The organism is Sporosarcina sp. SAFN-010 (assembly GCF_059415065.1).
In genome coordinates this window covers 582,163-626,869 of sequence record NZ_JBPFDS010000001.1, presented here as the reverse complement: position 1 = coordinate 626,869, position 44,707 = coordinate 582,163, and the positions used below count along the sequence as shown (strand labels likewise).

Here is a 44,707-nt window from a genome sequence, read left to right as displayed (position 1 = left end):
CCTCCGATGTAAGTACTTTTTAAAAGTGTACCACTTCGAAGGTGTTTTATATTGTCTCATTAATTTAGGTTAGCCCAGCCTTCTATGAGGGGTAGACAGGGTTTCTACTTTTTGATAATTTATCTTCAAAAAGTAATTCACTAGATTATGAAATCACTGGTTCCATTTCTGCTACTTCTGAACACATACTCTTTACCAAAACTTCCAGCATCACAGGCAAGCGCACAAACGCGCTCTCAATATGAAGTCGCTCTGTTCGTTGATGGGCATCTTTACCAAATGGTCCTACATTTAATACAGGTGCATCCAACTCCGTCATTGCTTCAAATGGAATACTATAGGTCTTTCCCCATACAGGCGTGTTGTGCTCGTAAGCAGTCCAACCTGTCGCAGTCCCCGTATAGTGGACATAGCTTAAATCGCAAATCCCATTGAAGTAATGGACTTGATCGACATGAGTCCCTAACTCCGTGGCCGTCTTCTTCATGAGGTCAATGGACTTGATCACCAGAGGATCTTCTGACGTGTTCACAGCTGGGTAATAGGGAGGTGCAAACAATAGGACAGTTGCAGGCGTTAGTTCCTGACATTCAATGAGTAGCGCATCTGTAATTTTGAAGCATTTATCCCGATCATCCAGCTCCTGATCCAGAATCGCCTTTCCGATTATCACCTCAACAGCCTCTGAACCGATCTTCGATTGTGCATACTCTAGTAATTCCTCATAACGCATCACACGAATTTCACCGACTGGCTCCGTTCCTTCACGTTCGCAAATCTTTTTATATGAATCATTACAAGCGCTCATCGCTTGATGAGCGACATTTGAAAACAGCTCCATGATTTCTGAAGCGTCGCGATCCATTAGAAATACGTTATATAGCGAAGCAGCACGATATGGTGTTTGCGTCGAATACGAAGTCTTCAAATCCTTCAATTGAAGCGAGACGGGGACGGGTGTTGTTTCTCCGTAATTCGTCTCTTTAAACAACGGATTGAATTCCATCTCCTGAGCTAAAAAAGAGGAGATATACGTTGCTGTTAATCCTTTCAAAGGCTCACCAACATGCGTTTCTTTCCCATAAAACAAGGCGGCGGGCATGATTTTACCGATAGTGCCTGAATAGATATATTCTTTAGGATCTCCCGGTTCTTGTGAAAACGTTGGCTCACTGTTCAAGAAGAGTTTGTAGGAGAGACCATATACATCACGCATTCGGACGAGTTCTTCGACAGCTGTACGCATCCCTGCTGAATTCACCTCTTCATCAGGAACGGTCAGTAATACTAGATTGATGGGCCACTGTTCAAGAGACGCCTTTTCAATAAGCGCCATGTGAAGGGCTAAGCCCATCTTCATGTCCATTGTGCCGCGCCCGAATAAGTAGTCTCCAGATAATAAATCCTTCCGAGCATCTTCAGGAAGTTCATCTGCCAGTTGATGAAGTGTAGCCGTCAACTCTTCAGGTTGGAAGGCAAGAGGCTCCAATGCACCATATTCTTCTGTCCAAACGGTATCGAAATGACTGATTAGGACAATGGTATCTGTTGCGGTAGGATTCTTGTAAAGTGCGAGCACGGAATTTCTTCCGAGACCTGCATCGTGTAGCTTCAGATGCTCGGGATGGTGCGTGAAATATGCCAATGTCTTCAGTTTTTCTGCAACACGTGTAGAAAACGTACATTCACCAGCTGTCAGTGTGCGACTGTCCCAGCTTACGAGTTCGTTCAGTAAACTTCTCAGTGAAGCGGGTGTACTCCATTGTGAAATGCTCATTCTATAGCCTCCTGAATTATGATGTTAGTTATTCACTTCTGCAGGTTCGGCATTTAACGTGCCATCTGCGAGGTGCTTTTTCTCGAGTTTGACCTTATAGAAAATCATACAAGCAGCAAAGAATCCGATGCCGTATACCAACCCAATACGTTGTGTCGGGTCAAACGCAAGGAAAATAAGGATGATCAAACAGAACGAGATACAAGTAAGTGGAACTAATGGATAGAACTTCACTCGATACTGGAGATCTTCCAGTTTTCCACCTTGTTTCAAATAGCGTTTTCTGAATAGTAATTGGGATGTTGCAATGCCCATCCACGAAATCGTGACGGCAATTGCAGCGATAGACATTAACAAGACAAACACTGCATCCGCTTCCATAACACTTGTTAGAAGGGAGAGTAGAGAAAATGCCATCGTGAAAATCAATGCATTCAAAGGAACTCGTCGTTTAGTCAAACGCCCGAAGAGTGCAGGGGCCATTCCATCGTTCGCCATGGACCAAAGTAAACGGGTCGAAGCGTATAAACAGGAATTCCCGACAGATAAAATCGCTGTCAAAATGACAAAGTTCATAATTCCCGCTGCATAAGGTACTCCGGCAAGTTCCATCAATGTAACGAATGGACTTTGCATCAACCCGAGTTCAGCAGAAGGGAAGATTGCCGACAAGACGACAATCGATGCGATATAGAACACGACGATTCTGAACAAAATCGTCCGAATCGCTTTCGGAATATTCTTCTCAGGGTTTTCAGTTTCACCAGCAGCAATCCCGACTAATTCAGAACCCTGATAGGAGAAGATGACATTCATCATCGTAATGAAGACAATCGCAATTCCTGCTGGGAATAATCCTGAAGGTGCTAGATTCGTTAAGTGTGGCGTTGGTATGCCATCCAAGGGAATCCATCCAATGATAGCAGCACCACCGATGACGATAAATGCTAATACAGCTACGACTTTGATACTTGCAAACCAAAATTCTGCTTCCGCAAAGCCTTTTGTTGTAAGTGCATTTAGTGAGAACAGTAAAACCATGAACACAGCACACCAAATCCATATTGGCGTATGTGGGAACCAGTGTTGCATCAAGATTCCTGCAGCTGTAAATTCAACACCGGCTGTTGCGGCAGACCCGACAAAGTACATCCAGCCGAGTGAAAACCCGGCAGATGGACTGATGTATCGGGAGGCATATTTTTGGAAGGATCCTGTTACTGGCATATAGACAGCGAGTTCACCGAGACAGGTCATGACCATGTACAAGATTAGGCCGCCAATCAGATAACCGACAAGTGCGCCTCCTGGTCCTGCTTGGTTGATCGTATAACCCACGTTTAGAAATAAACCTGTTCCAATCACTCCGCCAAGTGACAGCATCATCAAGTGGCGGCTTTTCATGGAACGATTTAGTTGAGGTTCTTCCAGGGTTTTCATTGTTCATCCTTCCTCTCGATCGAATCTCGTGTTGTGCTCTTTAGAAGCGAAGCGATAGACAGCTAAGGCCGCCATCGTGTTTTTGAACTTCAGACATATCCAATTCAATCGTTTGGTAGCCAGCCTCGGTAAACTTGCGATTTGTTTCCGGGAAGCCGCTTGGAAGGATCACATAATCGTTCATGCGGATACAGTTCGCTGAGTACTCATCTTCTTTTCCAATGACAATCTTTTCATATGAGTCAAATGCAGGATGGTCTACGAACTCTCCAGCGACAACTAATTGGTTGTTTCCTAAGTAAGCGATTCCTGTCTTCAAATGGAAGAACTCTTTCAAAGGAATAATCGTCGCTTTGTATCCTTCAGACTCCAGGATTTCCTTAAGCTGTTTCGCACCTTCTTCGTTCGTACGTTCAGAGATTCCGATGTAAAAATGATCTTCTGCCTGTAAAACATCCCCGCCATCAAGCGTTCCAGGGGATTGGATAAAATAAAACTTCTTGTAGAACTTTTTAGTGACAGCTTCGATTTCAACTGTTTCCGCGTTTCGGGATTCCGCACCAGGGTTTGTAATCACTGCAAAGTTTGGTGTCAATACAGCAGCATCTTCCACAAATGTTGAGTCCGGAAATTCTTCACTTTCCTCGAGCTTCGTTACAGCAACTCCACATTTCTCGAGTGCTTCCACATATGCATCATGCTGTTTTAGTAAAAGATCATAATCCGGCTTTCCTAAATCAGAAGTAGTGAGACCCTCCAAATAACTTTTTCCTGGCTTCTTGACGATTACATTTGTGAACATTGTATTCTCTCCTTTTCAATTACGATTATTTTTTATCCTCTAACGACTGGGCATGTCAAACAAGTGGGACCGCCAGTACCTAGTAAACTAATTTCTTGTCCTTTATAAACGTGTACAGTTGCACCGGCATCTTTCAATTGCTGAATAGTGGAAGCGTTCTCATTCGTCAGCACACAAACACGAGGAGCGATTGCCAACACATTACAGCCTAACGTTTCATATTCTTTTTTCGGTACTTCGATTAGCTCGAATCCTTTTTGGAGTAACAGCTGACGGAGGAAAACGGGCATTAAAGGTGAATGCACCACAGCTAGATCTTTGTCCACAACACTCAGGAATGACATCAGATGCAGACATTCTTCCTCGCCTTGGTCATGTGGGAGCTGGACGACGATGAATTCATCAACCAAATCAGCTGTCATTTCTTTCAATTGGCGGATAGCTTCGTCATTAGTCCGATAGCCTCGTCCTACGAGTAAAGTTCGGTCATCAAGCCATACGATATCCCCAGCGTCCGAAACAGCGTCTCCAACAAGTTCTCCAATAATAGGAATTCCTCTTTCAGTTAGAAACTCTTTAAATACAGAAGCTTCGGGTTGACGAAGTTTTTTACCGGATTTTAAGATGAGTGCCCCAGCTGGAGTAAACTTCACTGGATCGTGTGCGTAAATTGAATCCAAGCCGACTTTGTCGCTTGAAGGAAGGTAGTCAATTCGAGTACCTTGTTGTTCTATTATATTTGTCAATTCTGAAAATTCTTTGAGTGCTTCGTCAAAGTTTGGTTCTCGTAGATAGTTGAACGTCTTCCAGTTTTCTGATAGATGTTCTTGAGACTTAAATGCATCTTTTGGATGTTTCATAATCACGTGCTTTAGTGGACTGTACATGGAACTGCAGTATCTCATCATTCCGCCTCCTGTTTTCCGTCTAATGGAAAGTGTTTCCGTTGAAAGGAAACCTTATCTGTTAATATATTCTGAGTATGGTATAATGTCAATGTATTTAGAAAATAAATTTTAATATCAACTCACAACTAGGAAGTGAACTTATGCAGACAATCAATCGAGTCATGCAGCTTGCCAAAATTTTAGCATCTGAAAATACATCTACTGGAATTTCTATCTCGGACCTTGCTAAGGAATGTGACCTAGCATTGAGTACGCTCCATCGAATTTTGAAGTCGATGGTGAAGCAAGGGTTAGCTGAACAGGTCTCTGATACGAAACTCTATAAATTGGGGCCAGTGTGGATGGAATATGGTCTGCGAGCATACGATACGATGGATTATGTATCATCCATCCGACCAGAGTTAGATCGACTTAGTAGGGAAGTGGAAGAGAGTATTTACTTGAGTAAATGTACGGGGTTGGAAGCAATTATTATTGAGAGAATCGATAATGAAAATAACCAAATCAGAATGTATGACAAGCTTGGTCTGCGGATTCCTATGAATATAGGAGCGGCTAATAAAATCATGCTGGCGTGTATGCCGACTGCAGAATCTGAGAAAATCATTCAGCAACTTGTGCCGGAACACGAACAGGAAGCGTTCAAGGAAATGTTGCAAGGGATTAAGAAACAAGGCTATGCAATCAGTCACGGAGAGCGAACTGAAGGTACTTCGTCAATAGGAGTGGCGGTGTGTAATGTTACAGGAGAAGTTGTAGGCGCTATTAGTATTGGGTGTGTGACGTTTAATCTTACGGAAGACAGGTTGCAGATGATGATCGATGCAATTTTAGCTGCCAAGGAACGGGTGGCTGAGAAGATTGGGCGGAGCAACTAACGAAATCGATCCCACAAAAAAGCAGAGAGGAAGTTGTTAAATTTCCTCTCTGCTTTTTCGGTTACACTTCTAACTATTTAGTTACTAAGGCAAGGGGAACGTCATAATAATCCTGTCGCTCTTGCTGCACAAATCCAATCCGTTCATATAACTTCAATGCATTGTCATTCTGTGTTTCTACGTCTAACTTTATAATGTTTCCAGTAGGAAGTTCCTGTTTCACAATCCATTGCAGCGCCTTACCTCCATAGCCTTTACCTCTACATTCAGATATCACTGCGAAGCCGGAAAGATAGGATTCGTCCAGATTCCGCATGACCCGGATCTTGCCAATTGGAGTTTCAGCGACTTCAATAATGTATCTACATTCTCTTTCGCGGGACAATCTTTCGTTATAGTAGGATTCTGCGTCTTCTAATGAAAAGAAAAAGGCATCCGCATCCAATGCAGTTTCAAACGCTTTGTCTTCTGGTGTAGCCTCCCGCAATACGATGTTCTCAGTTTCTGCAAGCTCCTTCTGATGCCAGTGCATATGGAACTCTGAAAACGAATAGTCGCATGGCTGGTCTGACATCCATCCTTTGGCGGATTCAGAGGTTCCTGGTGCATTAAATAGCACTTTCTGGAATCCTTTATCTACAATTACTTGTTGTGCCTGGATCCAAAGATTAGAAAAATGTCCATTCCTGCGTTCTTCCGGTTTCACCATGCCGCATACTTCGACTGTGGAACCGAATCCGTAAAGCGCTAAATAAGCAATCAGTTCATCTTCATTCCATATAAAGAAATCTAATGAATCTTCTTTTCTTTCCTGAAGCATTTCCCAATTCAATTTCAATTCAATCGTTTCGCACTGCTCGCATTGCTGTTGTAACTGTTGGATTCCTTTAATTTGCTTTGCTGTTAACATTTCGTACCTCCAATGATGAGTAAATTTAAACCGTTTAAGTTTTCACTTTCTATGTTCTACCAAAAGTTGAGTTTTGTTGCTATGCTATATGGATTCAAAAGTATTTTATAATGAAAGAAGGAATTACCATGAAAAAAGATATGCGCTATATTTGTTACCCGTTCATGCGAGAATCCGTGTCTACGGTAGACTTTGAAATTCGAACAGACTCACTGACCACGAGGATCGGAGAAGCGTTATCCCTGACGGAAGAGGTAGAGAAAGTTCACACGGATCTTCGCTGGTTACAACCACTCGCGTATCATTTAAATGGGTCTGTTAGAGGGAAACTAGCCATCTCCCCAGAAGACTTACAGCGTCTAAGTGACATATATGATGAGTATGTCGAAGAGCTTGGTGAATTGATCGAACAATTCGTGCTCCCGCAAGGTACCCATGCAGCTACTGTCCTTCACGTATGTCGAAGTGAAGCTAAGAAATCCGTCCGCGCTCTTCACAAAGTATCTCTAGAACGTGAAGTACCTGAAATACTATTCGATTTCGCCCAACTGATGGCAAATGTGCTATTCGTGATGGCTGTCTATACAAACAAAGCTCAAGGGTGCGATGAAATCCCGTTCGTCAGTAAATCGTATCCCAAATGGAAAAAGAAAAAGAAGCAAGCCGACACTGTGAAATCTTCTTCTGAATCTTGAGAGCAATCATGAAGTAAACATGTTATAAGAGAGGCTTATGTTATTCCATCTAAACTATCGAATTACCTTATCTGTTGCAGAGGGGTATACTACAACAGACAAGGAGGCGGGTGAAAATGGATTACATATTACTCTTTTTCACAGGTCTTATTGCAATGATGCTTGGAACTCTTGCTGGCGGAGGTGGGCTCATTTCGATGCCCGCGATGCTGTTGATGGGAATTCCGATCCATTCTGTAATCGGGGCAAATAAGATTTCCACAACGTTCAGTTCCTTAACTACATTCCTTACCGTTCTATTGAAAAAGCAGATAACTCTCCGTGAGTCGTGGTGGATTCTTCCGATTTCACTTACAGCAGGCACGTTAGGCGGTCTAACCGCGACCCATATTGCAGAAGCTACTCTTTACAAACTCGCAATCGTGTTGCTGATTGGAGCCTTTTTTACATCATTTCTTTCTAAAGCGGATTTTGCAGGAGAAGCTACTCTACAACCCTCGAAAACGGGTGTGGCAGGACTTATCGGAATCGGACTATATGACGGGTTGTTCGGTCCAGGTCAAGGAACACTGCTCCTTTATTTGTTCAATCAGTTGCGAATTTCTTACATGCGATCGATTGGATTTGTGAGACTCGCTTCATTTTCAAGCGGGTTAGGTGCCGCCATTAGTTTTATCGTGATGGGGAAAATCATTTGGCCACTCGCGATAGCTCTTGTACTGGGATCCCTGTCCGGTGCTCAAATTGGTGTACGAATTGCAGAGAAGTTGAACCCGAAGTACGTTAAAATTCTGTTGCGAGTAGTAATTGTTGGATTGATCGTCCAACTAATCGTGAAAGCCATTTTAAAATGAAGATAAACGAAAGTAGCCACCTCTATTGCCGCTTTCGTTTTTTATTGTCCTAACATCATTTCCGTTGAGATTTTGTAAGTGCCTTCCAACGTTTTCTTTCAGCAACTTGTGCTTGGGCATCCGTTTTTCTATCCAAATATGCGATCTCCCGTTGCAATTTGAGATAGCTCGCGAAACGGTCTTCAGCGAGAGAGCCGTCTACTAAGGCTTGTTGAATGGCACATCCAGGCTCAGTTTTATGGCTACAATCATTGAACTTGCATGACTCTGAGAGTGCTTCAATATCTGAAAAACTACCTTCGACGCTTTCGCTATCGTTCCATAACTGGAATTCCCGCATTCCAGGTGTATCGATTAATACACCTCCAGCAGGCAACGCAATAAGTTCTCGATGTGTCGTTGTATGACGGCCTTTCGCATCGTCTTCACGGATCGTTTGGACGGTCATCGTTTGGTCTCCACAGATTGCATTGACTAACGAAGACTTCCCGACACCTGACGAGCCTAATAGTGCAGCGGTTTTACCGTCTTTAAGCAAAGCGATGACCTGATCGATTCCGTCGCCAGTTTTACTACTGACAGCGAATACTTCCGTACCGAATGCGATGTCGCGTGCTTGGTCGATAAAATCTTGTGGTTCATCACAAAGATCGGCTTTTGTTAACACGATTACAGGTGTAGCGCCCGAGTCATAGGCCGCGACTAAGTACCTTTCCAATCTTCGTATGTTGAAATCATCGTTCATGGAAGTGACGAGAAAGACGATGTCGACGTTGACCGCAATCAGTTGCTCAGTCATGGAGTCCCCCGCAGTTTTCCGTGAAAAAACAGAAGTTCTCGGGAGAATTGAATGAATGATGCCACGCTCTTCACCAGGCATATGCTCTATCGCGACCCAGTCTCCAACAGCGGGGTAATCCCGCCGGTCGATTGCATGATGAAGTAGAGATCCGGAGCAAACAGCGAGCCACTCGCCTTGTTCAGTAACAACTCGATACATATGCTTGTGTTCTAAAGTCACGCGTCCAATCGTGCAGTCGCTTGCTTTAAAGTCTTGCTGTTGTTCCTTCCAATGTGTTTGATGAAGTTCGTTCCAACCGTAATTTTGTAGTGTGTTCAAGTGAATTCCTCCTAAATGTGGGCATATAAAAAAGCATGGAGTCCGTGGATCGGACTCCATGCTTTCACGCGCATACCAGAAGAAACATGCCTATACTTAAGGCATGGCAGGTGAAAGTATGGGTCCGATCCAATTTGCAATTGTCAAGTTGAAGTTTGCCATAGTAATCACCTGCTTTCTGAAAGTTACATTTATCATAAAGGAGAAACGTTTTGAAGTCAATGAATTTTTAGAAAAATATCATAGAGCATACGATGCTTGTTGGTAATTTTTAACTAATATCGATTCTCGACCCCTACAACCGCAATGCGTCAGCGAATTATGATACACTTAATCTCACTAGCAAACTAATAACAGTATTAGATGAGGTGACTCTATGAAGTCTTATATAGTAAACATAACAATGGTTCACGTAGAACCAGCAGTAAGGCGAAGAGTGATTATGCCTGCAGGCGCAACGTTTAATCGTCTCCATGAGATGATTCAGCAAATGACGAATTTTGAAAGTTACTTTACAGATCAACCGTATCACTTTTTTGAAGTTGAAGTGGATGGCTTGTGCATCACAGACAATCCTGTTCAACGAGAGGAACTTAAAGGCTCCAAGAGGCTTACTCCAAAACTGCCGACTCGAGTCAAAATCGATAAATACTTAGAAGAGCACAAGCAATTAATGTATACGTACGACTTTGGTGATGACTGGCGCTTTTCGATTGAGCTAGAAGAAGTTGTAGAAGATTATCACTTCGGTTTTCCGACGCTGTTGGATGGAGAAGGAACAGCACCACCTGAAGATGTCGGTGGACCTCCAGGATATGAATCATTCTTGGCAATCATGGAAGATCCGGCACATCCTGAACACGATCATATGAAACAATGGGTTTCCAATGCGAGATATGAACCTTACGATAAAGACAGGATTAATCAATCATTAAAATTTGTTAAATATAAAAAGACGGAATGGGATTGTATTAACCATCAAAATTACGCGATCATTAGTGATCCGTACCGCGAATCAGAACTTTCGGAGGAGCAAGTAGTTGCGAAACCTGAGAAATCAGTTCCGAAGAAGTCGGCAAAACATGAACTAACTACAGAGCAGCAAGAAGTGGGACAGTACATCAAAGCGATGACCCGGTTATATGGCATGGTGCAGTTTGAGCAAGTGGTCACGTTGTACAATCTACAAAATGACCATAAGATCACTGTTGGAAACTTGCAGGAACTCCTTGCTTCAAGTGAGTTGGAAACAAGCTTGCAAAAAGAAGATATTCTCTATAAAGATACGGTTTTCCTAGGTCCGAAACTTGTCGGTATCGTCCCAGAACAATTTGTAAGGGAAACAATCGAGAAACCGTATTATCAGCCGGCAAAAGAACAGTTGCTTCGTTATGCAGATCCTAGCTATTTCGATCAGACTCCGGAATTACACCATCTTGAGAAACTATTCCAGAAGGAGAACATTCCGCAAATCCAGATTGACCGGATGCTTCATACGTTCATGGTCGGATTGTCTATGTGGCATGCGAACTTCATGGAAGTTATCGGCAGGCTGATGGCGCAAGCAGGTCCGTTACCGGAAGAACAGGTGAAAAAGATTGTCCCTGTTGCCATCAATGTCTCCAATGCAGTTCGTCTTATTGAAAACAGAGGACATACCCCTCAAGAGATGTTTGAATTGGAAAGAACGGATGTAAAACCGCTTACTGAGCAAGCTGCTTCCACTGAAGTGAAGGTTGGACGCAATGAACCATGCCCATGTGGTAGCGGGAAGAAGTATAAAAAATGCTGTGGTAGATAAGCGTTCATAAAATGCCCGTGCCTCTGTTATAAAAACAGGCACGGGCATTTTACTCGTCCGCTTATTGATGGACGTAGGTATTCAATTCCTTAAGGACTTTCTCTAAAATATTGAAAAACCTATCAATTTCCCCGACTGTGTTGTAATGGACAAGGCTGATACGAAGAGCATTTCCACCAAATGGGACTGCCAAACGTTTCATGAGATTAATGGCTAAATAGTTCCCCGTCCGTGCTTCGATACCTGCATCATTCAATGCGCAACCAAGTGTGTCCGTTTCAATTCCCGCAATATTGAACGAGAACACAGGCAGTCGTTCATCAGACTGTTCAGCAGTTTTTCCGTATAAGACAACACCCTCCACTTCTGCAAGTTTAGCGAGGAAGTGATCCGTGAGTTGCTGCTCGTACAAATGAGCGAAATGCATAGCACCTGCAATTTCCTTACGTGTTGAACATGAATTCGCAAGTGGCGTTCCGTCCAATGTCAGCCCGTTGCCTTCAGCATCTTTCGTCAACTGTGTTAAGTATTCCATGGAACCGATAAATCCTTCGATGCCTTCATGGTTCTGCGATCCTACCTCAAAGAAATACGAGTCTTTCTCCAATTCTTTCTGAATACACCAACCCTCTAACCGCTCGAGTCGATCCCGATTTACATACCCGAATCCCATATGGGGACCGAAGATTTTATACGTTGAAAACGCTGCGAAATCGACGCCTGCCGCGTTTACATCCATCGTGAGGTGACTTGCAGCTTGAACGCCGTCCGCTACGACAAGTGCACCTGCTTCGTGGGCCATTTCTGTAATACGCTTCATGTCGTGGATAGTTCCAGTCGCATTTGACGCCCATCCAGCCGCTATGATTTTCGGTTTCAACGCAAGTAATTCCTTATAGTGATCAAAGTCCAGATTCCCTTGTTCATCCACATGCCATAAGTGTACGTGAATGCCACGTTCTGCTAGCTCCATCCACGGGTTCACATTTGCATGGTGATCCGCTTCTGTAATGACGATATGATCGCCCTCATGCAAGTCTCTGCCTAAGTGATGAGCAAACAAATGGAAGAAGTTTGTCGCGTTTTGCCCGAAGGCGATTTCTGTATGATCCGTCGCGCCGATCAAATCTGCAGCCAGTTGACGAGCTTCGACAATCGTTTGCTGCATCTGTACGGTACGCGCAAAAATCGTTCCTTTTTGTGCATTGCGATGAATGTAATAGTCCATAACGCGGTCGATGACGAATTGCGACACTTGGGCGCCTGCTGAATTGTCGAAAAACAGGACAGGACGGCCTTTATAGGAGTTTCCTAGACTTGGAAAGTAAGTACGGGCATGTTCAAAGGTTTTCTGTAGAGCCTGCTGGTTGTTCATAAAATCATCCTTTCTTTGAAAAAAGTATAGCATGAATGAATTGTCCAACATACAAAGGGAGGTTCCTTTGACCAAGTAGGTGTTTTATAAATTAGCGAAGGTTTTGGTGCGCTGGGAGTCAACGAATCATGCAACATGTAATAATACGAGTAAATTCATTTCACCATATAATACCAGTATACAGTTCTTTGTGAGGAAAAAAACTTCAATATCGAGTACACTTAAACCAGTAGAAATTTGATAGTAAAAAGGAGATAGGACATGGAAGGAAACAAATGGGACACCGAGTTGTTAGAAGCTGTACACCAGGGAGACCATCCCCGTATTTCACATTTGCTTGAACAAAAAGCAAATGTTGAAGTGACTGATGACATGGGTCGGACAGCGTTAATGCTTGCCGTTCAAAATAATGACACGGATGCAGTTGCCCAGTTGCTAATAGCGGGGAGTGATCCAAATCATCGAGATATCACAGAATTGACGCCGTTCATTTGCGCAGGAGCAAATGGGTTTACTGCTTCGTTACGATTGATGGCTACTTCAGGAGCGGACGTAACGAGTGTGAATCGCTTCGGTGGGACTGCTTTGTTACCAGCCGCAGAAAAAGGGTATTTGCACACTGTTGAAGCGTGTCTGGCAGTAGGTGTTCCAGTCGACCATGTGAACCACCTTGGATGGTCCGCGTTGCTGGAAGCAGTGATTTTAGGAGATGGCGGAAGGCTGTACGCAGATGTCATTCAAACATTGCATAAAGCAGGAGCATCTGTTCATCTGCAAGATTTCGATGGGAAATCAGCGGTGTATTACGCGGATGAACAAAAGCAGGAGCGGGTACTTGAAATACTGACAGATACGCTCGAAGATCCACAGCATCCAGCAGTTCTTGAAGCGAAGTCATATGCGGCAGAAAACAATTGGACAGCGGCTTCACAAACTATACAAGCAGCACTTGAGTCTGATGGTGATAACTTGGATCTGTTATTTTATGCAGGGTTTTATCTAGCTGCCCAAGACCGTTTTGAAGAAGCTTTAGAACAATATAGTCGGGCGTTAGTGGTTGCTCCAGATGCTTTGGAGTTCTATTTCTACACAGCTTATTGTTACCGATTGATGAACCAACCAGAAGATGCGCTTGTTGAGTTTGATAAAGGCGCGGCGCTCTCTTTTGAAAACGTATTTTATCTTTATCATAAATCGAACTATTTACGCGAACTCGGACGTCATGAAGAGGCGGTTGAAGTGATGGAAGAACTCGTCGAACGGCATCCGGCACGTTATGATTTCTGGTTCCATAAAGCGAACAGCTTACGCTCACTTAATCGCCACCAAGATGCAATTACAGCGATTGAACATGCAATCGAGCTACAGCCAGATAATCCGCTTTATACGAAACACAAAGCACAGTCTGAACTCTTGTTAGAGCGTCAATAAATGGATGGACAGCTGCCTTGGTCTTCGGACAAGGCAGTTTTTTGCCGTTTTAAACGAAAAATTGATCAGGTTGGTGTATAGATGTGATTACGAAATGCCCACTTCTATATGAAGAACTTCCATGATAAACTGTATAAAAACTCGGAAATGGAGTACACCATACATAATGAAGAAACACGTACTGATCTATGGCGATGTATTCGTCGATTACATTGCAGAAGACGAAAGAAATTCATCATTTACTACTTTTTTAGGCGGAGCGACAGTCAATGTTGCAGCTGGCATCGCTCGACTAGGCGCACCAGTATCCTTCATCACGGTAACTGGGGACGACGAAACATCTGAATTTGTGCGCATGGAGCTTGCGAAAGAAGGGGTTGACTTGACAGCCGCTATCCTTGAACCCGCAAAACGTGTGAATGGTGTATACGTACATCTAACACCAGAGCATGATCGCGTTTTTTCAAATTACCAAAACGAAACACCGGATATTCAAGTAACTGCACAAGATTTGAAGGAAGAAACATTTCAGCAAGCTTCGATTTTACACATTTGCTCAGGCACTATGTTTCATCCGACAGCTCTAGAAACGACTCGAAGAGCAGTTCTGCTTGCGAAACAAAAGGATACACTAGTCTCGTTTGATGCAAATATTCGCCCTTTACGATGGGAAAGTGAAGAAATCTGTCGTGAAACAACAACCTCTTTTTTGACGAATGCAGATCTTGTCAAACTAACGGAAGAAGAGCTGACATTCATGACGAATACGGAGACGTTGGAGGAAGGGGTATCCGAACTTGAAACGTATGGGATTCCTGTAATCTTAATTACGCGAGGTGACTTAGGCACGATTGCTATTATTCATGGTGAACAGTTTCACATTCCTTCCGTCAAAGCGGTAGCAGTTGATACAACTGGAGCCGGGGATGCATTCATGGCTGGGGTATTACGTCAAATTCATCTACATGGATACCCAGCAAATTCCTCGGAGTGGAAAGAAGTGGTTCGTTTCGGAAATCAGATGGGAGCGCTATGTGTGACAAAAACTGGCGCATTGTCTGCGATGCCTTATTATTATGAGCTCGAAAATGATATTTGAGAATAGTAATTTTTATATTTAATCCGAACAGAAATAGATTTTTACTTGAAAGTAAATTATATTAAAAATAACTTAAAACTTTTTTCAGATTTCCGGAAAAAGTTTTTTTATTTGTTTTGACGTCAAAATACTGATGAAAAGTGGTATACTATGACGGTTGGACATGTCGTGGATTATCTGAGTTACGTGCAATACAAAAAAGAATAAGGTGGGACTAATATGGAAAAGACAAAAAGTAAAATTCATTACGCCTGGTTGGTTCTAGTTGGGCTATGTTTAATGGTTGGGCTAGGAAAAGGAGCGCTCAATAATACAGCTGGTCTATTTATTACCCCAGTTGCCAAGGATTTAGGAGTTGGAATTGGGAACTTAACGTTGTACTTAAGTATTTCAGCTATTGTTACATTAATTTTCTTGCCAATCGGCGGAAAGATGATGGCCAAGTATGATATTAAAGCACTTCTTATTGGTGCAATTATTTTGCAAGCTGGAGCATTTGCAGCATTCGGCTTCATGAAAGCGGTATGGGGTTGGTACCTCTTCTCGATTCCGTTGGCAGTGGGTGGCGTGTTCATTACTGTTATTGCAGGACCAGTCTTAATCAATCAATGGTTTAAGAAAAGTAATGGTCTGGCGCTGGGGATCATGGGTGCTGCTGGAGGTGCAATCGGTGCGATTGCTCAACCAGTAGTTGGAAATCTTATTGCGAGTCAAGGCTGGAGCCAGACTTATATTATTGTCGGTGTCGCAGTAATGATTATTGTCATACCGGTTATTCTGCTACTCATCCGTAAATCACCAAAAGACAAAGGCTTGTTGCCTTATGGTGCAGCGGTTACTTCTAACGGTGGAGAAACTGCTGAAGACACAACTGACAAAGGAATTTCTTTTGCAATTGCGCGCAAGTCCGGCGCATTCTATTCACTAGCCGTATTTTTCTTCTTAATTACGGCAATTGCGAGTTTCTCCATTCACATCCCGACGTTTCTTGGGAACAAAGGTTATTCTGTTGGATTTTCAGGAACAGTGATGGGGGTTTCTATGATAGGAGTGTTGGTAGGAGCACTCGCGCTTGGAGTACTAAGTGATAAATTAGGCTCTAAAAACACGGCATTGCTTGCAATGATTCTAGGGATTGTGGCGATTGCAATGTTTTTATTCTTTGCTGAAAATGGAGTGATTGTTACAATTGCTGCAGGAATTTTTGGTTTTACCAGTGCATCCATTGGGACACTTGCACCAACGCTTGCTTCAACGCTCTTTGGAAGTAAAGACTATAGCCAAATTTATGCAACTGCATCATTAGGTCTTGCAGTTGCATCCATCATTGCGTTGCCTGCATACGGATATGTATTTGATTTTACAGGTACGTACACAATCGTTCTTTGGATTATCGCTGTAATGTTCGTCATTAACATCCTCGCAATTCTTTTTGCCTTCGTAAGTAAAAAGAAACTTGTCGACCAAGGTCATTGGAACTGATCAATCCAATCTATCCCCACTTCTAATTTTTAGATGTGGGGATTTTTTGCACCTATCTACAAGAAATCAAAAAGCTGCTATGACGTCTCTGTACAGAGACGTCATAGCAGCTTTTTTATCAGAAACGATCGGGTTGTCTGCGGAAACGATCGGGTTGTCCGGAGAAACGATCGGGTTGTCCGCGGAAACGATCGGGTTGTCCGCGGAAACGATCGGGTTGTCCGCGGAAACGATCGGGTTGCCCGAGGAAACGATCGGGTTGTCCGAGGAAACGATTGGGTTGCCCGAGGGAACGATCGGATTGCCCGCGGAGACGAGCGTGTCAGCCCCTTGAATGGAGTCATTTCACTTTCATTAAAGTAGAAAGACAATACGTAATCTCAATTTCTTCAGCGGGAAGTGGCTTACTGAACAAGTAGCCTTGACCGAATTGACATCCGCACTGTGCGAGAAGTGTCGATTGGTCAACTTCCTCAATTCCTTCAGCAATGAGTTCCATATCGAGATTACGTCCCATATCGATAATCGTCTGTACAATGGACTGCATTGGTGCATGGGTCAGCATCTCCATCGTAAATGACCGGTCAATCTTCAAATAGTCGATTGGTAAAAATCCAAGCTTACTCAAGGACGAATAGCCGGTTCCGAAGTCGTCAATTGCTAATTTTATGCCAAGCGTACGAATTTCCTCGATGACCCGGACCGACTCTGTATCATTCAACATCATGGATTCTGTAATTTCTAGTATAAGCAGATGAGCAGGGAATTGAGTGATTTCCAGTACGTCCTTCACGAAGCTTGGAAATTTTGGATCCCTGAACTGCCGTATAGAAACGTTCACTGCAAGACCTAAGTTATCGTTGGCACTGTGCCATTCTTTCACTTGTCGGCATGCTGATTCCAATACCCATGTACCAATATCGTTGATCAAGCCTGACCGTTCCGCAACGGGTATGAACTCTCCAGGTGGCACGAGTCCTAATTCGGGGTGCTTCCATCGTACAAGTGCCTCAAAGCTTTTAAGACGTCCTGTCGCAAGATTGATGACAGGTTGATAATGGATGAGTAACTGATCGGTTTCCAATGCATTCCGGAGATCATTTTCAAGCATCAGTTGCTTCTGATCATCATTTTCCGCAGATTGGGAAAATACTTTATATGTGTTTCCGCCAAGCTCTTTGGCGCGATACATTGCCCGATCGGCATTTTTTAATAGTGTCACGGAATCTGAACCGTGCTCGGGAAGATGGCTAATACCGATACTTGCAGACGTATAAAGTAACGTGTTGTTGACTTCAAATGGTTCCTTGAATGCATCTAGTATATGTTCGGCAATTTCAACCGCTCGTGAGTTTGGCAGTTCAGACAAAATAACGAATTCATCGCCTCCGTGGCGAAAAACTTGAGCTCCCATTGGAATCGCTTGCCTCAATCGCATACTAACCAGTTTAATGAACTTGTCGCCTGATAAATGCCCCATTGTATCATTAATCGACTTGAAACGATCAAGATCTATAAAAAGGATAGCGAGCTCAGAGCGCTCTGCTGTCATTTTGTCGAGTACGCGAAATAATCTATAACGATTTTGAAGACCTGTTAGAAAGTCATGATTGGCATTGTAGTCCAATTCGATGTTGGTTAACGTCAGTTTCTGCTGAATTTCTTTATTCGCTACAAGTTGGTTTTGTAGAATGAAAGCAGTTGCATCCGTTTTCCGGAACAAGTATATGAAAATCGGTGTGGAAAAGAAGAGCATAATTCCGGTTCCCAAAAGGTTATACAAAATTTTGTTTTCGAACTCTAAGTGAAAAATCCGAATAATCGATTCCTCGACAATAACAGGAAGAAGAACTACGAAAGTAATGATTAAAAAAAGTCGCTTATATTTGTATTTTTGCGTTGCTCGCTCCATAGTAGATCGCCATCCTAAGTAATGTATGATAAATAGAAGTAAATGGTAAAGAAACCATCTGAAGGATATACGTCATTTATCGACAAAATTTTGACGATTTTTATAGGTTTAATGGCATATGTGTTGAAGCTATTAGACCTATTTAAAGAGAGTGCTATCTTCAATATATTTAACAATTTTGGATAGTGTAGAGAATGTTCGCATACAGTATGCTATAATTATTTTGAAAATTTAATATTATTTAAAATTTTGATGCAAAAGATTGATTATAAGATCCGGTTTGTCGGTGAAAATACCATTTACTCCTAGTGTAATGAGAGTGGATGCTTGCTCTGATTGATTGACTGTAAAAGGGTGTATGGCTAACCCTGACTGATGCACGGTTTCTACAAGCTGTTCTGTAACGGCGTCTGCGTTTACTCCTATACCCGAGGCATATCGCGAGACTTGTTTCAGTTTTGAAGCAGATAAATTTGCTTTTTTCTTAAATGAATAGAGTTGGATTAGTGGAGTGGTGGGACTCAATTCATGTACTTTTTTTAAGCTATCACTGCTGAAAGATTGGATGATAACTTTTGGAAGTGGATCCTCTCGGTCTAACAGGTGATGACCGTCCAACTGTTCCAATAGTTGCTGTTCGATACCTGGATAACGATCGGGAGACTTGATTTCAATGTAGTAATTGGTTTGGTCTCCGAATTCACGCAGTACTTGCTCAAGAGAAGGTACTCGCAGACTCGAAAATCTAAGAGATGCGAATTCGTTATCTGGTCGATTGAATTCATCTGCAGGTTTGAAAGCGCTTAACGTATCGGTGGTGATCTCATCAATCTCCAATTCACTGCCATTCAATTCAATTGAATCGTTGTGAAGGACCACAAGTTTACCGTCTTTTGTCCGATGGAGATCGAGTTCAATATAATGTGCGCCCATTTCAATCGCAAGCTCATACGAAGGAAATGTGTGAGCAGGCGCATAGGCAGAGGCTCCGCGGTGCGCAATTACAAGAAACGGTTCTGACGGTAAAGAAACAGGTTGTTGGTAAGTGGGAGAGCAGCCGGAAAGGAAAAGAAGGAGAATAGTGCCAACCTTTAGTAGCTTCAAGAGAGTGACCTCCGATCCTTTTGAAATGTAAACCTCGTGTAAAGATGATGTTAACTTATGTAAATAGTACGAAAACTTGTTACTGGAAATGATACCATGACCTTGATAAGAGCGACAGGTCAAAAGGAAGTTGACTACCCGAAAGGATGGATTGGATGAAGAAAGTCGAACTGATTGACGTGTCAAAGTCTTATGACAAACAAGTCGATGTGATTTCGAATATCGACGTAACGATCGAACCCGGAGAGTTTTTTGTCTTAGTCGGTCCTTCTGGGTGTGGCAAGAGCACGATGCTGCGGATGATAGCGGGACTGGAAGAGATTACTGGTGGGATAATTGAAATCGGCGGGAAACGTGCAAATCATTTGTCTCCGGACAAGCGTGATCTATCGATGGTGTTTCAAAATTATGCTTTGTATCCACATCTGACAGTGCAACAGAATATAACGTTTGGACTCGATGTGAAGAAGGTGAAAAAAGCCGTACAAACAGAAAGAGCAAACGAAGTGGCGGCAATGCTTGGGTTAACAGATTATTTGAAACGTAAGCCGCGTGAACTTTCAGGTGGCCAGAGACAGCGAGTTGCTCTTGCACGTGCGATTGTAAGCGAAGCACCAATCTGTTTGATGGATGAGCCGCTTTCCAACTTGGATGCGAAATTACGTGCTCATATGCGGACGGAGATTCGTAGAATTCAGCGTAAGCTTGGTATCACGATGATATACGTAACCCACGACCAAGTGGAAGCAATGACAATGGGTGATCGGATTATGATTCTTCACGAAGGGAAAATCCAGCAAGTCGGTAAGCCAATCGATATTTATAATTATCCTGCGAATCCGTTCGTGGCGACATTTATCGGTTCACCGCCTATGAATATTAGTCCTGCCAGGGCGGTACCGACTAAGTCTGGTATTTTCATTGAAGATACAATCCATGTTCCGATGAATGAGGAACAGGTCGCCGCGAGTTCCGCAAGATCGTTGCTTGCAGGGATACGACCAGAGCATATAAAGCCAATTGTGACTGGGACTGAGAGTGGTAATCGGATTCAGGTAGAGGTGACGAATGTCGAAATCCTTGGCAATGAAACCGTATTTTCATTCCAAGTCGGACAGCGAGAATGGATGGCGAAATGGAGTGGGCAATGGGATATTGCGATTGGTGATCAGGTTCCGATTTTGTTAGGTTCTGAATACTTCTGTGTATTTGATGAAGAGACAGGAGAGCTGATTCGTAAACCAGAGGGTCTTGAGCACCTCTCGATTGCGAAAGAGGTGATTCTATGACGACCGTTCGTGCTCCTGGTGTCTGGAAACGTTCTGCAAACTTACGTGTTGGATTTTTATATCTATTGCCGTCTATCATTTTATTTGCGGTCTTCCTCTTTTATCCGATGATCCGGACGATTTACTTAAGTTTTTTTCTGACCGATCAAAATGGGAATGCAGCGGTCAATGTGGGGGTTGAAAACTACAGCTACTTACTCACATCTCCTGCATTTTTGAATAGTATGAAGGCAACTGGGTTATTTGTCCTGTATACGGTACCTGTAGGAATTATTCTCGCATTATTTTTTGCATTACTTGCAAATGAAAAGCTAAAAGGAATTGGCTTTTTTAGGACGATGTATTCGTCAACAATGGGAATATCCGTTGCTGCATCCTCAGTCATTTGGTTGTTTTTGTTCCATCCGAGTGTCGGTGTTTTCAATCGGATATTGCTTGTTCTCGATCTTCCGCAAATCCAGTGGTTACTGGATCCAGAATGGGCGCTTATATCGATTGCGATTTCAACGATTTGGATGAATACAGGGTTCTCGTTTCTCATTCTTCTCGGTGGATTACAGAACATTGACGAGCATCTGTACGAGAGCTCCCGCATTGATGGGGCTGGGTATTTTTACAGACTCCGGCGCATTACAATACCTATGCTCTCACCTACGTTATTTTTCATCATCACCATTTCGCTAATTAATGCATTTCAAACTTTTGGCCAGATTGATATTTTGACCAAAGGAGGACCTTCTCAGTCAACAAATTTAATTGTGTACTCGATTTATCGGGAAGCATTCATCAATTATCAATTTGGAACGGCAAGTGCGCAGGCGGTTATTCTTTTCGTCATCATTCTGGTGGTCACCCTCCTTCAATTTAAGCTTCTCGAAAGGAAGGTGCATTATCAGTGAGAGACTCGACGCTTAAGAAAGTTTGGATTTACTTTCTATTGACTGTCACATCTTTTCTAGTGTTCTTCCCTGTGTTGTATGCTTTTATGATTTCGTTTATGAGTGGACCGGAAATTCTGCAAGGTCGATTTTTCCCAGAAGCCTTTAAGTTCGATAACTATGCGAAGGTGTTTGACAGGCTTCCGTTACTTAAATACTTGTTGAATAGTTTCATTGTTTCACTAACTGTCATGATTGGGCAGCTCGCAGTTTGCAGTTTGGCCGCCTATGCATTTGTTTTCATTCCATTTAAAGGAAGAGAATTCGTGTTCTTCTTATTCATCTCCACGATGATGATTCCGTGGGAAGCGACGATGATCCCGAACTTCTTTACGATTCAAAAGCTTGACTGGCTGAATACGTATCAAGGAATGTCGTTGCCATTTTTCGCACTCGCATTTGGAACGTTCTTGTTGCGCCAACATTTCAAAACGATTCCGAAAGAGTTGCAGGAAGCTTCCCAAATTGCTGGACTCAGTCGCTTTGCGTTCTTTTGGAAAGTGATTTTGCCGGTTTCCAAAACAAGCCTTGTCACGCTTGGGGCATATGGATTCCTCACGACATGGAATATGTACTTGTGGCCATTGCTGATCACGACGAATAGTTCGGTGAGGACAGTTCAAATCGGATTAAAGCAGTTGCAGTCTCAAGAGATGTCAACCGATTGGGGGGTGGTCATGGCTGGTGTCATCGTCGTCATCATTCCGACGTTACTGCTATTGTTCATCGGACAGAAGCAACTTCAGAAAGGCTTGTCGCAGGGGGCTTTGAAGTGATGGTGTATAAATGAATTTTTAACTTCAAATATTCTCCGTTGATTGGAGCGGAAGACGGCGACTCCTGCGGAATCAGCGAAGATCGAAGACCCCGCAGAAGCGTAGCGCCGAGGAGGCTGAGATCGAGCCCGCGGAAAGCGTCCGTCTGAAGCGTAAATCAACACCGTTCATTAGCCCATATAATAATAGAATGAAAACTTTGAGAGATGGGGTGTAGAGGAAGATGAGAAAAACTGTGAAGCTCATGCTATTATTTTTAACGGTACTCAGTCTGGCAGTCCTTGCAGCGTGTACGAATAGTGACTCCAGCACGAACGATGAAGGGACTAAGGAAGAAGGCACGAAAGGTGAAGCTACGAAGACAGAAGACGGAAAAGTGTCAATCGAGTTTTGGCACGCCATGTCCGGAACCGGGCAAACGTCGTTGGATGAAATCGTTGCGAACTTCAACGAGTCTCAAGATAAATACGAAGTGAAAGCTGAATTCCAGGGGACGTATGAAGAGTCGCTGACCAAACTACGTAGTGTCGGCGGAACGAAAGACGCTCCAGCGATCACACAAGTTTTTGAAATCGGTACAAAGTATATGATCGACAGCGGCTATATTGAGCCAATCCAGAAGTTTATCGATAAAAATGATTTTAACGCTGACGAGCTCGAGCAAAACATCTTGAACTACTACAAAGTGGATGACGAGTTGTACTCTATGCCTTTTAACTCTTCCACGCCAGTTATGATTTATAACAAAGATGCATTCAAAGAAGCTGGACTCGATCCTGAAAAAGCTCCTGAAACATTCGCAGAGGTCATCAATTCCGCTGAAAAGTTAACAAAAGGGGAGATGTACGGGTTCTCCATGCTGACGTATGGCTGGTTCTTCGAGCAATTACTCGCAACACAAGGTGGCGACTATGTGAATGAAAACAATGGGCGCACAGGTGATGCAACAGAAGCTGCGTTTAATAGTGACGAAGGACGCCTCGTATTCCGCACACTCGATACAATGAACAAAGCGAAAACGTTCGGCAATTTCGGAACAAATTGGGATGATATCCGTGCAGCATTTGCGTCAGAAAAAGTAGCAATGTATTTGGATTCATCCGCAGGTGTTGCTGGAGCAATCGACACTGCGCCATTTGAAGTCGGTGTTGCATATATCCCGCATGCGGACGAAGTGAAGCGCAATGGCGTTGTAATCGGCGGGGCATCACTTTGGATGTCAAAAGGAATTGCTGAAGAGGAGCAAGAAGCTGCTTGGGAATTCATGCAATACTTAACGACACCTGAAGTTCAGGCAAAGTGGCATTTGGATACTGGCTACTTTGCGATTAACCCGAAAGCATATGAAGAAGAAAGTGTGAAAGAGAAATGGGCTGAGTTCCCTCAATATAAAGTGACTGTGGATCAGTTACAAGATACGGTCCCAGGCTATGCAACCCAAGGTGCGCTCATTTCCGTGTTCCCGGAGTCACGTCAACAAATTGTGACGGCACTTGAAGATATGTATCAAGGAAAAGATCCGGCTGAAGCATTGGAACAAGCGGCTGAAGGAACGAACCGTGCGATTGAAGTTGCAAATAAGACGAAAAAATAAGAGGGAAGGCGCTCCACTACAGTGGGGCGTCTTTTCATGTGCTAGGAAGGATTAAGGGAGGATATGTAGAAGATACTGGGAATTGAGTGTGAAAGAGGTGGCGGCGTGTGAATGGAAGAAAAGCTAAGCGTAACAAGAAGAAAGAAGAGAGCGGCTGCTTGTCAGATTTGTTTTTTGTCGTACCTGATATAGTGTTTGCGCCGATTCAATGGCTATTTCGTGGAGTTATCGCGTTTTTCAGGAATGTTTGGTGAGGTCTAGTTCGCTGCGAGAGAAAATCGGCAACATGGAGGCTGTTATCAGCAGTTTGCCGTTAGGAATCGGAACTAAGGTGTCGTGAATCGGCATTATCAAGCGAAGAATCGGCAACGCGGTAGAATTAATCGGCAACGAGACACAATTCAACATCATTAAGGGATTAATTGTTAGCGCTCCGCGCGTTTGGGGAAAGGCTATCTCGCTGCGAGCCGTGCATTCTGCGTTCTCCGACAGTTATCGGTGATTGCCCAACACTCCAATCGATTTCTCTGACACTGGGAGACTTTCTCCATCACCCCATCTGATTTCTCCGACACTTAGCGGAGTTTCTCGATAACGAGACACAATTCGAGTGCTTGGAGGGACTATTTGGTAGCGCTCCGCGCGTTTTGGGAAGGGCTATCTCGCTGTGAGCCGTGCATTCTGCGCTATCCGACATTTTTCGGGGATTGCCCGACACTCCAATCGATTTCTCTTACACTGGGAGACTTTCCCCATCACCCCAACTGATTTCTCCGACACTTAGCAGAGTTTCTCGATAACGCGACACAATTCAAGTGCTTGAAGGGATTAATTGGTAGCGCTCCGCGCGTTTTGGGGAAGGGCTATCTCGTTGTGAAATGCAGAAATTAGCACGAAAAAGCCGTTTGCATCATGTGTGTGACAAGATGCAAACGACGATTCATATTTTCTATTACCCTAAAACTCTCAACTCGCGTGGGAAGGTAGAAAGCACTTCTACTTCGCCGTCTTCGTTGATGTAGACAGTATCTTCAATGCGGACGCCGCCTTCACCTGGAATGTAGATGCCTGGCTCGATTGTGAACACGAGTCCGGGTTCTGCAATGTCCTCGTTGTTCATGTGGATAGAAGGTTCTTCGTGGACTTCAATTCCGAGACCATGGCCGACACGATTGTTGAAATACTCACCGAAGCCAGCTTCTTGAATGACATTGCGTGCAGCGATGTCGAATGTTTTCAATGGATTTCCAGCCTGGACAGCATGGATTCCTGCCTGGTTCGATGCAAGTACTGTATCGTAAATGAGTCGTTGGCGATCGGATGCTTCTCCGATGATGAATGTACGTGTCGTATCAGACATATAGCCGTCTTTTGCCACTCCGAAGTCAATCAGTAAATAATCACCGACTTGCAGTTTGCGCTCGCCAGGTTCGCCGTGAGGCAATGCCGCTTTTTCACCGGATAGGACAATCGATGAGAAAGAGGGACCATCTGCACCGAATTTGCGCATTAAGTATTCAAGCTCAGCTGTCAGTTCGGATTCAGTCATGCCGACTTTTACGAGCTTGATGCCTTCTTCAAGAACACGCTCGATAATTTCAATCGGTTTCTTCAATGCGGCGATTTCTTCACGTGTTTTACGTTTACGCAGCTTGTTGATGAAAGCCTGAACATCCGCCACTTTGGCTGCAGGGAATGCAGTACTGAATTCGTTAAAACGGAAATAGCTAAACGCTTTCGCTTCGATTCCGACGTTTCCTGAAAGGTCACCGACAGTAGAACGAATGACGTCAAACGGAAGTTGTTCATCTGAAATCGAGACAATTGTTTCGATATCGGAGCTTTCTGCAGCGGCATCCTTGTCGAGTGCAGGAGTGAAGAGAATCGTTTTCCCTTCAGCTGCTTCTATAAAGAGACCTAAAAATCGCTCGTGTGGGTCTGAGTTGAATCCTGTGAAATAGAATACGTTGGCGGGATCCGTAACGAGCACCGCAGTAAGTGATTGGTCTTGAAGATGAGTGCGTAGCGCATGGCGCCGTTTTTCGTACATGTCAGTCATGATGAATTCCTCCTGAATATGCAGTATATAGCTTTATTATGACGTAGTTAATAGAAGAACAACAGGGATTTGCATAGTGAATGCACAAAAAAACCGGCTACCATGAGCCGGTTTCGAATGTTAACTAAAGATATTCATTGTTGTAATAATGATTGGCATCGATACGACGTCAATCAGGAACGCACCAACAATTGGTACGATTAAATACGCTGTTCGAGATGGGCCGTAACGTGCAGTAACAGCGGCCATATTCGCCATCGCGTTTGGTGTTGCTCCAAGTCCGTGTCCTGCAAAACCTGCACACATTACTGCGGCATCGTAGTTTTTGCCAAGGATGCGGAACAGAACAAAAATCGCAAATAATACGAGGAATACAACTTGTACAAAGACGATTACGAGTAGTGGAAGTGCTAGACCTGCAACTTCCCAAAGCTTAATGCTCATAAGTGCCATCGATAAGAAGATCCCTAGAGCTACATCCCCGATGAGGGTGATGCTGCGCATGTGCACGATATTACCGTTAATGCGATCGACAACGTTACGAATAACAACAGCTACAAACATCGCACCTACGTAATTCGGTAAGACGATGGGGTTTTCCATAAAGGTGCTGCTAACCTTCGTAAACACATCACCTAACAATGAACCACCAGCCATAGAAGCGACGATGAGGAACGCTTGCATCGTGAAGTTGTCGACATTGATGGCAGGGTCATGTGCTTCTGCAACAAATTCGTAAGATTCTTCTACTTCAGTCGACTTTAAGTCGTGTTTTTTGATCAAATATTTAACGAGCGGTCCTCCGACCAATCCACCTGCAACCAATCCGAATGTTGCAGCTGCAATTCCGATAGAAAACGCGGAGTCGATGCCCATCGCTTCCACAGTCGTTCCGTAAGCTGTAGCACCACCATGTCCGCCCTCCATGGAAACAGCTCCTGCCATCATCCCGATTAGAGGATGAATGTCGAACAAGTATGACATGGACACACCAATCACATTTTGCATGATTGCAAGGAATGCGCACGCGGCCCAATAGATGAGGAGTAATTTACCACCAAGTTTAATGAGTGCAAAGCTTGCGCCAAGTCCCACGGTTGCGAAGAAGGTGAGCATGAATAAGTTTTGAAGCGATGTATCGAGAGTGAAGCTCACAAGTCCTGTTGCTTTTAAAATTGTTGCAAGAATGGCGAATAGCAAGCCTCCTACAACGGGTGCAGGAATACAAAATTTCTGCAAAATCTTGGTATTACGGACGAGGGCCGTGCCGAGTAAAAACAGCGCCATTGCGAGGAATAGCGTTGTTACTTGATTCAATTCAATCGTCATTCTGTGTACCTCCAAGCAGTGAGACAATCGCTTCATTCGTTAAGTAAGCACCGAGTTTAACCGTACGGCCGTTCTCATCGAGGGAAGGATTGATTTCTGAGATGTCAAATGAAAGCGTTTTCTGTGCAGACGCAACAATACGAATGAGTTCTCGTACTTGCTTCGGAGAAAGTCCGAATGGCGAAGGCGCACTGACGCCGGGTGCTACAGCAGCGTCCAATACATCTGAACAAAGCGTAAGCATAATATAATCTTGTGTAGCGATAAATTGATGGAGCTGGGTATAGATGTGTTCAACAGGTGTCTCTTCTAATTGCCGTTCTGTTATATAGTGAACGCCAAGACGATCCGCTTCGTCAAATAATAACTGTGTATTACCGAACTCTTGTATGCCTAAGACGAAATAAGAGGTGGTATCATCCGTGTCGAGCATTTGTTTAAACATTGTTCCTGAAGACGTTTGTTTGTCATAACTGCGCAAATCGAAATGGGCATCAATGTTAATAACACCAACTTTTGCATCAGGTCCTACGAATTTTCTTACACCTAAATAATGCCCGAAAGCGGTTTCATGGCCGCCCCCAAGAACGACAGGCTTTCTGTTATCAGCTAAGCACTGGCGGACAGTTTGACCGAGTTCACGTTGTGCGTCTTCTAGTTTACCATCTTTGCAAAAAACGGTTCCTAAGTCAACAATTTGATGTGACTCTGGTTGTCGCCAAGGAAGTTTTGCAAGTTCACGGCGAAGTGAATCAGGGCCAGCAGCAGCTCCGGTACGGCCGTTATTTCGTCGAACTCCTTCGTCAGATGAAAACCCGATCAGTGCACAAGTAGGACTGGTAGCGCTTTCTTTCGGAGAGTTCAGCTGCATCACTTGATGAAGACGAAATGCTGCACGCTTGGTAACATCGTCGATTCGGCCGCTCCAGATGTCTGGATTCGTTGCGTTGATCATAGGGATCACCCTTTCAAAGTTAAGTGCAATACGCTTCATTATACGAGCTGCCATTTATTATTTCAAATATCTAAAATTCATTTACTTATGCTTTTAGGTTATAATACATCGAAAGAAGGAGATGAGGACAATGGACATCAAACAGCTTCGTTACTTTGTGGCTGTCGTTAAAGAAGGTGGTTTTTCAGGAGCTGCCGCGAAGCTACATTTGTCCCAACCTTCACTCAGTAAAGCGATCCGGACGCTCGAAGGACAAATCGGTTTTCAGTTATTGGAGAGGACAACGAAGCGGGTGGATTTGACGGAATCGGGTCGGGTATTATACGATCGTGCTCTTCACATTCTGTCAGAAATGGATATTTTTGAAAAAGAAGTGAATGAAGTAAAAGTGGCAGGTAGCGGAGAAGTTAGACTAGGCATGATTGAATCTGTAAAGAACTGGATTCCTAATGTGTTGGGGTGGTATAGGGAGGAATATCCTGACATGCATGTCGTTCTCAAAGAAGTCCTCGGACGCAATGACATCGAGAAGGCTTTACGCGATTATGCGGTACATATTTGTTTGACGAATGAATTTATCGATGAACCTGATATTGTAACCACGCCTTTGTATAAAGAAAAATTGGTACTCGTCTTGAATGCAGCCCACCCCCTAGCGGATCGGGATAATGTTGATTTGAAACATCTCGCAGATGAGCCATTTATCATCACGAGTAAAGGTTTTCAAACACGTGTGAACATTAATGAAGCGTTTAAAGAAGCGGGCGTAAGTATGGATATTTGCTACGACGCGGATCGATTTGAAACCATTTTGACATTAGTCGAGGCAGGGATAGGAGTCTCTATTATTCCTAGAAATTACATTGGGAAGGTCGTGCCGGAAAATTTGGCAATTCGAGAACTCGATAGCCCGAGTCTTGAAAGGACAGTGTATCTAGCTTTTGTGAAAAACCGCTATCGTCCACCTGCAATTGAAGCATTATTGCAAAGAATGTTAGCGAGTGAATAATCCAATTTGGAAATAGAGTGACCTTCCTAGTTGAAGGTTGCTCTTTTAGTATTCCACGAAATCAGAAACTGGGTATAAATGTATTGAAAATAGGTGAAAAGTTACCTGAATACTTTTATTTTGGAGATAAAAAGCTTTAAAGGCGAACGATTTATGATTAATTTTAATTATTGTTCATAAAAATGCTTGTGATTGAATAACAATCTATGTATACTGACGAAGTGATAAAAGTGAATATATTCTCGTATATGCTCAGTAATATGGTCTGAGCGTCTCTACCAGGTTCCCATAGAAAGAACCGGACTACGAGTTGAAGAATAGTGTGTAAGCATTGTGGTTCTTTGTGTTCTTTAGCATGAAGAAATCGTAAGATCTGCACACACCCTTTAACTTTCGTATGTCCGGTTTGCAACTACTTGTTGCATGCCGGACTTTTTTATTGCATGCGTATGCAATAACTAGAGATACAAGAGATATTACGTTCGTACAAGTAAGTCTGAACGATAATTAGGAGGTTTGCAGATGAATGCAAAAGGGATAACAGAGAAACTTTTTAAGCTAAAAGATTTCGGCACGACGCCTCGAACGGAAATGGCTGCGGGGTTAACGGTTTTCATGACGATGCTGTATGTTCTGATTGTCGTACCTGGCATGTTGGACAACGCAGGATTGCCAAAAGGTCCTGCGACAGTAGCAGTTATTTTGATGACGGGTGTCATTACTATCATAATGGGGCTATACAGCAACCGCCCGTTCGCACTCGCGCCAGGTCTAGGATCTGTTGCTTTTCTATCGGTCACACTTGTCCTTGCTGAGGGAATTCCTTGGCAGACGGGTATGGGGATGGTGTTCATTTCAGGTATTCTGTTCGTTTTATTTACCATTTTGGGACTTAGAAAACTGATTGTTCGGCTCATGCCGCCTGCCATCAAACTTTCTATTGGTGCAGGTGTAGGGTTGTTCATCGCTTTGATTGGATTCAGAAGTGCAGGTCTTGTACAGGCAAGCGAACAGTCAAACTCGCTTCAACTAGGGGATTTGAGTTCGCCGAATGCTATTCTCGCACTGATTGGATTTTTCATCATGGCAGTGCTGTTGGCTCGTAAAGTCCGTGGGCATTTGTTGATTGGAATCGTATTAGTAACAATCATCGGAATTCCGATGGGCATTACGAAGCTACCGTCATCAGTATTTTCATTACCGGAAAGTATTGCACCTGTTGCATTCAAACTTGATATTATGGATGCTTTGAAATTGGAGTATTTCCCGTTCTTACTGGCGTTTTTCATTCCTGACTTTTTCTCAAGCCTTGGAACGATGTTAGGCGTCGGTAGTAAAGGGAATATGTTGGATAAAAACGGGGATTTGCCGAATATCGATAAGCCGTTTCTCGTCGATGCAGGCGGAACTGCACTTGGATCGCTATTTTCCGTTCCCGTGATGACGACGTATGTAGAATCTGCGGCAGGTGTTGAAGCAGGTGGACGTACAGGATTGACTGCGGTCACAACAGGACTTCTATTTTTGCTGACAATCTTCATCACACCGTTAATTATGATTATCCCGAAAGAAGCAACGGCTCCGGCATTGATATTAGTAGGATTGACGATGCTATCTGCTGTACGCAACATCAATTTTGAAGACGTGACAGAATCACTTCCGGCGTTCATGACGATTGTCATTACAATTTTCACATTCAACTTCGGTAACGGAATCGCAGCAGGGATTATCATTTACGTTCTTGTGAAGGCACTTTCAGGACGTCATAAAGAGATTCACCCTGGGCTTTATGTGCTCGTGGTACCGCTCATTTTATATTTCATAACAATTGCAGACTAACTATAGATAGGAGATAGATTTTATGTATACTCGCAAACAAATTACAGCTGCTGCACGTGGAGATATCCGGATGGATACGGTGATCGAAGGGGTTCAACTCGTCAACGTATTTACGGCGGAAATCTATCAGGCAGATATCGGAATTAAAGAAAATCGATTCAGCGCGATTGCCCGATACGAAAATGGACAACCAGACTTCAAACTAGAAAGGGAGACAGTCGTCGATGGTCGTGGCAAGTACGCGATTCCGGGATTAATTGACTGCCACGTCCATATCGAGAGCACGATGGTGACACCAGATATGTTTGCCCGAGCATTGATACAACGGGGGACGACTGTTGCTGTGATCGACCCGCATGAGATCGGAAATGTACTCGGGGCTGAAGGTGTTCAGTATATGGTGGAAGCGAGTCGAGGACTTCCAGTTCAAATCTTGACGACGATTCCTTCATGTGTTCCTGCTGTACCAGGCGTAGAAACAGCGGGTGCTGAATTTGGACCAGCTGAAGTGGCGGAGTTGCTGAAATTACCCGATGTTGTCGGAATCGCAGAAATCATGGATTACATAGGGGTTATCCAGCAGAATGATCGAATGGCCGGGATTGTACAAACCGGACTCGATGCAGGCGTATTAAATGAAGGCCACTTGCCACGTGCTGGTGGACGTGATCTTGCGGCGTATTTAGCGGCTGGTGTGAATTCCGATCATGAAAGTCGTACAGTCGAGGAAATCGTAGAGAAATTGCGTGCGGGGATGCTCATTTACATTCGTGAATCGAGTGTCAGCCAGTTTGCAGATATCGCTGCACAAGCATGGCGACAGCTGCCATATGCATCAAATATCGCGATGTGTACAGACGATGTGGAACCGAATGATATGTTGCATAATGGTCAGTTAAACCGTGTCGTTCGTCGTTGTATCGAAGAAGGAATTCCAGCGCCACTTGCTATACGTTTTGCCACGTTACATGGGGCGCAACGATTTGGACTGCATGATCGTGGAGCCATTGCACCGGGCTACATCGCGGACTTCTCGTTAATAGAATCACTCGAATCGATGAAAGTGGAAGACGTTTGGTCAGACGGTCGGATGGTTGTGAAATCCGGTGAGCTTCTTGAAACGATCGAAAGTGCGGTTCCTCCATTGACAAAGAATACCGTCAAGCTTCCGGAACTTAACACTTCTGATTTTGTTCTCAAAGCACCGATTGAAAACGGGAAAGTCACTGTGACAACAATGGAAATGACGAAGATCGGGACAACAGCGCGCGGAACAGTGGAATTAGATGTTAAAGATGGTGTGATTTCTGAGTTACCTGAAGGATATCTATTCGCATCAGTTACTGGGCGTCATGGACAGAATCGTAAGCCATTCGTCGGTGTTCTGAAAAATGCAGGTCTTCGTGAAGGCGCATACGCAACGACTGTCGCACACGATAGCCATAATCTTGTATCCGTCGGTACAAACGCAGCTGATATGTACGCTGCATCACAAGCACTTGAAGCAACAGGTGGCGGATTGTGTTTGATCAAAGATGGAATCGTGCAAGCACAAGTGGATCTACCAATCGCAGGACTGATGGCAGCTGAACCTATCGAACAGCTCGGTCCGAAAGTTGAAAAGTTCAACGAAGTCGCACGCTCAATGGGCGTTCAAGTCGGCAGAAGATCACCATCAATGGCCCTCTCATCGCTGACACTCACAGTCATCCCTGAAATCCGTATCACAGACATCGGATTGGTCGATGTTCACACACAACAGATGATTCCTTTGTTTGCGGAATAATTATGATGTTGTCCTATTAGTAACATAGAAGCTAATTATCTAGAAGCTCCGTTGATTGAAGTGGAAGACTACGACTCCGGCGGAACAATCGAAGAACGAAAACCGCCAATACCCCAATAGGAAAATTAAAAGAAACCGTGCATGAACGCCATGCACGGTTTTTCCATATAACTAAATAGAAGCTTCATGCATTACTTGTAATCTTAAGAAAGTCTTCATGAATTCCCTAGTTATTTCAAAAGAAAGATTTGTCATACTAAGGATGTTCATCTTCCAAAAGAATGGGTAAAACATAGTATACAAGAGAAGCGAGAGGAGGGAGATCGATGAGGAAGGGGATACTGACTTTCTTTGCAGTTCCAATACTGATTTATAGTTTGTACACATATGCAGCAACGCTACTTATACGTATAACGAGTATTGGAATACAGAAAAAGGTGCGTAACGGTACAGGAATCGCACTTACATTCGACGATGGTCCAAATCCGCTTTATACACCGAAATTGCTCGATTTGTTAGCACACTATAATATCAAAGCTGTATTTTTCGTTGTAGGGAAGCATGCCGAAAATTATCCAGAAATCATAAAAAGAATGTGTGCAGAAGGACACTCTATCGGCATCCACCATTACGAACACGTTTCAACTTGGCGACTCACTCCTAAACAAACCCATCAGCAAATAAAGCGTACAGCCAAAGTGATTAAAGAGATCACGGGGAGCGAACCTACTTTTTATCGTCCTCCTTGGGGACGTTTCAATCTAGCGACCTTGCCTGTCTCACGCCAATTCTTCACGATCATGTGGACTCACATTGTAGGAGATTGGAAGATTCGAACATGCGATGAAGAACTGTCTGATAGATTGGGTGCAATACCAGCGGATGGATCGATTGTGGTGCTGCATGATGATGGAAGCAACCCGGGAGCGGATGACGAAGCCCCTGCACACATGCTTCACGTGTTGGAATCTTATATTCAGGAAGCCACTGAAAAAGGAACCCGATTCATCTCACCGGAGGAGCTGATGAAGAATGGACAGGAGCATATTCATGTCCATTGATGCGCTGACAGACTATCTACTTCAGTATGGGAGCATCGTCATTTTCATTCTCTTGTTCTTTGGGATTGTGGGCATTCCTTCACCTGAAGAATCGCTGATCTTTTTGATCGGTGTTCTTATTGCACAACATCAACTCCAACTGTTTCCTTCTTTAATCGCTGCGATATTAGGCGCATTGACTGGCATGTTGACCGCTTACGCAGGAGGTCGATTCATTGGATATCCACTGTTGCACAAAGTCGGGAAATTTATCGGCCTAACGAAAGAACGCTGGGAGAAAGCGGAGCAATCGTTTAAACGGAGACGTAAACGCACAGTTTTGTTTGGGTTTTACATGCCGGGCATTCGGCAGATCAGTCCATACTTTGCAGGATTGACAGCAATGCCTTTCTATCAGTTCATCGGGCTGGCTGTCTTTGGAACAATTCTTTGGGTGATGCCTTTTCTAATTGTAGGATATGTACTTGGCCGTTCGTTCCATGTCAATCCAAGTTACGCTTCCCTCGTAGGTGTGTTTTTCTTAGTGGTGATGATCGGCTGGTTTCTCTTTAAAAAAGTCAAGTCGAAGAAAATAGTGGAAAACTGAAAAACGTGTACATTGGAGGTGCAAAAGATGAAGAAAATCTTGTTTTTCCCTCATTTACAAATGCAATCAGGACATCATCAGGCAGCGGAAGCACTGATGGATTTAGTTCAGCAACGGTATCCTGACGCTGAAGTGAAGAAAATCGACTTATTGTCAGAAACGAATAAATTGCTGGAAAGAGTCATTACAACAGGCTATCTGCAATGGATTAAACGTGCACCTCGTCTGTATAGCAAGACATATAAAAAACTCTATTTCAGCCAAGAGCCACTGGACGAACAGTATATTTGGCATCAACCGCTGTTTTTGCATAAATTGAAAAAAATGTTGAAAGAGGAGCAGCCAGACCTTATTTTCTGTACACACAGTCTGCCCTCTTGCATGCTCAGTAAATTGAAAATATCCGGCCAATGCGACGTACCGGTCGTGAATGTCTATACAGACTTTTTCGTCCATGACTACTGGGGACATCGTGGAATCGATGCACATTTCCTGCCTACTTTGGAATCGAAGGAGCAGTTATCGAAGGATCCCAACGTACCTGGACAGCTGATTGTCACGGGAATTCCAGTTCACCGGAAAATCAGGCGTCCTGACAGCAAAACGACCTCGCAAAGACCACAAAGCAAACCTGTGATTCTTCTAGCAGGTGGAAACAGTGGATTGGGATGTCGATCCCGAATGCTTGAAGAACTGGAGCAAGTGGATGATTTTCAATTTGTTGTGCTATGCGGCCATAATGAGAGATTATATCGGAAAATCGAATCTTGGAACCTCTCGCATATCCAACCGTTATCGTACGTAACTTCCCGAGAAGAGATGAATGATCTCTACGAAGTGGCAGACGCCCTTGTCACAAAACCGGGTGGAGTTACAGTCAGCGAAGCGCTCCGCAAAAGAATCCCGATGTTTATCCATTCTGCATTACCTGGTCAGGAAGAAATGAACTTAGAAACGCTGATTCCAAAAGGATTGGTCACGCAGCTTAAGCCAGGTAGTCCACTAGTTGATCAGTTGCGTGAAACGTTGTCAGACAAGAAACGAATGGAATGTTGGAAATTTGCGATGGATGTATATACAGACGAATTAGCTATCCAAACTGACCAACAGTTCGTCAGTATCATTGAAGAGTTGCTTGCTCCGATAGGTGAAAAAGTCCAAGGTAAAGCGCCATCCTTAAAGCGTCGATCGGTATCGGTGACGTGAAAACAAGTGCTCCAACAAGTAACGGATTCGAACTCATAATACATCGATTTTTAGCCTGCAAAAAGCATTGCAGGCTTTTTTGTTGTTCTTGGTAGTTGATTTGAAGCATAGAGGTGGATGAGAATTCCCTTTTTTGAGTACCAGAACTAAAGGGAAGAGACACTTAGCAAGCTGAAATATTGGAAAAGTGAAAAGATATGTATTTTAACTTTAAAAAAATGTCGTTTGGTAAATATGATGAAGACAACGAAGTAAGCGATTACAAAAATAATAAATACACAGAAAAGTCTAAAGGTGTCGAAAAAACTATTTACATATAAAAATATCGGTGATATATTGAATATCTCGCATCTAAAGAATTGCGAAATACTAGAAAAATCACAAAAGGGGATGAGCCGAATGCTTTCTAATCCACTCATAGCTACTGTACTAGTACTCTCATTAATTGCGCTCGGCGAATGGCTCTCGATTATTTCAAGAGCACGGATTCCGATGCTTCTGACAGCGATGGTCGGTTTCTTAGTTCTTTCTTGGACTGGAATATTCCCGAAAGATATTTTAGAAGTCTCCCAATTCGCTGCACTCGGTGCTATTTTAATCGGACCGGCGATTGTACATATGGGAACGATGATTCCATTTTCACTTGTGAAGTCACAGTACAAGGCGGTCATTATTGCCCTTGGCGGTGTACTTGTCTCAGGAATCTTGATTTTACTCATCGTTCCATTGATTTTTGATTATCCTACAGCGGTTGCAGGGGTCGGGCCTGTCAGTGGTGGCATCATTGCTCTTCTTGTAACTTCAGAGAAATTGAAAGAACTCGGATTGACGTCAATTGTCATCATTCCTGCGTTAGTCGTTGCGTTTCAAGGTGTTGTCGGAATGCCGCTTGCGATGCATTTTATGAAGAAATATGCAGGAGTCATACAAGGTCAAATTGACGACGGTTCATTTGTTTCAATGACGGGTGATTCTTTGGAGGAAGAAGAGGCAGAAGTTGTCCAGAAGAAGAAAAGCCCTCTACGCACGAGTGCTGTCCTTAAATTATTCTTCGTTTTTGCTGGCGCAGGAATCGGAGTAGCGCTTGGTACGGTGACACCTATCCACTACACACTTTGGTGCTTATTGATTGGTATTATTGGCTTGAGATTAGGTGTATTTGAATCGAGCGAATTGGAACGTGCGAATTCATTCACGATTACAATGATTGGAATCATCTTTGTCGTCATAGGTTCTATGGCAGGCGTTACACCAAGTCAGGTGATTGAGAACTTACCAGCTATTATTACTATCCTTGCAATAGGAAGTATCGGGATTTCAATTGGTGGATATCTCACCGCAAAACTTGTCAAATGGCATCCTTACAAAGGAATGCCTGTCGCTCTTACAGCGTTGTTCGGGTTCCCTGGAGACTACATCCTCTGTGAAGAAGTGAGTCGGAGTTGTGCACGTGACGAGAAAGAAGAAAAAGTGATTTTCAATGAATTGCTAGCTCCAATGGTTATCGGTGGGTTTACGACGGTAACTGTTGCATCCGTAGTCATTGCGGGGATTTTGATCAAAACATTATAAAATGGAGGGTTTTTCATGACACAAACAATTATTAATAATGGACTACTTATTGATGGAACAGGTGCAGAACCAACAAAAGGTAAAATTGTTGTCGTTTCCGGAAATCGAATTGACTACGTTGGGGACGAAGCAGGATATACACCAACTGGGAATGAGACCAAAATTGATGCGCAAGGTGGTGCAATCGTTCCAGGATTCATCGATACGCATGTGCATATGATGATGGAGTACTCACCAGTCGCAGAGCGTCTCGCTACACCATTTTCGTTCATGTATTACCAAGCGGCAGAGTACTTGAAAACTACATTGCATGCGGGCGTTACATCCGTTCGCGATGCACTTGGTACGGATCTTGGAGTGAAAAAGGCAGTGGAAGATGGTTTGATTTCAGGGCCGCGCATGCAATTGAGTATTAACGCTTTGACGACAACAGGTGGTCATGGAGATGGGTATACGGTTTCAGGGAATACAGTGGACTTGCTCGCTTCAGAATATCCGGGCATGCCGAACGGGATGTGTGACGGTGTTGAAGAGGTGCGTAAGAAAACGCGTGAAATGCTTCGTGCTGGTGCTGAAGTCATTAAAGTTCATGCGACAGGCGGAGTGTTGAGTGCGACGGATCATCCTGAATTCACTCAGTTTTCATTGGAAGAGCTGAAAGTTATTGTGGAAGAAGGGAAGTTCCGTAAGAACACCCGCGTCATGGCTCATGCACAAGGGGCAGAAGGAATCAAGAACGCAGTACGTGCAGGCATTCACTCGATTGAGCATGGGATTTTCATTGACGATGAAGCGATTGACCTTATGATTGAAAATGGAACGTATCTAGTGCCAACATTGCTAGCTCCTATTGCAGTACTAGAAACGGCGGATGCAACCGGAATGCCAGCAAGTGCGGTGCAAAAGTCGAAAGAAGTCATTGATCATCACGTCGAGAGCTTCACAAAAGCGTACAAAGCCGGAGTGAAAATCGCGATGGGAACTGACGCTGGTGTATTCAAACACGGTACGAACTTGCGTGAACTTGAACTCATGTGTAACGCAGGGATGACGCCGATGGATGCAATTGTAGCATCTACGAAAACTGCAGCGGAATGTCTTGGTTGGGAAGAGAACGTTGGCACGATTGAAACAGGCAAGCTCGCAGATATTGTCATTGTTAAAGGCAATCCATTAGAAGATATTAAGTCGTTGGCGAATCATGATACGATTCAAGTTGTTATTAAAGACGGTAAGATAGAAAAAGATATTCGTTAATTTCTATATGTGAAAAGGCTATCCCAGGAGGTCAATGACTCTTCAGGATAGCCTTTTTAGCATTTCATGAATCAGAAATGAAAGGGTATTGATTTACGTTTCAGGTGGACGCGGGCCTACAGGACGTAGGTCATGCAACCGTTGTGGCAGGAAGCCGCAAACTTAGGTTGTTTCCAATAGTATTCCCTCCGGAGACGCCACCTTTTGCTTCGATCACCGTGACTTCTTAATCTATAGTTTTGAAATTCCCTTCAACACAATTCATCTAGATGAATTGTGTTGTCAAAAGAATAGGTTGCCACAAGGATCAGTTTCTACTGACAATCTGGACAGTCTTTTTCAACCAGTCACGCACTAGGTATTGGATGAGTCGTATCAACTTCAGTAATACGTTCAGAACTGATCAATACCTTGCTCAGTTTATCCCGATCCACTTCGTACCCAATTCCATCTCCGGAAGGAACTTGAATGATACCGTGATCCATTACAATTTCCGGTGTTACAATATCTTCTTTCCAATAATGTGCTGACGGCGCTGTGTCACCGGGAATCGTGAAGTTTTTTAATGTAGTCAGCTGGATGTTGTGCGCACGTCCAACCCCTGTTTCTAACATTCCTCCACACCAAACGGGAATGTCATGTTCCATACATAAATCATGAATACGTTTTGCTTCATATAAGCCACCGACGCGTCCAATCTTAATGTTAATGATTTTGCAGCTGCCTAATTCAATCGCCTTTCGCGCATCGTCAAGTGAGTGGACGCTCTCATCTAAACAGACAGGAGTTGTGAGTTCTTTTTGTAGGATCCGGTGATCCACAATGTCGTCATGGCTTAGAGGTTGTTCAATCATCATAAGGTTCAGGGAGTCCAACTCTTTTAAGTGGTCGATATCTTTAAGTGTATAAGCTGAGTTTGCATCCGCCATCAAAGGGATAGTTGGGAATGCATCGCGAACAGCTTTTAGATATGCTATGTCTGCTCCAGGCTTAATCTTCACTTTAATTTTTTTAAAACCTTCATCAACAAACTCTCGGACCTTTTCAACCAATTTAGCAGGAGTGTCTTGAATACCGATGCTCTTACCCACTGCGATTTCTGTTTGTGTTCCACCGAGTAATTTTGCAATGGATGTATGATTTTTCTTAACGAATACATCCCAAATTGCAGTCTCAATCGCCGCTTTTGCAATATTATTTCTTCTAACAAACGACAGCATATCGTGTACTTCGTTAGGATGAGAAATCTCTTTCTTCAACAAACGAGGGATAAGAAATTCTTTCAACATGTAAACGGTTGTTGCGGTAGTCTCTTCATTATAATAAGGCTCGTTACTTGTAACGGTTTCTCCCCAGCCGGAAACCCCTGTATCATCTACTACTTCGACTAGGCAAACATCTTTTTGCTCCATTGTTCCAAAACTCGTTGTAAATGGGGCAATTAGCGATACCTTCGTATGGTGGAGAATTACCTCTTTAATATGGATAGATTGCATCATTCAACGCCTCCTTCAGCGTGTAGTTTGACAATGGTCGTCAAGATGTCAATGCCGTTGTACATCGCATCTCTATCAAATGTCATATTGGGGTGATGAAGACCGGGCGATAAATTACAACCTAGCCCGATCATTGTTGCCTTTAAATGCGGCTTTTTGATGGTGTAAAAGTGGAAATCGTCTCCACCTGGTGTAAGAATGGGCTCTACAGTATTTTCTTTACCAAGGCTCATTTCAATTGCACGCTGTGCGATTTTTTGTGCATCAGCATCTACGCAAGCTGCTGCAATTCCATGCTCATTAGTGATTTTTACACTAGATTCAAACAGCTCATTTGCAGAGTCGATCACTGCGTATACTTTCTTTTGTAACTCTTCCATCAGCTCGTTCGTTTGAGCTCGAATGTCTATTGCCAATGAGGCGTTACCGGGAATGATATTGGTATTTAGTCCTCCCGCTTGGAAACGAGTGACTTTTGCTGAATGTGGAATTGTAGGATCTAGATAGATCGTATGAATGGCGTTCACTAAGTACGTTCCTACCTCTATCGAATTCGAATTCAAATGTGGACGTGCTCCGTGTGCATCATCCCCGCGCACCTCTATTTCAATAGATCCGGTCGCACCATGAATAATAGCTGGGGCTGCCTTACCGTTTTCTGTTTCTTGGAAAGGACGCAAATGGATCCCGTAATAATAATCTACGTCATCCACGACACCGTGTTCGACAAGTTTCAACGCTCCGGCGCCGACTTCTTCCGCAGGCTGGAATATGAAGCGGACGCCCATATTTTCAAGTAACTCAGGAGTGTCTTTCAGTCTCCAGAGTACCCCTAGAACCATGGTCATATGGGCGTCATGACCACATGAATGATTCGCCTGAAGCTTTCCATCGACTTCTTGCCATAGAGCATCCATGTCCGCTCTTAAAGCGATGATTGGATTCCCTTTATCAAAATTCCCAATATCCCCAATAACTCCTGTGCAATCCTCGAAGACACGAACTTTACAGCCAGCTTCTTCAAGCTTTTGTTTAACAAATTCTGTCGTTTTAATCTCTTTCCAGCTCAATTCAGGATTAGCATGTAAGTGAGCGAATGTTTCGGATACTTTCTCTTTGCTGAATGAGGTCATTTTAAAACTCCTTTTCAATTTTTATCAGTGTCTTCATTGATGAAATAATTACTTGTCGGGTTCACAAAACTTAGTTTTCCATTTTTCTTGGCAATATGAAGAAGGATGCTGTTCAAAAATGAAAACGTCACAGGTCCCTTTTCCAAAATCGATTTCTGGGAAATCGGTATGACAAGGGTATAATCTGCAAACTCATTGGCGGGGCTCACGAGCGAATCCGTAATGATAATTACGGTATTCCCTCGCTCTTTCGCTTCTTTCGCTAATCGGATTGAACCGAGTGCGTACCGATAAAATGAAAAAAGTACGACGCAGTTCTCTTTACCGGAAGTAGAAATACCAATTTCAGTCTCCGGATGATAGAGCGATGTGTTGCCCAGTAAACTATTGAGTAAAAACGAGAACCAGTGTGCATATGCATAGGACTGGTAATAACCAACTATTTTCACAGAAGCAGAAGCGGATAAATGGCCTACAACTGCTTCCGTGGTATTCCAATCTAACTGGTTTGCGATTTGAGCAATATTTTTACTGTCGCTCTCCATCACTCCTGAATAAGGATCGGAAACGGTGTGGGGGTCGACTCCGCTTGGTGGCGTGAGCGACAGAAGACTACGCTGAATTTCGGTCTGTAGCGTTCCAAAACCAGGATAGCCAATTGATTTTGCGAACCGAATAATCATCGTTTCACTTACGTCAATTAAGCTTGCAATCTTTTTTGCTGGATGTGTAGCAAACATAATTGGGTTAATTAATAAAGCTTCAGCGACCTTTTTTAAGCCTGAGGTTAAATCTGGATAGGCCGCCTTTGTTTTTTCTTTAAAGTCCATGAACTCTCCAACTTTCGAATGAATCTTATAAATTATTATTGTCAAAATGAATTATAAGCTTTACTATAGTGTTAGTCAACGAAATGTTACGACAATTCAGAAAGGGGTGTTTTGATGGAGAAAAAACAACGGAAAAGAAAGATAGGCATTCCAGATGCATACGTAATTCTCTTTTTAATATTGGCACTTATGGCTGTTTTGACGTATATCATTCCAGCAGGGGAGTTTCAACGGGAAGAAGTTGATGGAGTTACAGTTGTCGTTCCGGATGGATACGAACAGGTTGCCAGCACACCGGCCAGTCTCATTGATGTATTTCTTGCGATACAGGAAGGAATGATCAGTTCTGCGCCACTAATCTTTTTAGTGTTAATCATTGGCGGTTCGTTTGCAGTTATTGAATCGACAGGCGCGATTGACGCCATGATTTTAAAAACGATTGAGAAGACGAAGAACAAAGAGCTTGTCTTAATCACAATTGTAATGGTTCTGTTTTCTGTTTTCGGAACTTTGGGAATTATCGTGAATGCCGTTATTGCATTCATCCCGATTGGAATCATTTTAGCGAGGTCGATGAAGTTAGATGCTGTAGTGGGTGTCTCAATTATTTACTTGGGAGCATACGCAGGATTTAATACGGCATTTCTAGATCCACTGACAACAGGGACTGCACAACAAATTGCTCAGTTGCCCTTATTCTCAGGAATCGGATATCGTATTATTATTTATATCGTCATTCTATTAACGACAATACTGTATGTCTCTTGGTATGTGAAAAAGATTAAAAAAGATCCTTCGAAAAGTGTATTGGGCTCAAACCCATTTCCGAAAATTGAAGAACGTGATGAGTTAAATAAAGAAGTCGAAATTACAGGCACTCATAAGTTAGTACTTATCTGGCTGGTCTTAGGTATCGCTACCTATGTATTCGGCGTATTTAAATTCGAGTGGTCACTAAATGAAATGGCAGCTATTTTCTTAATCATTGCTGTCGGAACTGCAATCATTGCAAAATTAACACCAAATCGATTAGTTTTAGAGTTCTTCGAGGGTGCGAAAGGATTAGTCTATGGTGCCATGATTATTGGTATGGCTCGTTCAATCGTTGTTGTTCTTGAAAAAGGGAACATTCTGGACACCATCGTTAATGGAATGGCGCACGTAATGACTCCATTTACAAGTGTCAGCGGTGCTGTGGTCATGTTCATAGCAAACGAATTGTTCAATATTCTCGTTTCATCCGGAAGTGGTCAGGCAGTTATCGTCATGCCAATCATGACCCCGCTCGCCGACTTGATGGAAATTCCTCGTCAAGTAGCAGTTCAGGCATACAAAATGGGAGACGGGTTTACAAACGTCATCACACCAACTTCAGGGATTCTTATGGCAAACTTAGCGATCGCAGGAATCTCATGGACGAAATGGGTGCGCTTCGTTTTCCCACTGTTACTGATTTGGACTGTCCTGGGAATTATCTTCCTTATTATAGGCGTACTGATTAATTGGGGTCCGATGTAACCTGGAAGCAGAATCCCCTTGACGGTAGTTCGTTTCAATTACTAACTTGATACACAAAACTCGGAATAGGCTGTCTCAAAATGTTGTTCCATGAACTTTTGAGACAGCTCTATTTTTTTCACTTTATTTATTGAAAGGGGAAATTTAAAGGTCTACCTTTCTTAAAAAAATAGTAGGATGGATGAATAGTTCTACTTTTTCTTTTCTGATAATCATTTTTTAACAAATTATATGTCGTGTATTGACGAATCTTGAAATACTATTTACTATATAGTCAGTCTATTATTTGTATTCAATATATTAAAGGGGGAGAGGCAAGTGAGTTTGCACGCATTCACAAAAGACTATTTAAAGCAGCATGCTACTTATTTTGAACAAGTCAGCGAATACATTTTTTATCATCCTGAAACACGTTTTGAGGAATATGAATCTGCCAAGTACTTGTCTGAGCAATGTGAGCAGCAAGGATTTAAAGTGGAACGCGGTGTTGGTGGAATTGAAACCGCATTCACAGCGACTTTTGGACAAGGGCATCCAGTCATTGGGTTTCTGGGGGAATTCGATGCGTTGCCTGAGCTAAGTCAGGAACCGAACTCTATCGAAGAAAAACGCTGGGAGCGTCATATTGGTCATGGTTGCGGACATAATCTACTCGGAACCGGTGCATTTGCGGCAGCATGCGCAGCGAAAGCGTATTTAGAAGAACACAAGTTAACAGGCACCGTGAAATTCTTCGGTTGTCCTGGGGAAGAAGGGGGCTCCGGCAAGACGTTCATGGCGCGTGAGGGAGTATTTGACGGAACTGATCTTGCACTCACTTGGCACCCATCGCCAACAAACAGCATTATGAGCTTGAGTACACTTGCAAACATTCAAGTGTTTTATC

At 43.4% G+C, this 44,707-nt stretch carries 38 protein-coding genes and 1 riboswitch (1 of these 39 cut by a window edge); of the genes, 23 read left to right on the top strand and 15 right to left on the bottom strand.

Annotated features, from left to right (window positions below):
* Positions 1-145: 145 nt before the first annotated feature.
* From ACR65F_RS02990 to ACR65F_RS02975, 4 genes are read right to left on the bottom strand one after another with little or no spacing between them, the layout of a single operon-like run.
* Positions 146-1,777, bottom strand: coding sequence for a M20/M25/M40 family metallo-hydrolase (locus tag ACR65F_RS02990; protein ID WP_440503198.1), 1,632 nt, complete (start codon positions 1,775-1,777; stop codon positions 146-148).
* Positions 1,778-1,801: 24 nt separating this feature from the next.
* Positions 1,802-3,217 (bottom strand): amino acid permease, encoded by a 1,416-nt coding sequence (locus ACR65F_RS02985; protein WP_440503197.1) that lies wholly within the window; start codon positions 3,215-3,217, stop codon positions 1,802-1,804.
* Positions 3,218-3,257: 40 nt separating this feature from the next.
* Positions 3,258-4,019, bottom strand: a complete 762-nt coding sequence (locus ACR65F_RS02980) for a dimethylarginine dimethylaminohydrolase family protein (protein WP_440503196.1) — start codon at positions 4,017-4,019, stop codon at positions 3,258-3,260.
* 32 nt (positions 4,020-4,051) lie between these two features.
* The gene (locus ACR65F_RS02975) at positions 4,052-4,924 is read right to left on the bottom strand and encodes a dimethylarginine dimethylaminohydrolase family protein (RefSeq protein ID WP_440503216.1); all 873 of its coding nucleotides are present in this window, start codon (positions 4,922-4,924) and stop codon (positions 4,052-4,054) included.
* 143 nt (positions 4,925-5,067) lie between these two features.
* Between ACR65F_RS02975 and ACR65F_RS02970 the strand changes: the two genes are divergently transcribed.
* A complete protein-coding gene (locus tag ACR65F_RS02970) occupies positions 5,068-5,805 on the top strand; it encodes an IclR family transcriptional regulator (protein WP_440503195.1) in 738 nt (245 codons plus the stop codon).
* Positions 5,806-5,878: 73 nt separating this feature from the next.
* Here the strand turns inward: ACR65F_RS02970 and ACR65F_RS02965 are convergent, their stop codons facing one another.
* Positions 5,879-6,715, bottom strand: a complete 837-nt coding sequence (locus ACR65F_RS02965; RefSeq protein ID WP_440503194.1) for a GNAT family N-acetyltransferase — start codon at positions 6,713-6,715, stop codon at positions 5,879-5,881.
* A gap of 128 nt (positions 6,716-6,843) precedes the next feature.
* Here ACR65F_RS02965 and ACR65F_RS02960 point away from each other — a divergent pair, with 128 nt between their 5' ends.
* Entirely contained in the window at positions 6,844-7,410 is a 567-nt protein-coding gene (locus tag ACR65F_RS02960) for a cobalamin adenosyltransferase family protein (protein WP_440503193.1), read from the top strand.
* Positions 7,411-7,526: 116 nt separating this feature from the next.
* On the top strand, positions 7,527-8,264 hold the full coding sequence (locus tag ACR65F_RS02955; protein WP_039042434.1) for a sulfite exporter TauE/SafE family protein: 738 nt from the start codon (positions 7,527-7,529) through the stop codon (positions 8,262-8,264).
* A 55-nt stretch (positions 8,265-8,319) separates the two neighbouring features.
* Here ACR65F_RS02955 and rsgA read toward each other — a convergent pair whose 3' ends face one another.
* On the bottom strand, positions 8,320-9,384 hold the full coding sequence (gene rsgA, locus ACR65F_RS02950; RefSeq protein ID WP_231567238.1) for a ribosome small subunit-dependent GTPase A: 1,065 nt from the start codon (positions 9,382-9,384) through the stop codon (positions 8,320-8,322).
* 376 nt (positions 9,385-9,760) lie between these two features.
* On the opposite strand from rsgA, the gene ACR65F_RS02945 reads away from it, so the two are divergent.
* Positions 9,761-11,185: a plasmid pRiA4b ORF-3 family protein gene (locus ACR65F_RS02945; RefSeq protein WP_082003336.1), complete on the top strand. Its 1,425-nt coding sequence runs from the start codon at positions 9,761-9,763 to the stop codon at positions 11,183-11,185.
* A gap of 61 nt (positions 11,186-11,246) precedes the next feature.
* Here the strand turns inward: ACR65F_RS02945 and ACR65F_RS02940 are convergent, their stop codons facing one another.
* The gene (locus ACR65F_RS02940) at positions 11,247-12,560 is read right to left on the bottom strand and encodes an aminotransferase class V-fold PLP-dependent enzyme (protein ID WP_440503192.1); all 1,314 of its coding nucleotides are present in this window, start codon (positions 12,558-12,560) and stop codon (positions 11,247-11,249) included.
* Between the two features lie 261 nt (positions 12,561-12,821).
* Between ACR65F_RS02940 and ACR65F_RS02935 the strand changes: the two genes are divergently transcribed.
* The 4 genes from ACR65F_RS02935 (at position 12,822) to ACR65F_RS02920 (ending at position 16,935) form a co-directional block, all read left to right on the top strand.
* A complete protein-coding gene (locus tag ACR65F_RS02935; protein ID WP_440503191.1) occupies positions 12,822-13,991 on the top strand; it encodes an ankyrin repeat domain-containing protein in 1,170 nt (389 codons plus the stop codon).
* A gap of 166 nt (positions 13,992-14,157) precedes the next feature.
* Complete coding sequence (locus ACR65F_RS02930; RefSeq protein WP_440503190.1) at positions 14,158-15,090, top strand: carbohydrate kinase family protein; 933 nt, start codon at positions 14,158-14,160, stop codon at positions 15,088-15,090.
* Positions 15,091-15,309: 219 nt separating this feature from the next.
* Positions 15,310-16,572 carry an MFS transporter gene (locus ACR65F_RS02925; protein WP_039042430.1) on the top strand — a complete coding sequence of 421 codons (1,263 nt, stop codon included), beginning with the start codon at positions 15,310-15,312 and terminating at the stop codon, positions 16,570-16,572.
* Between the two features lie 33 nt (positions 16,573-16,605).
* Positions 16,606-16,935, top strand: coding sequence for a hypothetical protein (locus tag ACR65F_RS02920; RefSeq protein WP_440503189.1), 330 nt, complete (start codon positions 16,606-16,608; stop codon positions 16,933-16,935).
* Here the strand turns inward: ACR65F_RS02920 and ACR65F_RS02915 are convergent.
* Both ACR65F_RS02915 and ACR65F_RS02910 read right to left on the bottom strand, forming a co-directional pair.
* The gene (locus tag ACR65F_RS02915; RefSeq protein ID WP_440503188.1) at positions 16,913-18,484 is read right to left on the bottom strand and encodes a putative bifunctional diguanylate cyclase/phosphodiesterase; all 1,572 of its coding nucleotides are present in this window, start codon (positions 18,482-18,484) and stop codon (positions 16,913-16,915) included. The genes ACR65F_RS02920 and ACR65F_RS02915 overlap by 23 nt on opposite strands.
* A 237-nt stretch (positions 18,485-18,721) precedes the next feature.
* Entirely contained in the window at positions 18,722-19,588 is an 867-nt protein-coding gene (locus ACR65F_RS02910) for a glycerophosphodiester phosphodiesterase family protein (protein WP_440503187.1), read from the bottom strand.
* A gap of 155 nt (positions 19,589-19,743) precedes the next feature.
* Here ACR65F_RS02910 and ACR65F_RS02905 point away from each other — a divergent pair, with 155 nt between their 5' ends.
* The 5 genes from ACR65F_RS02905 (at position 19,744) to ACR65F_RS02885 (ending at position 24,439) form a co-directional block, all read left to right on the top strand.
* The gene (locus ACR65F_RS02905; protein ID WP_440503186.1) at positions 19,744-20,877 is read left to right on the top strand and encodes an ABC transporter ATP-binding protein; all 1,134 of its coding nucleotides are present in this window, start codon (positions 19,744-19,746) and stop codon (positions 20,875-20,877) included.
* Positions 20,874-21,776: a carbohydrate ABC transporter permease gene (locus tag ACR65F_RS02900; RefSeq protein WP_440503185.1), complete on the top strand. Its 903-nt coding sequence runs from the start codon at positions 20,874-20,876 to the stop codon at positions 21,774-21,776. The genes ACR65F_RS02905 and ACR65F_RS02900 overlap by 4 nt, the downstream gene beginning before the upstream one ends.
* Positions 21,777-21,802: 26 nt before the next feature.
* A complete protein-coding gene (locus tag ACR65F_RS02895) occupies positions 21,803-22,591 on the top strand; it encodes a carbohydrate ABC transporter permease (protein WP_440503215.1) in 789 nt (262 codons plus the stop codon).
* Positions 22,592-22,814: 223 nt separating this feature from the next.
* Positions 22,815-24,185 carry an ABC transporter substrate-binding protein gene (locus ACR65F_RS02890; RefSeq protein ID WP_440503184.1) on the top strand — a complete coding sequence of 457 codons (1,371 nt, stop codon included), beginning with the start codon at positions 22,815-22,817 and terminating at the stop codon, positions 24,183-24,185.
* Positions 24,186-24,292: 107 nt separating this feature from the next.
* Complete coding sequence (locus ACR65F_RS02885) at positions 24,293-24,439, top strand: hypothetical protein (RefSeq protein WP_156137909.1); 147 nt, start codon at positions 24,293-24,295, stop codon at positions 24,437-24,439.
* Positions 24,440-25,137: 698 nt separating this feature from the next.
* Here ACR65F_RS02885 and ACR65F_RS02880 read toward each other — a convergent pair.
* From ACR65F_RS02880 to hutG, 3 genes are all read right to left on the bottom strand, one after another.
* Entirely contained in the window at positions 25,138-26,244 is a 1,107-nt protein-coding gene (locus tag ACR65F_RS02880) for a M24 family metallopeptidase (protein ID WP_440503183.1), read from the bottom strand.
* Positions 26,245-26,364: 120 nt separating this feature from the next.
* Positions 26,365-27,573: a sodium/glutamate symporter gene (gene gltS / locus ACR65F_RS02875; protein ID WP_440503182.1), complete on the bottom strand. Its 1,209-nt coding sequence runs from the start codon at positions 27,571-27,573 to the stop codon at positions 26,365-26,367.
* Positions 27,563-28,528 (bottom strand): formimidoylglutamase, encoded by a 966-nt coding sequence (gene hutG, locus ACR65F_RS02870; protein ID WP_440503181.1) that lies wholly within the window; start codon positions 28,526-28,528, stop codon positions 27,563-27,565. The genes gltS and hutG overlap by 11 nt, the downstream gene beginning before the upstream one ends.
* A 130-nt stretch (positions 28,529-28,658) precedes the next feature.
* Here hutG and ACR65F_RS02865 point away from each other — a divergent pair, with 130 nt between their 5' ends.
* The 8 genes from ACR65F_RS02865 to ACR65F_RS02830 all read left to right on the top strand — a co-directional run bounded on the left by ACR65F_RS02865 (position 28,659) and on the right by ACR65F_RS02830 (position 38,844).
* A complete protein-coding gene (locus ACR65F_RS02865; protein WP_440503180.1) occupies positions 28,659-29,537 on the top strand; it encodes a LysR family transcriptional regulator in 879 nt (292 codons plus the stop codon).
* A 222-nt stretch (positions 29,538-29,759) separates the two neighbouring features.
* A riboswitch (purine riboswitch) is annotated at positions 29,760-29,863 on the top strand.
* 196 nt (positions 29,864-30,059) lie between these two features.
* Positions 30,060-31,376, top strand: coding sequence for an NCS2 family permease (locus ACR65F_RS02860; protein WP_440503179.1), 1,317 nt, complete (start codon positions 30,060-30,062; stop codon positions 31,374-31,376).
* A gap of 22 nt (positions 31,377-31,398) precedes the next feature.
* Positions 31,399-33,162 carry an adenine deaminase gene (locus ACR65F_RS02855; RefSeq protein ID WP_440503178.1) on the top strand — a complete coding sequence of 588 codons (1,764 nt, stop codon included), beginning with the start codon at positions 31,399-31,401 and terminating at the stop codon, positions 33,160-33,162.
* Positions 33,163-33,488: 326 nt separating this feature from the next.
* Entirely contained in the window at positions 33,489-34,223 is a 735-nt protein-coding gene (locus ACR65F_RS02850; protein WP_440503177.1) for a polysaccharide deacetylase family protein, read from the top strand.
* A complete protein-coding gene (locus ACR65F_RS02845) occupies positions 34,195-34,809 on the top strand; it encodes a DedA family protein (RefSeq protein ID WP_440503176.1) in 615 nt (204 codons plus the stop codon). The genes ACR65F_RS02850 and ACR65F_RS02845 overlap by 29 nt, the downstream gene beginning before the upstream one ends.
* A 27-nt stretch (positions 34,810-34,836) precedes the next feature.
* Positions 34,837-36,015 (top strand): MGDG synthase family glycosyltransferase, encoded by a 1,179-nt coding sequence (locus ACR65F_RS02840; protein ID WP_440503175.1) that lies wholly within the window; start codon positions 34,837-34,839, stop codon positions 36,013-36,015.
* Between the two features lie 399 nt (positions 36,016-36,414).
* Positions 36,415-37,587, top strand: a complete 1,173-nt coding sequence (locus ACR65F_RS02835; protein WP_440503174.1) for a hypothetical protein — start codon at positions 36,415-36,417, stop codon at positions 37,585-37,587.
* A 15-nt stretch (positions 37,588-37,602) separates the two neighbouring features.
* Entirely contained in the window at positions 37,603-38,844 is a 1,242-nt protein-coding gene (locus tag ACR65F_RS02830; RefSeq protein WP_440503173.1) for a metal-dependent hydrolase family protein, read from the top strand.
* A 347-nt stretch (positions 38,845-39,191) separates the two neighbouring features.
* Here ACR65F_RS02830 and menC read toward each other — a convergent pair whose 3' ends face one another.
* From menC to ACR65F_RS02815, 3 genes are read right to left on the bottom strand one after another with little or no spacing between them, the layout of a single operon-like run.
* On the bottom strand, positions 39,192-40,340 hold the full coding sequence (gene menC / locus ACR65F_RS02825; protein ID WP_440503214.1) for an o-succinylbenzoate synthase: 1,149 nt from the start codon (positions 40,338-40,340) through the stop codon (positions 39,192-39,194).
* Positions 40,340-41,473, bottom strand: a complete 1,134-nt coding sequence (locus tag ACR65F_RS02820; protein ID WP_440503172.1) for a M20 peptidase aminoacylase family protein — start codon at positions 41,471-41,473, stop codon at positions 40,340-40,342. Before ACR65F_RS02820 ends, menC begins: the two co-directional genes overlap by 1 nt.
* A gap of 14 nt (positions 41,474-41,487) precedes the next feature.
* Positions 41,488-42,303 carry a MurR/RpiR family transcriptional regulator gene (locus ACR65F_RS02815; RefSeq protein ID WP_440503171.1) on the bottom strand — a complete coding sequence of 272 codons (816 nt, stop codon included), beginning with the start codon at positions 42,301-42,303 and terminating at the stop codon, positions 41,488-41,490.
* 114 nt (positions 42,304-42,417) lie between these two features.
* Between ACR65F_RS02815 and ACR65F_RS02810 the strand changes: the two genes are divergently transcribed.
* Both ACR65F_RS02810 and ACR65F_RS02805 read left to right on the top strand, forming a co-directional pair.
* Complete coding sequence (locus tag ACR65F_RS02810; RefSeq protein WP_440503170.1) at positions 42,418-43,821, top strand: YfcC family protein; 1,404 nt, start codon at positions 42,418-42,420, stop codon at positions 43,819-43,821.
* A 324-nt stretch (positions 43,822-44,145) separates the two neighbouring features.
* A protein-coding gene (locus ACR65F_RS02805) for a M20 family metallopeptidase (protein ID WP_440503213.1) crosses the window boundary here: on the top strand, positions 44,146-44,707 show its start. Its footprint extends 866 nt past the window's final position; only the first 562 of its 1,428 coding nucleotides appear in the window; its start codon is at positions 44,146-44,148; its stop codon lies off the right edge, out of view.

Excerpts from the sequence above, each read along its gene's own strand:
- ACR65F_RS02990 (WP_440503198.1), bottom strand. The coding sequence starts at position 1,777 with ATGAGCATTTCACAATGGAGTACACCCGCTTCACTGAGAAGTTTACTG.
- ACR65F_RS02985 (WP_440503197.1), bottom strand. The coding sequence starts at position 3,217 with ATGAAAACCCTGGAAGAACCTCAACTAAATCGTTCCATGAAAAGCCGC.
- ACR65F_RS02980 (WP_440503196.1), bottom strand. The coding sequence starts at position 4,019 with ATGTTCACAAATGTAATCGTCAAGAAGCCAGGAAAAAGTTATTTGGAG.
- ACR65F_RS02975 (WP_440503216.1), bottom strand. The coding sequence starts at position 4,924 with ATGAGATACTGCAGTTCCATGTACAGTCCACTAAAGCACGTGATTATG.
- ACR65F_RS02970 (WP_440503195.1), top strand. The coding sequence starts at position 5,068 with ATGCAGACAATCAATCGAGTCATGCAGCTTGCCAAAATTTTAGCATCT.
- ACR65F_RS02965 (WP_440503194.1), bottom strand. The coding sequence starts at position 6,715 with ATGTTAACAGCAAAGCAAATTAAAGGAATCCAACAGTTACAACAGCAA.
- ACR65F_RS02960 (WP_440503193.1), top strand. The coding sequence starts at position 6,844 with ATGAAAAAAGATATGCGCTATATTTGTTACCCGTTCATGCGAGAATCC.
- ACR65F_RS02955 (WP_039042434.1), top strand. The coding sequence starts at position 7,527 with ATGGATTACATATTACTCTTTTTCACAGGTCTTATTGCAATGATGCTT.
- ACR65F_RS02945 (WP_082003336.1), top strand. The coding sequence starts at position 9,761 with ATGAAGTCTTATATAGTAAACATAACAATGGTTCACGTAGAACCAGCA.
- ACR65F_RS02940 (WP_440503192.1), bottom strand. The coding sequence starts at position 12,560 with ATGAACAACCAGCAGGCTCTACAGAAAACCTTTGAACATGCCCGTACT.
- ACR65F_RS02935 (WP_440503191.1), top strand. The coding sequence starts at position 12,822 with ATGGAAGGAAACAAATGGGACACCGAGTTGTTAGAAGCTGTACACCAG.
- ACR65F_RS02930 (WP_440503190.1), top strand. The coding sequence starts at position 14,158 with ATGAAGAAACACGTACTGATCTATGGCGATGTATTCGTCGATTACATT.
- ACR65F_RS02925 (WP_039042430.1), top strand. The coding sequence starts at position 15,310 with ATGGAAAAGACAAAAAGTAAAATTCATTACGCCTGGTTGGTTCTAGTT.
- ACR65F_RS02920 (WP_440503189.1), top strand. The coding sequence starts at position 16,606 with ATGTGGGGATTTTTTGCACCTATCTACAAGAAATCAAAAAGCTGCTAT.
- ACR65F_RS02915 (WP_440503188.1), bottom strand. The coding sequence starts at position 18,484 with ATGGAGCGAGCAACGCAAAAATACAAATATAAGCGACTTTTTTTAATC.
- ACR65F_RS02905 (WP_440503186.1), top strand. The coding sequence starts at position 19,744 with ATGAAGAAAGTCGAACTGATTGACGTGTCAAAGTCTTATGACAAACAA.
- ACR65F_RS02900 (WP_440503185.1), top strand. The coding sequence starts at position 20,874 with ATGACGACCGTTCGTGCTCCTGGTGTCTGGAAACGTTCTGCAAACTTA.
- ACR65F_RS02890 (WP_440503184.1), top strand. The coding sequence starts at position 22,815 with ATGAGAAAAACTGTGAAGCTCATGCTATTATTTTTAACGGTACTCAGT.
- ACR65F_RS02880 (WP_440503183.1), bottom strand. The coding sequence starts at position 26,244 with ATGACTGACATGTACGAAAAACGGCGCCATGCGCTACGCACTCATCTT.
- gltS (WP_440503182.1), bottom strand. The coding sequence starts at position 27,573 with ATGACGATTGAATTGAATCAAGTAACAACGCTATTCCTCGCAATGGCG.
- hutG (WP_440503181.1), bottom strand. The coding sequence starts at position 28,528 with ATGATCAACGCAACGAATCCAGACATCTGGAGCGGCCGAATCGACGAT.
- ACR65F_RS02865 (WP_440503180.1), top strand. The coding sequence starts at position 28,659 with ATGGACATCAAACAGCTTCGTTACTTTGTGGCTGTCGTTAAAGAAGGT.
- ACR65F_RS02860 (WP_440503179.1), top strand. The coding sequence starts at position 30,060 with ATGAATGCAAAAGGGATAACAGAGAAACTTTTTAAGCTAAAAGATTTC.
- ACR65F_RS02855 (WP_440503178.1), top strand. The coding sequence starts at position 31,399 with ATGTATACTCGCAAACAAATTACAGCTGCTGCACGTGGAGATATCCGG.
- ACR65F_RS02850 (WP_440503177.1), top strand. The coding sequence starts at position 33,489 with ATGAGGAAGGGGATACTGACTTTCTTTGCAGTTCCAATACTGATTTAT.
- ACR65F_RS02845 (WP_440503176.1), top strand. The coding sequence starts at position 34,195 with ATGGACAGGAGCATATTCATGTCCATTGATGCGCTGACAGACTATCTA.
- ACR65F_RS02840 (WP_440503175.1), top strand. The coding sequence starts at position 34,837 with ATGAAGAAAATCTTGTTTTTCCCTCATTTACAAATGCAATCAGGACAT.
- ACR65F_RS02835 (WP_440503174.1), top strand. The coding sequence starts at position 36,415 with ATGCTTTCTAATCCACTCATAGCTACTGTACTAGTACTCTCATTAATT.
- ACR65F_RS02830 (WP_440503173.1), top strand. The coding sequence starts at position 37,603 with ATGACACAAACAATTATTAATAATGGACTACTTATTGATGGAACAGGT.
- menC (WP_440503214.1), bottom strand. The coding sequence starts at position 40,340 with ATGCAATCTATCCATATTAAAGAGGTAATTCTCCACCATACGAAGGTA.
- ACR65F_RS02820 (WP_440503172.1), bottom strand. The coding sequence starts at position 41,473 with ATGACCTCATTCAGCAAAGAGAAAGTATCCGAAACATTCGCTCACTTA.
- ACR65F_RS02815 (WP_440503171.1), bottom strand. The coding sequence starts at position 42,303 with ATGGACTTTAAAGAAAAAACAAAGGCGGCCTATCCAGATTTAACCTCA.
- ACR65F_RS02810 (WP_440503170.1), top strand. The coding sequence starts at position 42,418 with ATGGAGAAAAAACAACGGAAAAGAAAGATAGGCATTCCAGATGCATAC.